This is a genomic window from Streptomyces sp. NPDC032472 (assembly GCF_040636955.1).
GTDB lineage: Bacteria > Actinomycetota > Actinomycetes > Streptomycetales > Streptomycetaceae > Streptomyces.
On sequence record NZ_JBEZVK010000011.1, the window covers coordinates 57,672 to 115,342 of the forward strand.

The following is a 57,671-nucleotide window of genomic DNA, read 5'->3' on the forward strand; positions in this document are numbered from 1 at the left end:
CGTCCGGCTGGCCGGCTGCTGCACGCCGGTGCCGCCGGACGCCGTCGCCGGGTTCGTGGTGCGGGGCGGGGCCGTCACCGTCCACCGCGTCGAGTGCGCGGCCGTCGCGCAGATGCGGTCCCTGGGGCGCACCTCCGTCGCCGTGCACTGGCGGGCCACCGCGGACTGCCGGGTCACCCTGCTCGCCGAATCGTTCGGCCGCCCCCACCTGCTGGCCGACCTCACCGAGGCCATTGCCCGCCAGGGCGTCGAGGTCGTCTCCGCGACCGTCGAACCTCCCGTCGAACAGCGCGTCCGGCACACCTACACCCTCCAGCTCCCCGACGCGGCGGGCCTCCCGGCGCTGATGCGGGCCATGCGCGACGTACCCGGCGTGTACGACGTCAGCCGCGCCTGACCCGCTCGGCCGGCCCGGCGTGCCCGGCTCAGCCGGCCGTCAGGCGTAGCCCGCCGCGGGGTCCCGTTCGGGTGGACCCGTCGCGCGCCGCACCCGGGCGCGCGGCGGGCGCTGGTATGCGGTGGGGAATGCAGCTCTCCTCCCCGCGCCTGCGCGCCGCCCTGCTCGCCGCGGCCTCCCTCACCCTCGTCGCCGCCGTGCTGCCCCCGCCGAAGCCGCTGGGCATCGGCGACGCCCTGTTCCCGCAGCTGGGGAACCCCGGGTACGACGTCCTCTCGTACGACCTGTCGCTCACGTACAAGGACAACCTGAGCCCGCTCGAGGCGGTCACCGTGATCGACGCCCGCGCCCTGGAGCCGCTGGAGCGGATCAACCTCGACTTCACCCACGGAACGGTGGCGTCCGCCGAGGTCAACGGGGTGCCCGCCGCCTTCGAGACCGTCGGGGAGGACCTGGTCCTCACCCCGGCGACCCCCGTGGTGCCCAGCGGCCCGCTGCACGTCACCATCCGGCACACCAGTGACCCGCGCGGCATCGCCGACGGCGGCTGGGTGCCCACCGAGGACGGCCTCGCCATGGCCAACCAGGCCGACGCTGCCCACCGCGTCTTCCCGTGCAACGACCACCCCGCCGACAAGGCGTACTTCACCTTCCGGATCACCGCCCCGGCCGGCATGACGGCCGTCGCCAACGGTGTGCCCGGGGCGCTGCCGCTGCGCAGCGCGGGCGCCGCGACCACGTGGACGTACCGCACCCTGCACCCCATGGCCACCGAGCTCGCCCAGGTCTCCATCGGCGACTCGGCCGTCGTCGGCGGCACCGGACCGCACGGGCTGCCGCTGCGCCACGTGGTGCCCGCCGCGGACCGGGCGCGGCTGGAGCCCTGGCTGAAGAAGACCGCCGGGCACGTGGAGTGGATGGAGCAGCGCGTCGGCCGCTACCCCTTCGAGAACTACGGCGTGCTGATCGCCAAGGCGAAGACCGGCTTCGAGCTGGAGACGCAGACCCTCTCCCTGTTCGAGAGCGGCCTGTTCGGCGGGGACGGCTACCCCGAGTGGTACGTCGACGCCGTCATGGTCCACGAGCTCGCCCACCAGTGGTTCGGCGACAGCGTCACCCCGCGGACCTGGTCCGACCTGTGGCTCAACGAGGGGCACGCGACCTGGTACGAGGCCCTGTACGCCGACGGCCTCGGGAAGTACTCCCTGGAGCGGCGCATGCGCGAGGCGTACCAGCGCTCCGACCAGTGGCGGGCGGCCGGCGGGCCCCCGGCCGCCCCGAAGCCCGCCGCCCCCGGCGAGAAGATCGGCCTGTTCCGGCCCGTGGTCTACGACGGCGCCGCCCTGGTTCTCTACGCCCTGCGGCAGGAGATCGGCGCCCCTGCCTTCGACCGCCTGGAGCGGCGCTGGGTGGCCGAGTACAAGGACGACACCGCCGGCACCGAGGACTTCGTACGCCTGGCCTCGGCGGAGGCCGGGCGCGACCTCGGGCCCTTCCTGAAGCCCTGGCTGTACGGCAAGACCACCCCGGCGATGCCCGGGCACCCGGAATGGGGCGGCCCGAAAAGCATGTGACCCCCGGGGAACGGGCATGCCACCATCAACAGGGCCGGCCGCACGCCGCAGGGAATCTCCCGGCGGCGCGACACGTTGGACGTGACAGTGCGACCCCCCGGCCGGAGGCCGTGGCCAGGGCGGACGCCCCGGCCGCGTACTGTGGCCCGGCACCCGCTGCCGCGGGCGCACCGACATCGACGCAACGACGTAAGGATCCAATGACCTCCTCTTCTTCCCCTTCCCAGGACGCGCGGGACGCACAGGAGCAGCACGTGCGCGACTCGCAGAGCTTCACCGAGAGCCTTCGGGCCGACGCCCTGATGGAAGAGGACGTCGCCTGGAGCTACGAGATCGACGGAGACCGTGACGGCGACCAGTTCGACCGCTCCGAGCGTGCCGCGCTGCGCCGCGTCGCCGGTCTCTCCACCGAGCTCGAGGACGTCACCGAGGTCGAGTACCGCCAGCTGCGCCTGGAGCGCGTGGTGCTCGTCGGCGTGTGGACCTCCGGCACGGTGCAGGACGCCGAGAACTCCCTCGCGGAGCTCGCCGCCCTCGCCGAGACCGCGGGCGCCCTCGTCCTCGACGGCGTCATCCAGCGCCGCGACAAGCCGGACCCGGCCACCTTCATCGGCTCCGGCAAGGCGCGCGAGCTGCGCGACATCGTCGTGGAGACCGGAGCCGACACCGTCGTCTGCGACGGCGAGCTCAGCCCCGGCCAGCTCATCGCCCTCGAGGACGTCGTCAAGGTCAAGGTGGTCGACCGGACCGCGCTGATCCTCGACATCTTCGCCCAGCACGCCAAGTCCCGAGAGGGCAAGGCGCAGGTCGCCCTGGCGCAGATGCAGTACATGCTGCCGCGCCTGCGCGGCTGGGGTCAGTCGCTGTCCCGGCAGATGGGTGGCGGCGGCGGTGGCGGCATGGCCACCCGCGGCCCGGGTGAGACCAAGATCGAGACGGACCGGCGCCGGATCCGCGAGAAGATGGCGAAGATGCGCCGGGAGATCGCGGAGATGAAGACCGGCCGCGACATCAAGCGGCAGGAGCGCCGCCGCAACAAGGTGCCCTCGGTCGCCATCGCCGGCTACACCAACGCCGGCAAGTCCTCGCTGCTCAACCGCCTCACGGGTGCGGGCGTGCTGGTGGAGAACGCCCTGTTCGCCACCCTCGACCCGACCGTGCGCCGGGCCGAGACGCCCAGCGGCCGGATCTACACCCTGGCCGACACCGTCGGCTTCGTCCGGCACCTGCCCCACCACCTGGTCGAGGCGTTCCGCTCCACGATGGAGGAGGTCGGCGACTCCGACCTCATCCTGCACATCGTGGACGGCTCGCACCCGGCCCCGGAGGAGCAGCTCGCCGCCGTCCGCGAGGTCATCCGGGAGGTCGGCGCGGTCGACGTGCCCGAGATCGTGGTCGTCAACAAGGCCGACGCCGCGGACCCGCTCGTCCTGCAGCGGCTGCTGCGGATCGAGCGGCACTCCATCGCCGTCTCGGCGCGCACCGGACAGGGCATCGAGGAGCTCCTGCGGCTCATCGACGCCGAACTGCCGCGGCCCTCGGTCGAGGTGGAGGTGCTCGTGCCGTACACGCACGGCTCGCTGGTGGCCCGTACGCACGCCGAGGGCGAGGTGATCTCCGAGGAGCACACCCCGGAGGGCACCCTGCTCAAGGCCCGGGTCCACCCGGAACTGGCGGCGGAACTGGCCGCGTTCGTACCGGCCGAGCGGTAACGGCCGAGCGGTAACGGCTGACGAAACGCCGGGCGCAAACGCCGAGGGCCCCCTGCACCAGCAGGGGGCCCTTTGCCTTTGCCCTTTGTCCTTCGCCTACTTCTACTTCTGCTTCTACTTCTTGAACTTGGCGCTCACGGCGTCGTAGATGCCCTTGGCCTCCGGGCCGAGCCGGGGTCCGGCCAGCCAGCCCGCCTTGGCCGGGCCGATCGAGGTGTTGGACACCAGCGCCGGCTTGCCGTCACTGCCCGTGGCCACCCAGCCGCCGCCGGAGGAGCCGCCCGTCATCGTGCAGCCGATCCGGTACATCACCGGGTCGTTCGCCTTCAGCGTCAGCCGGCCCGGCTTGTCCGTGCACTGGAACGCCTTCTGGCCGTCGAACGGGGCCGCCGCCGGGTAGCCCGTCGCCGTGATGGACGCGACCTTCGGCACCGCCGGGGCGTTGAACTCCACCGGGAGCGCCGCGCCGACCGTCTCCTCCAGCGACTTGCCCGTGCTCTTCTCCGGGGTCACGTGCAGCACCGCGAAGTCGTACGGGGCGCCCGCGCCGCCCGTCGGACCGCCCGACGCGATCCACTGGTCGGAGGTCTGCGCCCAGTCGCTCCACCACACGCCGTACGGGGCCACCTCCTGCCGCGGCGCGCCCTTGAGCTGCGCGGTCGGCTTGCCCTGGTTGTTGTAGGAGGGGACGAAGGCGATGTTGCGGTACCAGCCGCCCGCCTTGCCGGCGTGCACGCAGTGGCCCGCCGTCCAGACCATGTTCGACTTGCCCGGGTGGGCCGGGTCCTTGACGACGGTCGCCGAGCAGACCATCGAGCCCTCGGGGCCGTCGAAGAACACCTTGCCGGACACCGGGACGCTCGTATGGTACGGAGTGCCCGCCGCCTTCGCCGTGACCGGCGCCGGGGTGGGGTCGGTGACGCCCTGGTCCTTGCCGGCGTCCGGGTCGACGGCCGGAGGCTGCGGGGTCTTGTCGGCCTCGCGCATGCGGTCCGGGTCCCACAGGCCCTCGATGATCGGGTTGATGTAATCGCCCGCCTCGCGGAGCCAGTCCTCCTTCTTCCAGTTCTTCCACTCACCTCCCCGCCACTTCTCCAGGTCGAAACCGTGCTCCTTGAGCTTGTCCTTGAGCTGGTCCGGGATCTTGATGGTCCCGTCGGCTCCGGACGGGAGGCTCGCCGCCACGGTGGGCTTGGCGTCTCCGCCGGCCTCCCCGTCGCCGGGTCCGCAGGCGGCGGCGGTCATCGCGAGTGCCGCCGCGCACAGAATCGCGGTGACCGGTCGGTTCGGTCGCATGTCGTGAATCCCCCTGGTGGTTCCGGGCGTGGGATGCGACCGCCGTGAAATGCCGGCCGCTGAGTGCAGCACCCCACTATGCCGCTGCCGTTGGGGACGCCACAGCCGGGGTCCGCGGTTCCGCCCCGCCGGCCGCCGTACCGCGCCGGCGGACAAGGATCTTGGGTCTGCCCGTGTTCCGCCGCCGTCACCGTCGTTGGTACGTACGGGGGATGGGGGGACGGTGTGGTGTCCGAGGCGCAATCCGGCGGAGCCGGGGCAGCCGGCGGAACCGGTGGAGCAATCCGTGCGGGAGGTCGACACTCGTGGCGCTGACCGAGCAGGACGCGGCCGCGGCGCAGGTCCCGCCGCAGGCGAACAGGACCGGGGGCGGCCCCGGTTCGGCGGAGGGCATCCTGCGCCGGCAGGCCCTGCGGGAATCCGCCGCCCGCACCTACGCGCGCTCCCTGCCCATCGTCCCCGTACGAGCCCGCGGCCTGACCATCGAGGGCGCCGACGGGCGCCGCTACCTCGACTGCCTCTCCGGCGCCGGCACGCTGGCCCTCGGCCACAACCATCCCGTGGTGCTCGAAGCCATCCGCGGCGTGCTGGACTCCGGCGCCCCGCTGCACGTCCTCGACCTCGCCACCCCCGTCAAGGACGCCTTCACCACCGAGCTGTTCGCCACCCTGCCGGCGGGTCTCGCGGCCGACGCCCGCATCCAGTTCTGCGGGCCCGCCGGAACCGACGCCGTCGAGGCCGCCCTCACCCTCGTGCGCACCGCGACCGGGCGCTCCGGCCTGCTCGCCTTCACCGGCGCCTACCACGGCATGACCGCCGGAGCCCTCGGGGCCTCGGGCGGGGCCCCGGAGGTCCGGGTGACCCGGTTGCCGTACCCGCAGGACTTCCGCTGCCCGTTCGGCGTCGGCGGGCCCGAGGGAGCCCGGCTCGGGGCCCGGTGGACCGAGAGCCTGCTGGACGACCCCAAGGGCGGTGTGCCGGCGCCCGCCGGGATGATCGTCGAACCGGTGCAGGGCGAGGGCGGGGTCCTCCCCGCCCCCGACGCCTGGCTGCGCCGCATGCGGGAGATCACCGAGGCCCGCGGGATCCCGCTGATCGCGGACGAGGTGCAGACGGGCGTCGGCCGGACCGGCGCCTTCTGGGGTGTCGATCACGCCGGGGTGGTCCCGGACGTGATGGTCCTGTCCAAGGCGATCGGCGGCAGCCTCCCGCTCGCGGTGATCGTGTACCGGTCCGGGCTCGACGTATGGGGCCCCGGGGCCCACGCCGGCACCTTCCGCGGGAACCAGCTCGCCATGGCCGCCGGGACCGCCACGCTGGCCTACGTACGGCAGAACCGTCTCGCCGAGCGCGCCGCCGAGCTGGGCGAGCGGATGCTCGCGCAGCTGCGCGCCCTGGCCGCCGAGCACCCCTGCATCGGGGAGGTGCGGGGCCGCGGCCTGATGCTCGGCGTCGAACTCGCCGACCCCGAGACCCGGGCCGCCGCCCCCGAACTGGCCGCGGCCGTCCGCCGGGAGTGCCTACGGCGCGGCCTCATCGTCGAACTCGGCGGCCGCCACGCCAGCGTCGTGCGACTCCTCCCGCCGCTCACCCTCACCGACGAACAGGCCGCGGCCGTCCTCGACCGCCTCGCCGACGCCCTCCCCGCCGCCGCATCCCCCCGCCCCTGACAAGGACCCCCATGCCCGACCCCACCCCCCGCCCCGAACCAACCCCACACCCCGGCCCCACCCAGCCCCGGGCGGCAGCACCAGCAACGGCGTCCGCCACCCACCCCCCGGCGGCAAGCCACGCGGCAGCCCCCGAAACGGCTGCGCACCCCCACCCCCTGCCGACAGCGTCCGCGGCAGCCCCCACCACCGCATCCGCCCCCCAGCCCCCGCCGGCGGGACATGCGGCAGCCCCCGGAGCCGCGGCCGCCACCCAGCCCCCGGCGACGAGACATGCGGCAGCCCCCCAATCGCCTGGTCACCCCCAGCCCCTGCCGACAGGGCATGCGACAGCCCCGGAAGCGGCTGCGCACCGACAGCCTCTGCCGGCAGGGCATGCGGCAGCCCCCGGAGCGGCGGCCGCCCCCCAGCCCCCGGCGACGGGACATGCGGCAGCCCCGGAAGCGGCTGCGCACCGACAGCCTCTGCCGGCAGGGCATGCGGCAGCACCCGGAGTGGCGGCCGTCACTCAGCCCCAGGCGGAGGGACAAGCGGCGGCCGTCACTCAGCCCCAGGCGGAGGGACAAGCGGCGGCCGTCACTCAGCCCCAGGCGGAGGGACAAGCGGCAGCCCCGGAAGCGGCCTCGCACCGGCAGCCTCTGGCGACAGGGAACGCGGCAGCGCCCGAAACCGCGGCAGCTGCCCAGCCGGCCATGGCAGGGCGGGTGGCAGCGCCTGAAGCGGCCGCGCACCCGCAGCGGCCTGTATCGGGGCCGGCGCCAGCGCCGGATCTTGCAGCCCCCGCCCGCCCCCAACAGCCGGCGACAGGGCCTGGGGCAGCACCGGAAGCAGCCACCCACCCCCAGCCCCCGGCGGCAAGGCATGCGGCAGCGCCCGGGAGTGCGGCCGCCATCCCGCCGCCCGTGGCAGGGCGGGTGCCGGCGCCCGAAGCGGCCGCCCACCCGCAGCCGCCTGTAACGGGGCCGGCGCCGGCGCCGGAACGTGCAGCCCCAGCCCGCTCCGAGCTGACGGCGGCAGGGCATGCGGAAGCGGCCGCCACCCAACCGCCCGTGGCAGGGGCGGCGGCGCCCGAAGCGGCCGGCCACCCCCAGCCGCCTGTAGCGGGGCCTGGGTCAGCGCCGGGACTGGCGGCCGCAGCCCGCCCGCAGCAGCCGGCGACAGGGCATGCGGCAGCGCCGGAAGCAGCCGCCCGCCCCTGGCCCCTGGGGGCAGGGCAGGCGTCAGCGCCCGGAAGGGCGGTCGCGGCGGACACGCAGCGTCCGAGCAGCGGCCACCTCACGGCGGCCGAGGCTGGCACCCCGGCTCACGTGCAGCCCCGCGCGACCGCCGGGGCCGACGGGTGGCTCTCCGGCGCAGGGGAGCCGGGAACGGACCGGAAGCTGCCCGCGGGCAGCCCTAGCCGGCCCGCCACCGCGTCCCTCGGGCGGGCTCCGGGCGAGGGCGTAGTCCGGCCCGGGGCCGGCACGCCGGCCCACCGGGCCCAGGCGGCCGAGCGCGCGCTGCGGACCGAGTGGCCAGCGGGCCTTGCGCCTGCCGCGACCCCGGGCGGCGCGGGAGCGGCCACCACGGCTGGCAGCCTGGGAGCGGCCGCCACCCTAGGCAGCGCGGGAGCGGCCAGCAATGCCGCCCCCGGCGGCGGGGGAGCGGCCGGAACCGCCACCCGCGCCGGAGCGGCCGGCACCGCCACCCGCGCCGGAGCGGCCGGCACCGCCGCGGGAGCAGCCGGGCAGGGCGCCGCCGCCCCGCAGTCGGCGGCCGGGCCGGGCATCGTGGCCCCGCAGGAGCCCGGGGTCGGGGCCCTGCCGGAGGGGGCGGCCGGAGCCCACCCGGGCGGACGGGACGGGGGCGGCGGCCCGGGTGGGGACCCGGTGGTCCCCCAGGCGCCGCCGGCCACCGACGCCGGAGCCATGGTCCCCCGGCAGAACCACGGCACGCTCCGCCCCCGTATCGGCGCCGCCGGCCTGCCCGGGCCCGAACCGGCTCTGTTGCCCGACCTGTTGGACCACAGCGACCCGGCCGTCGCCGCCGAGGCCGCCGCCGTGGAGAACCTCCTGCGGTGCTGGGTCCGCGAGACCGGCCTCGGCCGCCCCGACGGCCCGGCCGGAACCCTCCTGCGCATCCCCCTTCCCGCATCCGGCACCGCCCTGCTCGTCGCCGTCCGCTACTGGTCCCCGACCGGCTGGCACCGCTTCGCCCCCGCCCGGCTCGAAGGCGCACCCGCCACCGCCCCGGCCCTGGACGCCGTCACGCTCGCCTCCCTCCTCGCCCGCGAGGGCAACGCCAGCGGCCGCGGCGGCACCGACCTCGTCGCCCGGGTCGCCGACTCGGTCCGCCGCACCGCCGAGTTCATCGCCGACCGGCGCGAACGGCCCACCCCGCCCGAACCCGTCGCCGGCGAACTCTTCCTCACCGCCGAACAGTCCCTCCTCCTCGGCCACCCCCTCCAGCCGGACCCGAAGAGCCGCGAAGGACTCTCCGAAGCCGAAGTACGCCGCTACTCACCCGAACTCCACGGCTCCTTCCCCCTGCACTGGCTCGCCATCGCACCCGCCGTCCTCGCCACCGACTCCGCCTGGACCGAACGCGGCCGCCCGGTCTCCGCCGCCCGGCTCCTCGGCCGGCTCGCCCCCGGACTCCCGCTGCCCGAAGGCGCCACCCCCCTTCCCCTGCACCCCTGGCAGGCCCGCGACCTGCTCCAACGCCCCGCCGTCACCGCCCTGCGCGACGCCGGACTCCTCCACGACCTCGGCCCGTACGGCGAACCCTGGTACCCCACCTCCTCCGTGCGCACCGTCCTGCGCCCCGGTGCCCCGGCGATGCTCAAGCTCTCCCTCGGCCTGCGCATCACCAACTCCCGCCGTGAGAACCTCCGCAAGGAGCTCCACCGCGGCGTCGAGGTGCACCGGCTGCTCCGCACCGGCCTCGCGGAACAGTGGCAGGCGGCCCACCCCGGCTTCGACATCGTGCGCGACCCCGCCTGGGTCGCCGTCGACGCCCCGGACGGCACCCCCGTCCCCGGACTCGACGTCGTACTGCGCCACAACCCCTTCCGCTCCCACGACGACGCCGTCTGCATCGCCGCACTCGCCGCGCCCCGCCCCTGGCCGGGCCGCACCACCCTGCGCTCACGGCTCGCCGAAACCGTCTCCCGGCTCGCCGCCACCACCGGACGGCCGACCTCCGCCGTCGCCGCCGAGTGGTTCCTGCGCTACCTCGACCACGTCATCCAGCCCGTCCTCGCCTTCGACGCCCTCGCCGGGATCGCCCTCGAAGCCCACCAGCAGAACACCCTGGTCGTCCTCGACCGGGCCGGCTGGCCCGTCGGCGGCCGCTACCGCGACAACCAGGGCTACTACTTCCGCGCCTCCCGCCGCACGGAACTGCAGCACCGGCTCCCCGGCATCGGCGACGCCAGCGACACCTTCGTCTCCGACGCCGTCACCGACGAACGCTTCACCTACTACCTCGGCATCAACAACGTGCTCGGCCTCATCGGGGCCTTCGGATCGCAACGGCTCGCCGACGAACGCGTCCTGCTCGCCGCCTTCCGCCGCTTCCTCGGCAAGGCCTGCGCCCTCGGACCCGTCCCCGCACGGCTGCTCGACTCACCCACCCTGCGCTGCAAGGCGAACCTGCTCACCCGCCTGGGCGGCCTCGACGAACTCGTCGGCCCCGTCGACTCCCAGTCCGTCTACGTCACTATCGCCAACCCCCTCCACGATTGAGCGCCGATGCCCTCCACCGACACACCCGCCGCCCCGATCGGCCCCACCACGACCGACACAGCCGCCCTGCACCTCACCGCCGAACTGCGCCTGACCGCCCAGCTGCTGCCCTTGCTCGCCGAAGCCGACCTGCTCGACTCCCCGGCCGCATGGAGCGCCACCGCCACCCCCGTCGGCGCCTTCCGCCTCGAACCCGTCCGCCTCGGGCGCGACCTGGAACTCATCGCCGGCTGGATGAACGACCCCGCCGTGGACGCCTACTGGGAACTCTCCGGCCCCGCCTCCACCACTGCGGCCCACCTGCGGGCCCAGCTCGACGGCGACGGCAGCAGCATCCCCTGCCTCGGCCTCCTCGACGGCATCCCCATGAGCTACTGGGAGATCTACCGGGCCGACCTCGACCCGATCGCCCGCCACTACGCGGCGCGCCCCCACGACACCGGTATCCACCTGCTCATCGGAGACGGCACGAACCGCGGCCGCGGCCTGGGCACCACCCTGCTGCGCGCCGTCGCCAACCTCGTGCTCGACAACCGCCCGCGCTGCACCCGCGTCATCGCAGAACCGGACATCCGCAACACCCCCTCCCTCTCCGCCTTCCTCAACTCCGGCTTCCGCTGTGCCGGAGAAATCGAACTCCCCGCGAAACGGGCCGCCCTGATGGTCCGGGAACGCGCCCTCCGCAACCTCCTCTGACGCCCCTCCCGACGGCCTCATATCGAAAACTCTGCGCCGCGCAGCAAAGTTCCCGGTTTCCGAGGAGTACCGTGCCGAATTTCTCCGCCGCCCCCGACCCGCCGGACCCGCACTTCCCCCACGCCGCCGCGCCCCTTCCCCACCACCCCTGCTCCCCGCCCGAACTCACCGCCGCCACCTGGGAATTCGTCTCGCGTCGCCTGCTCGCCAAGATGCTGGGCGAGTTCGCCTACGAGGAGATCGTCAGCCCCGTCCCGGCCCCGGCCGCCGCCGGCGACGCCTGGCAGCTCACCCTCGACGACGGCAGCAGCCTCGGCTTCCGCGCCCGCCGCCGCGCGTACGACAGCTGGCAGGTCGCCCCCGACACCCTCACCCTCATGCCGCCCGCACCCTCCGCCGACCCCCCGACCGCCTTCACCGACCCGTTCGCCTTCCTCGTCCGCGCCCGCAGGCTCCTCGGCCTCGACGGCGCAACCCTCGGCCACCTGGTCCGCGAGCTCAGCGCCACCCTCGCCGCCGACGCCCGCCTCGCCCACACCGCGCTCACCGCCGACGTCCTCGCCGATCTCGACCACGCCGAGCTCGAAGGCCACCAGACCGGCCACCCCTGGCTCGTCCTCAACAAGGGCCGCACCGGACTGTCCGCCGCCGACACCGCCGCCTGGGCCCCCGAGACCCGCACCCGCCAGCGGCTGCCCTGGCTCGCCGCCCACACCTCCCTGGCCGCCTACCGCGGCACGGCCGGCCTGGAGGATCCCGCACGCCTCTACGCCGCGGAGCTCGACCCCCTCACCCGGGCCGCCTTCGACCGCACCCTGCGCGAACGCGGCCTCGACCCCCGCGTGTACCTCCTCCTGCCCGTCCACCCCTGGCAGTGGGACGAGATCGTCCTCCCCCTCTTCGCCCCCGCCCTCGCCTCCGGCGCCCTGGTCCCGCTCCCCGCCGACCCCGACATACGCCTCCCGCAGCAGTCCGTGCGGACCTTCCTCAACCTCACCCGGCCCGACCGGCTCAGCGTCAAGCTGCCGCTCACCGTCCTCAACACCATGGTCTGGCGCGGCCTGCCCCCCGACCTCTGCCTCGCCGCCCCCGCCGTCACCGCCTGGCTCCACGCCCTCCGCGACGCCGACCCCTTCCTGCGCGACGAATGCCGGGTCGTCCTGCTCGGCGAGGTCGCCTCGGTCACCGTCCGCCACCCCGTGTACGACGCCCTGCCCGAGGCCCCGTACCAGTACCGCGAGCTCCTCGGCGCGATCTGGCGCGAGCCGCTGACCGGCCACCTCGCCCCCGGCGAACGGGCCCGCACGCTCGCCTCCCTCCTCCACGTCGATCCCCGCGGCCGGTCCTTCACCGCCGAGCTCGTCGCCCGCTCCGGCCTCGCCCCCACCGCCTGGCTGCAACGGCTCCTCGGCGCGCTCCTGCCACCGCTCCTGCACTTCCTCCACCGCTACGGAACCGTCTTCTCCCCGCACGGCGAGAACACCACCGTGATCTTCGACGAGCGCGACGTGCCCGTCCGGATCGCCCTCAAGGACTTCGTCGACGACATCAACATCAGCCGCGAGCCGCTGCCCGAGCTCGTCCCGATGCCGGCCGAGGTGCGGGCCGTGCTGCGCGACAAACCCGCGGACTCCCTGCCCCAGCACCTCCACGCCGGCCTGTTCGTCGGGGTCCTGCGCTACCTCGCCGCACTCTGCGAGGACGGCCTCGGCGTCCCGGAGCGCGCGTTCTGGTCCCTCGTACGGGCGGAGATCCTGCGCCACCGGGAACGTTTCCCCGAGCTCGGCCCGCGCCACGCGCTCTTCGACCTCCTCGCCCCGCGCATCGACCGGCTCTGCCTGAACCGGAACCGTCTGTACGCGGACGGCTACCGCGACCGCCCCGACCGCCCGCAGGCGGTCCGGCACGGCACCGCACCCAACCCCTTGTATCGGCCATGAGTAGCCGTGGTGGCCGTCACTGTCGGTGGCGCCCCGTAGGGTTGGAGGTGCTATGACGAAGCCCTCCCTCCCCGACCTGCTGCACGCCGCCGTCTCCGCCGTCGGCGGCACGGAGCGCCCCGGCCAGGTCGCCATGGCCGAAGCCGTCGCCGAAGCGATCGACGACAACACCCACCGGCTGATCCAGGCCGGCACCGGCACCGGCAAGTCCCTCGGCTACCTGGTGCCGGCCCTCGCGCACGGCGAGCGCGTGGTCGTGGCCACCGCGACGCTGGCCCTGCAGCGCCAGCTCGTCGAGCGCGACCTGCCCCGGACGGTGGAGGCGCTGCACCCGCAGCTCCGCCGCCGCCCGCAGTTCGCCATGCTCAAGGGCCGTTCGAACTACCTGTGCCTGCACCGGCTGCACGAGGGCGCCCCCCAGGACGAGGAGGAGGGCCTCTTCGACCAGTTCGAGGCGGCCGCCCCGACCAGCAAGCTGGGCAAGGACCTGCTGCGGCTGCGCGACTGGGCCGACGAGACGGAGACCGGCGACCGGGACGACCTCACGCCCGGCGTCTCCGACAAGGCCTGGGGCCAGGTCTCGGTCTCCTCCCGCGAATGCCTGGGCGCGACGAAGTGCGCGTACGGGGCGGAGTGCTTCGCCGAGGCCGCCCGCGAGCGGGCCAAGCTCGCCGACGTCGTCGTCACCAACCACGCGCTCCTCGCCATCGACGCGATCGAGGGCGCACCGGTGCTGCCGCAGCACGAGGTGCTGATCGTGGACGAGGCCCACGAGCTGGTCTCCCGCGTGACCGGCGTCGCCACCGGTGAGCTCACGCCCGGCCAGGTCAACCGCGGCGTGAAGCGGGCCGCGAAGCTCGTCGACGAGAAGACGGCCGATGCCCTGCAGACCGCCGCCGAGTCCTTCGAGCGGGTCATGGAGCTGGCCCTGCCCGGCCGGCTGGAGGAGATCCCGGAGGACCTCCGGTACGCGCTGATGTCCCTGCGGGACGCCGCCCGCAACGTGATCTCGGCGATCGGGGCGACCAGGGACAAGTCCGTCCACGACGAGGACGCGGTCCGCAAGCAGGCCCTGGCCGCCGTGGAGAACATCCACGCCGTGGCGGAGCGGATCACCATCGGCTCCGAGTACGACGTGGTCTGGTACGAGCGCCACGACCGCTTCGGCGCCACCCTCCGGGTCGCCCCGCTGTCGGTGTCCGGCCTCCTGCGCGAGAAGCTGTTCGAGGACCGCTCGGTGGTCCTGACCTCGGCGACGCTCAAGCTCGGCGGGGACTTCAACGGGGTCGCGGCCTCGCTGGGCCTCTCGCCCGAGGGCGTGGAGGCGGACGACGCACCGGTCTGGCGCGGCCTGGACGTGGGCTCGCCGTTCGACTACCCCAAGCAGGGCATCCTCTACGTGGCCAAGCACCTGGCCACCCCGGGCCGTGAGGGCACCCGCGGCGACATGATGGACGAGCTGGCCGAGCTGATCGAGGCGGCCGGCGGCCGCACCCTCGGCCTGTTCTCCTCCATGCGCGGGGCCAAGGCGGCCGCCGAGGAGCTCCGCACCCGGCTGGACTTCCCGATCCTGCTGCAGGGGGAGGAGACTCTGGGCGAGCTGATCAAGAACTTCGCGGCGGACCCGAAGACCTGCCTGTTCGGCACGCTGTCCCTGTGGCAGGGCGTGGACGTGCCCGGCCCCAGCTGTCAGCTGGTCGTCATGGACCGGATCCCGTTCCCGCGCCCCGACGACCCGCTGATGAGCGCCCGGCAGAAGTCGGTGGAGGAGCACGGCGGGAACGGCTTCATGGCCGTCGCCGCGACGCATGCGGCCCTGCTCATGGCCCAGGGCGCGGGCCGTCTCGTACGGGCGGCCGGTGACCGGGGTGTCGTGGCGGTCCTGGATCCCCGGCTGGCCACGGCCCGCTACGGCAGCTTCCTGAAGGCCACGCTGCCGGACTTCTGGTACACCGTGGACCGCAACCAGGTGCGCCGCTCGCTGGCGGCCATCGACGCGGTCGCGAAGGCCGACGGCAAGTAGCCGGAGGCCGGATGCACGACAGCTCCGGGACCGGCGCAGTAGGTCCCGGAGCTGGTTGGGGGGCGCGGGATCAGACCCGGCGCAGTACGGCGACGACCTTCCCGAGGATGGTCGCTTCGTCGCCGGGGATCGGCTGGTAGGCCGAGTTGTGCGGGAGGAGCCAGACGTGGCCGTCCTCGCGCTTGAAGCGCTTGACCGTGGCCTCGCCGTCGAGCATGGCGGCGACGATGTCGCCGTTCTCGGCGACGGGCTGGCGGCGGACGGTGACCCAGTCGCCGTCGCAGATCGCGGCCTCGATCATGGAATCGCCGACGACCTTGAGGACGAAGAGCTCTCCGTCACCGACGAGCTGCCGCGGGAGCGGGAAGACGTCCTCCACGGACTCCTCGGCGAGGATGGGGCCGCCTGCCGCGATCCGGCCGACGAGGGGAACGTACGAGGCGGCGGGCTTGCCGGTGGTGTCGGTGGGCTGCGAGCTGGGCTGGTCCGAGCCGCGGACCTCGTACGCCCGGGGCCGGTGCGGGTCGCGGCGCAGGAAGCCCTTGCGCTCGAGGGCCATCAGCTGGTGGGCGACGGACGAGGTGCTGGACAGGCCGACCGCCTGGCCGATCTCGCGCATCGACGGCGGGTAGCCGCGGCGCTGCACGGAGTCGCGGATGACCTCGATGACCCGCCGCTGCCGGTCGGTGAGCCCGGAGCTGTCGGCGCGGATGCCTGGAGGTCGTCCTGGCAGCGAGCGTGCGGGGCGCAGGGCCTCCGTCTCCGGGTTCGGGCTTGCGTCGTTCATGGCATGCACCGGCTCGAGTCGGCTCTGGGAGCGGTTCTGGGCAGTGATGGCGGCACTGTCTGCGGTGGTGGTCACGTCGGCCCCTCTCGAAATGTTCTCCCTAGCTGGACAACGGTAGTTGCTTTCGAAAGGTTGCGCCAAACACACGTTCGAGTGAAAAATCGCAGATCGGCCGCCGTGGACACATCGAGAGGTGTATGGACGATCAGCCGGGCCGAACGCGGGTTCGGTCGCCCGTCCGCCGCTTACGGTACCCTTCCCGCTCGGATCGGTCGGGCCGGCGCCTTCCGGTCCTGCCCCCAGTGTGGCACCGCAGGCCCCCGCGTCCGGTGACCGGACGCGGCGACACGCGGAACGATGCAAATCCACCGCAACCCAAGATCTAGTGGTTGGATGAGCGCGGCCACCCAGAACTAGTGGTCCACGGTCTCGCGAGCTCTCCGGGATCGCATATGCTTGGGGCTGCTCCGCAAGCCCCGACAGAGCCCGTCTCGGTCGTTCCGGTGCTTGGCGGGGTGATTCAGTCGTGCCAAGAGGGAGGGTGAGGGAACCATGCACTGCCCCTTCTGCAGGCACCCCGACAGCCGCGTCGTCGACAGTCGCACCACGGACGACGGCACGTCGATCCGCAGACGCCGCCAGTGCCCCGACTGCTCCCGTCGCTTCACGACGGTGGAGACGGCCTCGCTGATGGTGATCAAGCGCAGCGGGGTGACCGAACCCTTCAGCCGTACCAAGGTCATCTCCGGCGTGCGCAAGGCGTGTCAGGGGCGGCCCGTCACCGAGGACGCCCTCGCCAAGCTCGGCCAGCGGGTCGAGGAGGCGGTGCGCGCCACCGGCAGCGCCGAGCTGACCACCCACGACGTGGGTCTGGCCATACTCGGCCCGTTGCAGGAGCTGGACCTGGTCGCGTACCTGCGGTTCGCGTCCGTGTACAAAGCGTTCGACACCCTTGAGGACTTCGAGACCGCCATCGCCGAACTGCGCGTGCCGCGGCCTCAGCCCGAAGAGTGCGGGCCCGGAGGGACCGGTTCGGTCCCCGTGCCCGCCTCCGCCGCCGACTGACCCGGACGGCCGCGCATCCCGTCGCGGCCCGTCTGCTCGGCCAGGCGAAGAAACGTAACAAGACACAGCACTGTGCCGCGGACCAGGAATAACGCTGGCACTTTAGGGCGTTTTTGCCCGCATATGGGAGGCAGGCGGCATGACAGAGACGGCGAGCAGCTCGGCACGTGGTTCCCGCGCCAAGGGGACCAAGGCCGCCAAGGGCGGCCTGCGGATCGAGCGCATCCACACCACCCCGGGCGTGCACCCGTACGACGAGGTGAGCTGGGAGCTCCGTGACGTCGTCATGACGAACTGGCGCGACGGCTCGGTCAACTTCGAGCAGCGCGGCGTCGAGTTCCCCGACTTCTGGTCGGTGAACGCGGTCAACATCGTCACCAGCAAGTACTTCCGCGGTGCCGTCGGCACCCCGCAGCGCGAGACCGGTCTGAAGCAGCTCATCGACCGCATCGTGAAGACGTACACGAAGGCCGGCGAGGACTACGGCTACTTCGCGTCCCCCGCCGACGCGGAGATCTTCGAGCACGAGCTGACCTACGCCCTCCTCCACCAGGTCTTCAGCTTCAACTCGCCGGTGTGGTTCAACGTCGGCACGCCCCAGCCGCAGCAGGTCTCCGCCTGCTTCATCCTGTCCGTCGACGACTCCATGGAGTCGATCCTCGACTGGTACAAGGAAGAGGGCATGATCTTCAAGGGCGGCTCCGGCGCCGGCCTGAACCTCTCCCGCATCCGCTCCTCCAAGGAGCTCCTCTCCTCCGGCGGCAACGCCTCCGGTCCCGTCTCCTTCATGCGCGGCGCCGACGCCTCCGCCGGAACGATCAAGTCGGGCGGCGCCACCCGCCGCGCGGCCAAGATGGTCGTGCTGGACGTCGACCACCCGGACGTCGAGGACTTCATCGAGACCAAGGTGAAGGAGGAGGAGAAGATCCGCGCCCTGCGCGACGCGGGCTTCGACATGGACCTGGGCGGCGACGACATCACGTCCGTCCAGTACCAGAACGCCAACAACTCCGTCCGCGTGAACGACGAGTTCATGACGGCCGTCGAGAACGGCACCAGCTTCGGCCTGCGCGCCCGCATGACCGGCGAGGTCATCGAGCAGGTCGACGCCAAGGCGCTCTTCCGCAAGATGGCCGAGGCCGCGTGGGCCTGCGCCGACCCGGGCATCCAGTACGACGGTGTGATCAACCACTGGCACACCTGCCCCGAGTCCGGTCGCATCACCGCGTCGAACCCGTGCAGCGAGTACATGCACCTGGACAACACGTCCTGCAACCTCGCCTCCCTGAACCTGATGAAGTTCCTGAACGACGACGGCAAGGGCGACCAGTCCTTCGACGCCGTGCGCTTCGCCAAGGTCGTCGAGCTCGTCATCACCGCCATGGACATCTCCATCTGCTTCGCGGACTTCCCGACGCAGAAGATCGGCGAGAACACCCGCGCCTACCGCCAGCTCGGCATCGGCTACGCCAACCTCGGCGCCCTGCTGATGGCGACCGGCCACGCGTACGACTCCGACGGCGGCCGCACCCTCGCCGCCTCCATCACCTCGCTGATGACCGGCACCGCGTACAAGCGCTCCGCCGAGCTGGCCGCCATCGTCGGCCCGTACGACGGCTACGCCCGCAACGCCGACGCCCACAAGCGCGTCATGAAGCAGCACGCCGACGCCAACGCGGCGGCTCCGCGCACCGAGGACCTGGACAACGCGATCTGGGCCGCGGCGACCGAGGCCTGGCAGGACGTCCAGCGCCTCGGCGAGAAGAACGGCTTCCGCAACTCCCAGGCCTCCGTCCTGGCGCCGACCGGCACGATCGGTCTCGCGATGTCCTGCGACACCACCGGTGTCGAGCCGGACCTGGCCCTGGTCAAGTTCAAGAAGCTCGTCGGCGGCGGCTCGATGCAGATCGTCAACGGCACCGTCCCGCAGGCCCTGCGCCGCCTGGGCTACCAGGAGGAGCAGATCGAGGGGATCGTCGCCCACATCGCCGAGCACGGCAACGTGATCGACGCCCCCGCCCTGAAGACCGAGCACTACGAGGTCTTCGACTGCGCCATGGGCGAGCGCTCCATCTCCCCGATGGGCCACGTCCGCATGATGGCCGCGATCCAGCCGTGGATCTCCGGCGCGATCTCGAAGACGGTCAACATGCCGGAGTCGGCGACCGTCGAGGAGATCGAGGAGATCTACTTCGAGGCGTGGAAGATGGGCGTCAAGGCGCTCGCGATCTACCGCGACAACTGCAAGGTCGGCCAGCCCCTCTCCGCCAAGAAGAAGGAGGAGGAGAAGGTCGAGGTCACCGAGAAGGCCGAGGACACCATCCGCGCGGCGGTCGAGAAGGTCATCGAGTACCGCCCCGTCCGCAAGCGCCTCCCCAAGGGCCGCCCGGGCATCACCACCTCCTTCACGGTCGGCGGCGCCGAGGGCTACATGACCGCCAACTCCTACCCGGACGACGGTCTCGGCGAGGTCTTCCTGAAGATGTCCAAGCAGGGCTCCACCCTCGCGGGCATGATGGACGCCTTCTCCATCGCCGTCTCGGTCGGCCTCCAGTACGGCGTGCCGCTGGAGACGTACGTCTCGAAGTTCACCAACATGCGCTTCGAGCCGGCCGGCATGACCGACGACCCGGACGTGCGGATGGCGCAGTCGATCGTCGACTACATCTTCCGCCGCCTGGCCCTGGACTTCCTGCCCTTCGAGACCCGCTCGGCGCTCGGCATCCACACCGCCGAGGAGCGCCAGCGCCACCTCGACACCGGCTCCTACGAGCCGCTCGACGACGAGGTCGACACGGAGTCCCTGGCCCAGTCCGCCCCGCTGGCGGCCGTCCCCGCGGCCCCGAAGGCGCAGGCCGTGCCGGTCCCGGCCCCGAAGACGGCGCACTCCAGCGCCGAGCTCGTGGAGATGCAGCTCGGCGTCTCCGCGGACGCCCCGCTCTGCTTCTCCTGCGGTACGAAGATGCAGCGCGCCGGCTCCTGCTACATCTGCGAGGGCTGCGGCTCGACCAGCGGCTGCAGCTGATCGCCGTCGGCCCGGTGGCCGCATAGGCGGGCCGGGCCAGTAGGCGAGACGTGACGAAGGGGACCGACCGGTGGTCGGTCCCCTTCGGCGTCAGTGGGGTATCCCCTCAGTGGGGTATCCCCTCAGTGGGGTATCCGGCGCGCCGGGCGCGTGACCACCTCGTCCCGGAACTCCGCGATCCGCGAGCTCACCTGCCGCATCAGGTGGGTCTGCTCGATGCGGTCCAGGTACAGGCAGCGGGCCGCCAGGCCGGGTAGGTCGAAGACGAAGCACAAGGACATCAGCGGGTTGACGAAGAGCTCGCTGCCCCTCGTCCGGTCGGTGAAGTGCACGTCGCCGAAGGCGCCGCGGACGGCCGCCGCGATGGAGCCGTTGACGATGCTCGGGTGATCGGGCGTCCGGTCCTGCGCATGCGCCACCGCGTCCAGGTAGAGGGCGCCCTCGCGGGTGTGGCGGGAGATCGAGAAGGCGCCCAGGTACGCGCCGTCGCGCTCCAGCGCCGCGATGTTCTCCAGGACCAGCCCGTGGCTCACCCCGTGGTGGGCGTCCACCCCGAAGCCGACCGACACCACCAGGCGCTCGGGTACGCCGTCCAGGCCGGCCAGGGCCGCGACGCTGGTCAGGTCCTCCTCCGGAGTGCCGAGCCCGGCCTCGTCCCCGCGCATCAGGATGTCGGTGCCTCCGTCCACCAGCACCACCGCGTCGATGCGGTGCAGGTCGGTCAGCGCCCGGTACGCCTCCCGCAGCGGCTGCACGCCGACCTGCGGGAGCGCGTACACGGTGGCCGGATAGCGGTGCAGCTCCAGCCACTGCGCCAGCGTCCGCTCCGGGAAATAGGCCTGGTGCGGGGCGGCGTCCGGGGTGACGGCGGCCAGGTCCGGGGCCACCCAGGCCTCGGCGGGCAGGCCGGCGAGCGCGCTGAAGGAGAGGTTGGCCAGGTGGACGCGCTTGCCCTGGTGGAGCAGCGACAGGGCGAGGGGGAGGCCGGCGTAGATGTCGAAGCCGCCGCCGGCGCCCGTGATCAGGATGTTCTCGGCGTCGGTGAGGCGGGCGAAGAGCGGGTTGGTGTGCAGGGCCGTCATGCCGATCATTGTGCGCAGCGGGGTGCGCTCGGCGCCTTGCGGTTTCGGCCTGGGACACGGTGGGCGGGGGAGTCATGTGGAGCGGTGACGAGCTGGATCTCGACGCGTATCTGGCGCGGATCGGCTATGACGGGCCCGTCGGGGACGAGGGGGAACTCCGGCCGGACCTCGCGACGTTGTACGCAGTGCACCGGGCCCACACCGGTGCGATCGTCTTCGAGAGTCTGGACGTGCTCTTCGGCCGCCCCGTCGGGCTGGACGTCAAGGCCATCGAGGACAAGCTCGTGCACGGCCGCCGCGGCGGCTACTGCTACGAGCAGAACTCGCTGCTGGCCGCTGCCCTGGAGCGGATCGGCTTCGAGGTCTCCGGGCGCGGCGCCCGCAACCGCACCCGGGGCGACACGCTCCTGCCCGTGACGCACGCCGTCCTCGTCGTCACCGTGGAGGGTGAACCCTGGCTGTGCGATGCCGGGTTCGGCCACCAGGGGCCGCGGGAGCCGGTTCCGCTCACGCGCCCGGGAACCGAACGGGTGCAGGGGGAGTGGACGTACGTCGTGCGCGAGGAGGAGGACGGCATCCTCGCGCTGTCCATGCTGCGCGGCGGCACCTGGCGGGATCTGTACGCCTTCTCCCCGCAGCGCTACCACCCCGTCGACTACGTCCTGCTCAACCACTACAGCTCCTCCCACCCTCGCTCCGCCTTCATCGGGCAGGTCATCGTGCAGCAGCCGGGCGACGCCGTCCGCACGGCGCTCGTCGGCAGCGAGCTCACCCGGCTCTATCCCGACGGGCGCACCGAGTCCGAGCACGTCGCCCCCGGCGAGCTCCTCGCCGTACTCGACCGGGAGTTCGGACTTCGGCTGTCCGATCGGGATGCGGAGGACCTGGCACGCATCAACCGCGCTGGGGACTGACCCCGGCCGCGCCGGGCCCGTACCATGACGCCGTGCTGGTCAAGTGGATTCGCTGCACGGTGACGGACCGACGCGGGTTCGAGCGCGGGCAGCGCAAATGGGCGGGGCTGCCTGGCGAGCCGGGATTCCGGGGACAGGGCGGCGGCTGGAGCCGGGGGAGGCAGGGGGTCGCGCATGTTTTCGCGTTCTGGGAGAGCCGCTCCTTCTACGACTCGTTCATGGCGCGCTCGTACGACCGCCTGGCGGCCGCACAGACCGGCACGTACACGAACGCCCGGGTCACCCTGTTCGACCACCGCTTCGACGTGAAGACCGGCTTCGAGCCGCGCTTCACCGATGCCGACGTCGTCCGCGTGGCCCACACCCGCGTGCGGGAGGGCCGCGTGGACCACTTCGCCCTCATGCAGGAGAAGGTGTGGAACCCGGCCATGGCCGGGTCGCCCGGCATGATCCGCGGACTCTTCGGGGAGGCGCCGGGGCGGGAGTTCCTGGTGCTGTCCATGTGGCATGCGGCCGCCGAGCACGGCAAGTACCGCCAGGAGCGGGTCGAGCGCCTCGGGCTGCGCGCGCAGACCGAGGCCGACGTCGAGGCCCTCACCGGTGACGTCGTCGACCTCGAATCGGCCTGGACGGTATGACCGTACGAAGAGCGACAGGTTGATCGGCGCGCCCGGATGCAGGGCGCGCCGATGGCCGCATAGGGTCGTGGGATGGTACGACCACGGCGCATCGTCCTTGTCCGGCACGGGGAATCGGAGGGCAATGTCGACGACACGGTGTACGAGCGGGAGCCCGACCACGCCCTGCGGCTGACCCGGCGCGGCCGGGAGCAGGCCGCACAGGCCGGCGAACGGCTGCGTGAGCTCTTCGGCGACGAGCACATCAGCGCCTACGTCTCCCCCTACCGCCGGACCCTGCAGACCTTCCGGGAGCTGCGGCTCGACCCGGCGCGGGTGCGGGTGCGGGAGGAGCCCAGGCTGCGCGAGCAGGACTGGGGGAACTGGCAGGACCGCGACGACGTACGCCTGCAGAAGGCCTACCGCGACGCCTACGGCCACTTCTTCTACCGCTTCGCACAAGGAGAGTCGGGCGCCGACGTCTACGACCGGGTGGGCTCCTTCCTGGAGAGCCTCCACCGCAGTTTCGAGGCACCGGACCACCCGCCGAACGTGCTGCTCGTGACGCACGGACTGACCATGCGGCTGTTCTGCATGCGCTGGTTCCACTGGTCGGTGGCCGAATTCGAGGCCCTGTCCAATCCGGGCAACGGCGAGTACCGCATGCTGCTGCTCGGACCGGACGGCCGCTACCGGATGGACCGCCCGTTTGAGCGGTGGACCACACCCGAGCCTTACGACCTGGACGGCTAAAGTGACGCGCGATGACCGCTGACTCCTCTTCCGAAAGGCGCTACGCACGCGCCCTGTCCAGCCTCCGCGGGCTGGCCCTGGGGGACGCCCTTGGCTCCCAGTACTTCGTTCCCGTGAACTACCCGCTGCTCAAGCGCCGCGAGCTGCCCGCCGGCGCCGGTACCTGGCAGTGGACCGACGACACCGAGATGGCCTGCTCGGTGGTCGCGGTCCTCGCCGAGCACGGACGCATCGACCAGGACGCCCTCGCCAACTCCTTCGCCCACCACCACGACTTCGACCGCGGCTACGGTCCCGCCGTGAACCGGATGCTCCGCCTCGTCCGCGAGGGTGAGGACTGGCGCACCCTGGCCGCCGAACTGTTCAACGGGCAGGGCTCGTGGGGCAACGGCGCGGCCATGCGCATCGCGCCGCTGGGCGCCTGGTACGCCGACGACCCGGAGCAGGCCACGCACCAGGCGGAGATCTCCGCCTACACCACCCACCAGCACCGCGAGGCGGTCTGCGGGGCGATGGCCGTCGCCGCGGCGGCAGCGTTCGCGGCGGATCCGCTGGGCCCGCCCACCGCCGCCGACCTGCTGGACAACGTGATCGCCCTGGTGCCGCGCAGCGCGGTCGGCGCAGGGCTGCGGCGGGCGCGGGACATGCTGGACTACGGGGACGCGACCACCGTGGCGGCGGTGCTCGGCTGCGGCCGGCGCACCAGTGCGCACGACACCGTGCCGTTCGCGCTGTGGTCGGCGGCGCGCTCGCTGGACGACTACGAGCGGGCGTTCTGGACCACCGCTCAGGTGGGCGGCGACGTCGACACCACCTGCGCGATCGTCGGCGGGGTGCTGGGCGCGTGCGGGGAAGCCCTCCTTCCGGCTGACTGGCTCGCCCGGACGGAGGCGCTTCCGGACTGGCTGCCCCGGACCCCGGCCGTCTAGCGCCGGGCGGCCCGGCCTCGCTCGGCGGAGGGTCTTCGAGGGTGTGGGGGCGGGGTGCCGCCGCGCCGGCCGGATTGTCACGGTCCTGCCACAGGCCTGCCCAAGGAGCGGTAAAGCCGCACGTCACAGGCCTACCCTGTCCGCTTCGCCGCCTCATGGTTTCCACGGGGCGGCTGACAGGGAGGGGAACCCGATGTCAGAGAACGCCCGCGCAGCGGCGGACGGCCACTCCGACGAAGAAGGTGCTGCTGCAGCGGCCGCGGCAGCAGCCGGAGGGGCCGCCGGAGGGGCAGGGGACGCTGCGGCCACGGGAGCCGCAGCCGCTGCTCCGGCCGCAGAAGGCGCTCCGGCCGCAGGGACCGCGTCGGCCGCGGGTGCCGCAGCCGCTGCTCCGGCCGCCAGAGCCGTTGCCGCATCGGGCGCCGGAGCCACGGCCGCACCGTCGGCCGTCGCCGGCGGAGCAGGTGTCCACGCCCCGGGGCAGGCCGCCGGCGCGCCGTACGCCGTGCCTCCGGGGTGGGATCCGCAGGCCTGGCAGGCCTATCGGGTCCGGCAGGAGCGGGCCCGCAAGGGCGTGTGGTCCGTCGCACCGCTCCCGTGGGCCACGGCCGCCGAGCCCGCCGAGGCCGCGCCGGTGTCGACGACCGTGCTGGTCTCGGCAGCCGCCACAGGCCTCGCCGCGGCCCTCCTCCTCGGCGACGGCCTCGGTCTCGGCCTGCTGCTCGCCGTGGTGCCGGCCGTCGTCGCCGCGTACGCTGCCGCGCGCACCGCCCGCCGCAGGGCCCGCCCCTGGACCGTGGCCTGGGCCCTCGGCTGCATCGCCCTGCTCGCCGTGCCCGCGCTGCGCGACGCCGGCTGGCCGACCACCCTCGCCCTGCTCGCCGCCGTCCTCACCGGCGCACTGGCCCTGCAGGGCAGCCGTACCTGGGTCGGTGTGCTGCTCAGCCCGCTGGGCCTCGCCGACTCCCTCATGACCGGCGTCCGCTGGGCCTGGACCGGACTGCGCTCGCGCAGCAGCGGCGTCGACCGCACCCGCTGGGTGCCCGTCACCAAGGCGGTCGGCGTTGCCGCCGTCCTGCTGGTGCTGTTCGGCGCCCTCTTCGCCTCCGCCGACGCCGCCTTCGCGGACCTGCTGAGCGGGCTGACCCCCGAAGTCTCCGTCGGCGACGGGCCGGTACGCCTGGCGCTCTTCGCGGTCGGCACCGTCCTCGCGCTGGCCATCGCCCGTACCGCCGCGGCCCCTTCGCACTGGGACCGGATCCGGCCGGCCCCGGGCAAGCCCCGGTCCCGCGTCGAATGGGCGCTTCCGCTCGTCGTGCTCAACCTGCTCTTCGCCGGCTTCAACGCCGTCCAGCTGGCCGTCCTGTTCGGCGGCTACGACAAGGTCCTGCGCTCCACCGGGCTCACCTACTCCGAGTACGCCCGCCAGGGCTTCTGGCAGCTGCTGTGGGCCACCCTCCTCACCCTGGCCGTGATCGCGCTCGCGCTGCGCTGGGCCCCGCGCGCCGGAGCCGGCGACCGGCGGCTGGTCCGGGCCGTGCTCGGCACGCTGTGCGTGCTCACCCTGGTCGTGGTCGCCTCCGCGCTGCGCCGCATGGACCTGTACGTGGAGGCGTACGGGCTGACCCGGCTGCGGGTCTCGGTGGCCGCGATGGAGCTGTGGCTCGGCCTGGTCATCGCCCTGATCATGGCCGCGGGGGCCTTCGGGGCGCGCTGGCTGCCGCGCGCGGTGGCGGGCAGCGCGGTGGTTGCCGTCCTGGCCTTCGGGCTGCTCTCGCCCGACGGCATGGTCGCCGAGAACAACGCGGACCGCTTCCACCGGACCGGCAAGATCGACCTGGCGTACTTCCAGTCCCTGTCGGCGGACGCGGTGCCCGCCCTGGACCGGCTGCCCGAACCCCAGCGCTCCTGCGCGCTGCGAGGCATCAACAACGACCTGTCCGAGGCGGGCGGGGTGCCGTGGTACGCGATGAGCCTCGGCGAGTACCGGGCCCGCAAGATCCTGGACGAGCGCCCGGTGACGGCCTCGTACGAGGTCTGCTCGCGGCTGGGCACCTTCGCACGCAGCGTGGAATAGCGCCGGCCGCACCCGCGCCCGCGCGCGTACGGGACCGGACCGGGAGCGCGGGACCGCTCCCGCGACCCGGCCCGTACGGGCGTACCGGCTCAGGCCGGCGGGCCGGCCTCGGCGGCGGCGCCGCCCAGGGCCGCCAGGTCGCTCTTGCGCACCCGGATGACCAGCAGCGCCGTGGCCAGGGCCAGTCCGGCCATGGCCACCGCCGCGAGGAAAGCGGTCGCCATGCCCTGGGTCAGGACCAGGTCTCCCCAGGGGTCGGGCAGCCGCCCGGTCTCCTTGAAGGCGGCCAGCTGGTCGGCGTCGGCGCGGGCGGCGAAGTCCGCGGCCTGCTTCTCGCCCTCGGTACGGCTGGCCCTGCCGAAGACGGTCACCAGGATCGACAGCCCGAGGGAGCCGCCCACCTGCTGGCTGGCGTTCAGCAGCCCGGAGGCCGCGCCCGCCTGCTGCCGGGCGACGCCGGAGACGGCGGTGAGGGTGAGGGTCACGAAGTTCAGGCCCATGCCGAAGCCGAACAGCAGCATCGGCCCGAGGACGCCGGAGACGTACGAGCTGTCGGTGCGGATGAACGTCAGCCAGGCCAGCCCGATGCCGGTCAGGGCCGATCCGGCGACCATGAACGGCTTGGGGCCGAACCGCGGCAGCAGCCGCTGGGAGAGGCCGGCCGCGGTGATGATCGCCGCGGTCACCGGCAGGAAGCCGAGCCCGGCCTCGATCGGGGAGAACCCCAGGACGTTCTGTACGAACTGGACGATGAAGAAGAACATGCCGAACATCGCCGCCGCGAGCCCCAGCATGATCAGGTAGGTGCCGGACCGGTTCCGGTCGGCGAACATCCGCAAGGGGACGATCGGCTCGTGGGCCCGGGCCTCGATGACCGCGAACAGCCCGAGCAGGACCACGGCCGCGGCGAACGACACGAGGGTCAGCCCGTCCCGCCAGCCGTCCTCCGAGGCGCGGATGAACCCGTAGACGAGCGAGGCCATGCCGCCGGTCGAGGTGAGCGCCCCGGCGATATCGAAGCGGCCCGGGTGACGCTCGGACTCCGCGATGTAGAGCGGGGTCAGGACGGTGATCAGCAGGCCGATCGGGACGTTGACGAACAGCACCGACCGCCAGTCCAGCCACTCGGTGAGCATGCCCCCGGCCAGCAGGCCGATGGCGCCGCCGCCCGCCGAGACGGCGGCGAACACGCCGAAGGCGCGGTTGCGTTCGGGGCCTTCGGCGAAGGTCGTGGTGATCAGGGCCAGCGAGGTGGGCGAGGCGATGGCCCCGCCGACCCCCTGCAGGGCGCGCGCGGCCAGCAGCTGCCACGGCTCCTGGGCGAAGCCGCCGAGGAGTGACGCCAGGGTGAAGAGCAGGATTCCGGTCAGGAACACGCGTCGTCGGCCGAGGATGTCGCCGGCCCGGGCGCCCAGGAGCAGCAGCCCTCCGAAGGCCAGCGTGTAGGCGCTGATCACCCAGGAGAGGTCGGTGGTGGAGAAGGCCAGGGCGGTCTGGATGTGCGGGAGTGCGATGTTCACGATCGTCGCGTCGAGCACGACCATGAGCTGGCATGCGGCGATGACGACGAGCGCCACGCCGGGACGGCCCTCGCGGCGGGCCGCGCCCGGTATCCGGGCCGCGGCGAGTTGTCGGCTTTTCACCATGGAACCCCCCGTAGTGAAATAGTGAACGCATCCGTTCACTGGAGGTCCACCGTAGGAGGCGGTCCTGAGCGGACACAACCGTTCCTCGTGGCGGAAAATGCGTGCGAGGGGCACACGGGCAGATCGGAGGCAGCAGTGACGGCGGAGGTGCGCAGGCCGGCGGCGCCGGCCGGGCGCAGACGGGGTCCGGAACTCGAACGGGCGATTCTGGACGCGGCCTTGGAGCAGTTGGGCACCGCCGGCTGGAACGCGCTCACCATGGAGGGCGTCGCCGCCGGCGCCCACACGGGCAAGGCGGCGCTCTACCGGCGCTGGTCCTCCAAGGCGGAGCTGGTGGCGGAGGTGCTGCGCAGGGGGCTTCCGCCGATCGGCGAGATCCCGGACCGCGGATCGGTCCGGGACGACCTGCGCCTGCTGTGTGTGCGGATGCGGGACGTCATGCGGTCACCGGCGGGTCAGGCGCTGCGCGCAGTGCTTCACGAATGCGACCCCACCCATGCGGAACGGTTCATCGACGTGATCCGGGCGGGGCTGCACCAGCCCGCGCACAGGCTGATCGGGGATCTTCTGCGGCGGGGTGTCGACCGGGGTGACGTGCGACCGGATGCGACTGGTCCGTTTGTCGTGGATGTCATTCCGGCAATGCTGATGTACCGCGCGAAGATGTGCGGAAGCGAATGGCCGGAGGGGGAGATCGAGGAAATGATCGACCGGGTGATGGTGCCGCTGATCGGCCCGTGAGCCGCCGCGCCGACTGTGCCCGGGCCGGGGTGTGCAGGCGGCTCGGGGCGGCGTAACCTTGCTGGCGCCATGCCGTACGAAGCACCCACCCACACCGTCGAACGCTCCCTCCGCGCAACCACCGGCGCCAAGGTCATCGCCGGGGTCGACGAAGTCGGACGAGGGGCCTGGGCCGGTCCGGTCACCGTGTGCGCGGCGATCACCGGACTGCGCCGCCCGCCCGAAGGGCTCACCGACTCCAAGCTGCTGACGCACAAGCGGCGCGACGCCCTCCTCGAGGTCCTGGAGGCCTGGGTCACCGCATACGCCCTGGGCCACGCCTCCCCGGAGGAGATCGACGAGCTGGGGATGACCGCGGCGCTGCGGCTGGCGGCCGAGCGTGCGCTGGATGCGCTGCCGGTCCGGCCCGAAGCGGTGATCCTCGACGGCAAGCACGACTACCTCGGTGCGCCCTGGCAGGTCCGCACGGTGATCAAGGGCGACCAGTCCTGTGTGGCCGTCGCCGCAGCCTCCGTCATCGCCAAGGTCCGGCGCGACCGGATGATGGCCGAACTGGGCCAGCAGGGCGGTGGTTTCGAGGTCTTCGGCTTCGGCGACAATGCCGGATATCCCTCGCCCGTGCACCGGGCCGCGCTGGAGGAGCTGGGTCCCACCCCGTACCACCGGCTCTCGTGGTCGTACCTCGACGCCCTGCCCCGCTGGCGCCACCTCAAGAAGGTGCGCCGCAGCGAGGAATCGATGGAACTGGAAAACGGAGGCCAACTCGGCTTCGATTTCTGATCGCACCCACGTGCCACCGGCCGGTACGTTTCGTACCGGTGTTTGATAGTCACCCACTCATGCCTCTCACCCACGAGGAGCCTCAGATTCACGAGAGTGCCCAGGGTCCCCGCGTCACGCCGGCCGCGAGCCGCACCGCACCGACCCCCCGCCCCGTACCTGGTCCGCGTCCCGCCGCCGTCCCGCGGCCCGGGCGCCCCGGTCCTGCCCGGCCCGCACCGCCCGCGCAACGGGCACCGCAGGCCACTCCCGGGTCCGTTCCCGCCACCACCCCCACCACCCCGTCCGTCTCCGCGGCGGTGCCGCAGATCCAGCTGATCCCGGCTTCCGCGCAGGGTGCGCTGGACGCGGCCGAAGAGGCCGTAGACCTGCTGCTCGACACCGGGCGCGCGCCCGGTGACATCCTGGTGCTCACCACCGGCGACCTGCACCCGTGGGCCGCTCACGAGCTGTCCTTCGGCGAGGCCGCGTACTGGGCCCTGCACGACGCCGGGGACGACGTCTTCTACGCGGACGCGGCGCAGGTCCAGCGCGCTGCGGGCCGTCCCGTCGTGGTCTTCGCGGCCAACGGCGGACCCGCCGAAGCGGCCGCCACGGCACTGCCGGTCGCGCTCGCGCGAGCCGGTGCGCTGCTGATCGTGTGCGGGGATCCGAAGCAGATCAACTCCGTGCTGGGCGCGGGCGTCTGACGCCCCGTGACCCGTACGGGCGAGGGGCGGGGCTGGCCGGGTGCCGGCCCCGCTGAACCCCCGGGCCCGACCCGCCGTACGCCCGCTCCCGGGTGTACGGCCGTGAGGCCTGCCCGGATGCGCACGGGCGGGGCGGGGGCGACGCCGCCGTCACGGCCGGGGCCGTAGCTGCGGTCGGTCGGCCGGCCCGGTGCAGTCGCCGCCGTTCGTCGGGGGACGGCATCGGCGGCGGCAGTACGGCGCCGGGCGGCCCCGGGCCGCGTGGTGTCAGCGGGCAGCGGTACGGCGCAGGGGTTCGGCCGCGCCGGCGCCGGTGCGCAGGTTCAGCGGCGCGAACTCGGCGCCGGTGTCGCCGAGCCGCTCGGGTCGCGACTCCGAGCTGGGGTGCCGGCCGCCCCGGCCTTCCCCGAGCACCTGCCAGCCGCCGCGGGTCAGCGTGATGTACGCGCCGCAGCGCAGCCCGTGCAGGGTGCAGGCGTCCCGCAGCCCCCACATCCAGGCGCCGTCCTCCTCGGTCCACCGCTCGTCGCCCTCGCGGCAGTACATCAGCACCGCCGTGCGGACCGGCGTCCGGCGCCGCAGGTCGTGCGGGATGACCCGGCGCAGACCGGCCAGCAGGGCGTTGCGGTAGTCCCAGCCGTCGGCGGAGGCCGACCGCGGGACGAACGAGGCACTCGCCACGAGCCGTTCCTCGGGGCCGAGGACGGCTATGACCGCGGTCGATGGGTCCGGGTTGTGGCGGGAGTGCAGTCCGCTGACGACCTCGCGGGGATTGGTCAGCAGGGGAATGCCCGCCGCCGTCCACTCGGCGGGCTCCAGCAGTCTTCCGTGCCGGCTGGCGCCGCCGGTGGCCGTCGTCAGTGACGTCGTCGAGGGCGGGGCGAATCCGAAGGCCACGGTCCTCCCTTCGGGTACTCGCCCGCGGACGGGCACAGCTGACGTGCGGGCGCGCCGCAGCGCGGCCCAGGGAGTGCCGTCGAGCCGAGCGGGAGCACTCCGATTCTCGCGTGGCCCGCGAGCATGCGGCAACGAGCAATTGGCGCGGCCGACCGGAATTCGCCGGTATGCCGTTCATATCCTTGCCCCGCCGCGCTGAGGATGACTCAAATGGCTACGGCTGAAGCGCGAGTACCAGCGGAAACACCTCCTTCGCGCCTGCCTGCCGCAGCAGCCGGGCGGCCACCGCGAGCGTCCAGCCGCTCTCCGCGCGGTCGTCGACGAGCAGCACCGGACCCGCCGCCTCGGCCAGCGTCCCGGCCAGCGCCGGGGGCACCGCCAGGGCCTGGTGGAGGCCGCGGACCCGCTGGGCGCTGTTGGAGGAGGGCAGGCCGAACTCGGGGACCCGGTCGGTGTAGGCGAGGCCGCCGAGCAGCGGAAGCCTGCCGACCTCCGCGATCCGGGCGGCCAGCGATCCGATGAGCTGCGGGCGGCTGCGCGAGGGCAGGAACACCACGCCGACCGGCCGGGCGGGCGCGTCGGGGGCTCCGGAGGACCAACCGCCCGGACCGCGGGCCCAGTCTGCGAGGACCGCCACCACGGCCTGTGCCACGTCGTCCGGGATGGGCTGGTCAGGGGCTTGCGCGGCGAGCATCGGGCGCAGCCGGTTGCCCCAGCCGATGTCGGAGAGCCGACCGAGCGCCCGACCCGTGGAAGCCTGCTCCGAGGCGGGAATGCGGCCCTTGAGGTCGACACCGACGGCGGCGAGCCCGGTCGGCCACATCTTGCGGGGCTCCAACTCCACGCCCGGGCGGCCCAGCTCGCCGCGGGCGGTGTCCAGCGCCGTGCCGGAGACGTCCGCGGTGAACCGGGCACCGGCGCAGTTGTCGCAGCGCCCGCACGCGGCGGCCTCCTCGTCGTCCAGCTGGCGGCGCAGGAACTCCATGCGGCAGCCCGAGGTCGCCGCGTAGTCCCGCATGGCCTGCTGCTCCGCGGCCCGCTGGCGGGCCACCCACGCGTAGCGCTCGGCGTCGTACACCCACGGCTCGCCGGTCGCGGTCCAGCCACCCTTGACCCGGTGCACCGCCCCGTCCACGTCGAGCACCTTGAGCATGGTCTCCAGTCGGGTGCGCCGCAGGTCCACCAGCGGTTCCAGGGCGGGCAGCGACAGCGGCCGGCCCGCCTGGGCCAGTACGTCGAGGGTGCGCCTGACCTGCTCCTCCGGCGGGAAGGCGACCGAGGCGAAGTACTGCCAGATGGCCTCGTCCTCCCGGCCCGGCAGCAGCAGCACCTCCGCGTGCTCCACGCCGCGGCCGGCGCGGCCCACCTGCTGGTAGTAGGCGATGGGCGAGGAGGGCGAGCCCAGGTGCACCACGAAGCCCAGATCGGGCTTGTCGAAGCCCATGCCCAGGGCGGAGGTCGCCACGAGGGCCTTGACGCGGTTGGCCTGGAGGTCGTCCTCGGCCTGCTGGCGGTCGGCGTTCTCCGTCTTGCCCGTGTACGAGGCCACCGTGTGCCCGCGGTGGCGCAGGTAGGCGGTGACCTCCTCGGCAGCGGCCACCGTCAGCGTGTAGATGATGCCGGAGCCCGGCAGTTCGCCGAGGTGGTCGGCGAGCCAGGCGAGCCGGTGCGCCGCGTCCGGCAGTGACAGCACGGCGAGGCTGAGGCTCTCGCGGTCCAGCGGGCCGCGCAGCACCAGCGCGTCCGTGCCGGCTCCGGTGCCCAGCTGCTCGGCGACGTCCGCGGTGACCCGGGCATTGGCCGTGGCGGTCGTCGCCAGCACCGGGACGCCGGGCGGCAGGTCGGCCAGCATCGTGCGCAGCCGCCGGTAGTCGGGGCGGAAGTCGTGCCCCCAGTCGGAGATGCAGTGTGCCTCGTCGACCACGAGCAGACCGGTCGCGGCGGACAGCTTGGGGAGCACCTGGTCGCGGAAGTCGGGGTTGTTGAGCCGCTCGGGGCTCACGAGCAGGACGTCGACCTCGCCGGCCGCGACCTCGGCCTGGATCTGCTCCCACTCCTCGGGGTTGGCCGAGTTGATCGTGCGGGCGTGGATCCCGGCTCGGGCGGCGGCCTCGACCTGGTTGCGCATCAGCGCGAGCAGCGGGGAGACGATCACGGTGGGCCCGGCGCCGGCGGCCCGCAGCAGCGAGGTGGCGACGAAGTACACCGCGGACTTGCCCCAGCCGGTGCGCTGGACCACCAGGGCGCGCCGCTTGTGCGCGACGAGGGCCTCGATGGCGAGCCACTGGTCCTCGCGCAGGCGGGCGGTGCCCGTGGGGTCGCCCACGAGACGGGCCAGTACGGAGTCGGCCGAGGTCCTCAGGTCTGCGTTCATGCCCCCATGCAACCCGATGCCTCCGACATCGCGCCAATGACGACCCGCTCCTGTGGAAGTTGAATGATCAATGGTTATCCACAGCCCTTTCGGGTTCGGACGGTGCGCGGGACCGTCGGGGCATGACGAACAACCACGCACCTCGCACTCCGTCCGGACGGCCCTGCATCAGCCCTTCCGGATCACCGGCCGAACCGCAGATCACCCTGCGCAGCCCCGCCGAACTGGCCGACGCGCTGCCCTACATGCTCGGGTTCCACCCGACCGACTCCCTCGTCATGGTCGCCGTGCACGGGGAGGGCGGGCGTTTCGGCGGCCGCCTGCGCCTCGGCATCCCCCCGTCCCCGGCGGAATGGGAGGACACCGCCCGGCAGGTTGCCGAATGCCTGGTCCAAGGCAGCGAGCGGCGCGCCGGCAAGCCCGACGGCATCATCGTCTTCCTGTGCCAGGACCCGGGCGCCGGGGAGAGCGGCCAGCGGGTCATGACCCGGCTGCGGCCACTGGCCCAGCGGATCCGGCTGGCCTGCGGCGCGCTGGACGTGCCCGTCCTGGAGGCCCTGTGCCTCTCCGCCGGCCGGTACTGGTCCTACTGCTGCCCCGACGAGCGCTGCTGCCCCGCCGAGGGGACCGCACTGGCCGCCGGCGGCACCTCGGTCGCGGCCGCGGCGGCCACCTTCGCCGGGCTGCGGATCCGCGGCTCGCTGCGGGAGCTCGAAGGCCGGCTCGCACCCCTGCGCGGACCGGTCGCCCAGGAGATGGAACGGGCCCTGGACCGGGCGGCTGCCGCGCTCGTACCGAAGATCCTCGACGGGGCCACCCGGCAGGAGGTCGGCGCCGAGACCGTCACCCTGGCCCGCACCCTCATGCGGCGCCTGACCCTCGCGCCGCCCGTCGAGGGCGGCCCCTGTGCGGACGACTGGGACGATGCGCTGCTCGGCCACGACGAGGCGGCCGCGCTCATCCTCGGCCTGCAGGACCGAGAGATCCGGGACATCGCGGCCGAGTGGATGGAGGACGAGGAGGCCGCCCCCGCCCTGCGCCTGTGGCGGGCTCTGGCCAGGCGCTGCGTCGGCGCCTACGGAGAACATGCGGCGGCCCCGCTGACCCTCGCCGGATGGGTCTCGTGGTCCACCGGGGACGAGCCGACCGCCCGCATCGCGTTCGGGCTGGCCCTGCAGGCCGACGCCGAGTACCGCTTCGCCCAACTGCTCCACCACGCCTGCAACGAAGGCATCGACCCGGAGGGGCTGCGCGCCTGCCTGCGGGCCGAGCGCAAGCGCAGGGAGCCCGGCAGCAAGCGCCGGTCCGCCGTGCGCCCGCCCGGCCGCCGCGAGCCCAAGCCCGCACGCCGCGACCCCCGGCGCACCGCACGGAGCGACCGGTGAACGCGGTGCGCACCAGCGCCCGGTGCGATCCCGCAGTGCGCCGTCCGGCCGCGGAGCCGGGGCGGCGGCCTCACGGCGGGCCCGTGCCGCAGCAGGCCCCGTCACCGCCGGGCACCGTGACCCGGGCGGGGGCGGTGGCGTTCCCCTGGAGGGTGGCCGGGGCCCGGCCGTGCCGCCCGGAGCAACCGGCCCGGGCGCAGAGCGTCCAGACAAGGCGACCCATGGCCCACCCCGTACCTCCCGCCCGCAGGCCCGAGTTGCCGCCCGTGCACGCCGCCGTCATCTGCGTCTCGGCGCCCTGCCTGGTCATCTCGCCCGAGCACGGACAGCTGACCGGGCACGGGATCGACGGGATCTACCGCGCCGGGCGGCGGCTGCTCTCCCGCTGCGTGCTGAGGGTCGGCGGCCGGGACCCGGTCGCGGTACAGGGGCGCAGCCTCGGGGCCGACCGGGCCGCGTTCACCGCCACCGTCCGCACCGGAGCCGAGGCGGGCCCCGACCCCGACATCGGGGTCGAGCGGGTGCGGCACGCCGACGGCACCGAGCGGATCACCCTGCGCAGCTTCACGGCCCGTCCGCTGCGGCTGCCGGTGGAAATCCTGCTCGGCACCGACCTGGCCGAGCTGGCCGCCGTGGCCGCCGGCCGGGCCGGGCCCGAACTGCCCGCCGGAGTGCATGCGGCCGGGCTGCGCTGGAGCACCGGGGAGGCGCAGGCCGTCACCGCCGCCGAACCGGCCCCGGACGACGCGCTCGCCTCGTCGGGCCTGCTGCGCTGGCAGCTCGAACTGGGGCCGGGGGAGTCCCGCACCATCGAGCTGCGGACCACCCAGGCCCGCACCTCCCGGGCCCCGGCCGGGCAGGTGGCCAACCCCCTGGCCGACGCCCGGGCGGAGGGGGACGACCCGCGCGCCGAGACCTGGTTCCGGACCAGCGTCGAGGACCTCGGCGCGCTGCTGCTGCGGGACCACGACGAGCCGGCCGACGCCTACGCCGCCGCGGGCGTGCCGTGGCGGCTCGGCCTGGCCCCCGCCGAGTCCCTGTGGGCCGCCCGCATGGCGCTGCCCTTGGGGACCGGGCTCGCCGCGGCCACCCTGCGCACCCTCTCCCGGACCCAGACCGGCGGCCGCGGGCCCGACGCCGGGAAGATCCCGGGCCCCCTGCGCGGGAGCGGCCCGCAGCTGCCGCCCGGCTGCACCGGCACCGAGGCCACGCTCGCCTTCCCCGCCGTCCTCGCCGAGGCGCGGCGCTGGGGACTGCCGCAGGAGGAGGTGGACCGGCTGCTGCCCACGGCCGAGCGGTGCCTGGACTGGTTGCGCGGCGCCCAGGGCAAGGACGGGTTCCTCGCCGATCCCGATCCGGGGCCGCGCCGCTGCGAGACCCAGGCCCACGCCCACCGGGCCGCGCTGCTCGGCGCCGATCTGCTCGCCGGATGCGGGCGGCCCGGCGCCGAGGAGTGGCGGGAGTGGGCGGCGGCGCTGCGGGCGCGGTTCCTCGAGGGGTTCTGGATCGACGGCCCGGACGGCGGCCGGCCGGCCGCGGCCCTGCATCCCGACGGGCGCCCGCTGCCCCGCCTGACCGGAGCCGCCGCCCACCTCCTGGACACCGGCCTGCTCGGCGGCGGCCGGCTCGCGCCGGGACTGCTGGACCGGGTCCGCACCGAGCAGCTCGCCCGGCTCCTCGGGGCCCCCGCGATGGACTCCGGATGGGGGCTGCGCAGCATGGCCTCCCGCGAGCCGGGGCACAACCCGTTCGGCCACCGCTCCGGCGCGGTACGGGCGCACGAGAGCGCGGTCGCGGTCGCCGGACTCGCCCAGGCCGGCTTCGAGAAGGAGGCCGCCGCCCTGCTGCGGGGACTGCTCGATGCCGCCGAGAGCTTCGGCTACCGGCTGCCCGAGATGTACGCCGCCGAGCAGCGCACCGCGGGCAGCGCGCCCCTTCCGCACCCCGCGGCCTGCCGCCCGGCCGCGGTCGCCGCGGCCGCCGGGGTCCACGCCCTGGTGGCGCTCGCCGGAATCCGCCCCGACGCCCCCGCGGGCACGGTCGCCCTCGTCCCGATGCCCGGTGCCCCGCTCGGCGCCCTGCGCCTTGCGGGCCTGCGGGTTGCGGGGGAGCCGTTCGCCCTGCGGATCAGCCGGCTCGGCCTCGGCATGGTGGAGGAGGCCGCAGATGCGCTGCAATTGGGCGGGTAGCCTGCCGGTTTTCGTTTCCGGGATCACCAAAGCTCTGTTTATCGTCAGGAAGACGACTATGATCGCGGCATGTCTCCCTACGACCCGTCGGCTTTTCCGCCGTTCGCCGTCACCGTCGACCTGGTCGTCCTCACCGTTCGGCGCCACGCGCTCTGCGCCCTCGTCGTCCGCCGCGGTGAGCAGCCGTTCCAGGGCCGCTGGGCCCTGCCCGGCGGCTTCGTGCGCGGAGAGGAGGACCTGGCGGCGGCCGCGGCCCGGGAGCTCTCCGAGGAAACCGGACTGTGCGCGCACGACCCCGCCGCGCCGGGTGCCGGCAACGGGGCGCACCTCGAGCAGCTGGCCACGTACGGCGACCCGAAGCGGGATCCGCGGATGCGTGTCGTCAGCGTGGCGCACCTGGTGCTGGCTCCGGACCTGCCCGCACCCCGCGCGGGCGGAGACGCCAACAGCGCCCGCTGGGCCCCGGTCGACGAGCTCCTCGCGGCCGAGGAGGAGGCCGCCTCCGGCCTCGCCTTCGACCATGCCCGGATCCTCGCCGACGGCGTGGAGCGCGCCCGCTCCAAGATCGAGTACTCCTCCCTCGCCACCGCGTTCTGCCCGCCCGAGTTCACCGTCGGCGAGCTCCGCCGGGTCTACGAGGCCGTGTGGGGTGTGGCCCTCGACCCGCGCAACTTCCACCGCAAGGTCACCGGGACCCCCGGGTTCCTGGTCCCGGCCGGCGGTACGACGACCCGTCAGGGAGGGCGGCCCGCCCAGCTCTTCCGCGCCGGCGGGGCGACGCTGCTCAATCCGCCGATGCTGCGTCCGGAAGCCTGACGTACCGACGCCGACACGGCCGTGTCCGTACATCAGATGCGGCGAAAATCGGACATATCGCGTTATCTTGCTTGGGGTAATCACTCTGCCGCAAAGCGGTCTCACCCCCCGCGAGAGAAGCGATGCTCCAGGCCATCGGACTCACCAGCAGACCCCGTCGAGACCTCCCGCCCCTTGTGGACGACCTCACCTTCGAGGCCCGCCCTGGAGCCGTCACCGCCCTCCTGGGCGAGCCGGGTTCGGGCAAGACCACCGCGCTGCGGCTGATGCTGGAGCTCGAACCGGGGCGCGGTGTCACCTACTTCCGCGGTCGCCCGCTGCACCGGATCCCGGATCCCGGCCGTGAGGTCGGCGTGCTGCTCGGCGATGTCCCCGGCAACCCGGCGCGCACCGTCCGCGGCCAGCTGCGGATGCTCTGCGCGGCCGCCGGAGTGCCGGCCTCCCGCGCCGACACCCTCCTGGAGGTCGTCGGCATCAGCGGCCTGCGCGACCAGCGGCTCGGCTCGCTGTCGCTCGGCATGGACCGGCGGGTGGCGCTCGCCGCGGCGCTGCTCGCAGACCCGTGCACCCTGCTCCTGGACGAGCCCGCCGCCGGCCTGTCGGCCCGGGACCGCGGCTGGCTGCAGGGGCTGCTGCGCGGGCACGCCGAGCTCGGCGGGGCGGTGCTCTTCACCACCGACGACGCGAAGGAGGCCGCCCGCAGCGCCGACCGGGTCGTCAGCATCGCCGGCGGCCGGCTGGTCGCCGACCAGGACGTGGCCGAGTTCGCCCGGACCCGGCTGCGGCCGCGGGTCGCCGTGCACACGCCGCACGCGGCGCGGCTGGCCGACGTACTGGGCCGGGAGGCCCGGGCCGGTCGGCGCACGGTGGAGATCGTCGAGGAGAGCGGCAACCGGCTCTGCGTGTACGGCAGCAGCTGCGCCGAGGTCGGCGAAGCGGCCTTCCGGCACGGCGTGCTGGTCCACCAGCTCGCCGACGAGACGGGCGACGCCCGGGTGGCACCCCCGGTCCCCGCCCCCGTCCCCCAGGCCCGCACCGGCCCCGGCGCAGCCCCCGCCACTGCCGAGCCCGCAGCCAGGACGGCAACCGCCGCGGCCGCCGCACCGGGCGCCGACCCCGGTCCCCGCACCGCCGCACCCTCCGCCGAGCCAGGTCCTCGTACACCCGACCCCCGCACGCCCGAACCCCGTGATCCCGACCCTGCCGAAGCCGTGGCTGGCGGGCCGTGGGCCGGTGCCGGGGCCGGCGGGGCAGAGGAAGTCGGCTGTGGCGGTGTCGGGGACGGGGCCGGGGCCGCCGCGGGCACGGGCGCGGCCGATCCGGTGTGGGGGGCCGGGCGGCGGCCCGGACGGGTCGTGCGGCGGGTGGGCGGGCCGGTGCGGCCGGTGCGGTACGAGCTGCTGCGCGTCTTCGGGACGGGCACGCCGGCCCTGACCGCCGGCCTGGTCGTCGCCGTGTCCGTGCTGGTCGCCCTCGTGCTCGCCCGGGTCGGCCAGGTCCCGCGCGGGCGACTGCTCGCCGCCTGGCCGGAGGTGTTCCCCCTGCCGCCGGCGGCCCTCGGTGCGGGGCTGCTCGGCGCGCTGGCCTTCGGCGAGGAGTACCGCTATCCCGCCCTGGCCGCCGCCCGCGGGACGGTTCCGCGCCGCCTCGGCCTGCTCGCCGCCAAGCTCGGCGTCGGTGCGTGCCTCGCCCTCGCCCTGGGCGCCCTCACCGTGGCCGCCGACGCCGCCGCCCTCCGGCTCGTCTTCGGCCGCGGCCCTGTCCCGCTGCACGACGCCGCACAGTGGATCTCCCCGGCGGTCGGCTGGGCGGGCCTGCTCGTCGGATGCGCCTGGGCCGGGGTCCTCGCCTCCGGCGCCTTCCGGTCCGCGACCGCGGGCCTGGCCGCGGTGCTGGCCGTACCGGTGGGGGTGGTGCCGCTCGTACGCAAGGTGCTGGAGGGGCCGTCCGCGTACCCCGTGGCCGGGCTCGCGGCGCGGCTGCGACGGCTGGCCTGGGGGCAGTGGCCCCCGGAGGTGGACCACCTCGTGGCCGGGGCCCTGCGGGTGATGGCCCAACCCGTCGGCACGGCACTGTTGTTGTCTCTGATGGTCCTGTTGTGCGCCTATGGGTTCACCGGACTGCGCAACCGCGTCCGTTGGTGACCGGTTCGATGCCGGATCGCATCGCAACGGGACAGAACGCGTCTGCGTCATGTGAACGGGACCACAACTCCCCGTAAAAGGCCCGGTTCTTTACGATAAGTCGTCAATTGCGCAGGTGGCACCTATCACCCTTTCGTGTGCTTTTCACCAAAGACCTCAAGGGTGATGAAGGCGCGGCCGACAAAGGATTCGTGAGTACCCTTGCGCACACCATGATGACCGCCGCCCGCCATGCCGACTCAGGCCTCGTCGGGCCGGGCGAACTAGACCGCTACCCCTACGCGGAGGCCCCCGGGACCGACCGCGTCGGGGCGCCCCACTGGGACGGCGCCGACGTCGAGTTGAGCCGGGTGGGCCGGCGCGCGGCCGGCAGCCGCGGCCGCGGCCTGCACGGCCAACTCGTCCAGCAGCTCGGCCAGATGATCGTCTCCGGCGACCTCGGGGCGGACCGCCCGCTGGTCCCGGAGGAGATCGGCCAGCGCTTCGAGGTCTCCCGGACCGTGGTCCGCGAGTCGCTGCGTGTCCTCGAGGCCAAGGGCCTCGTCAGCGCCCGCCCCAACGTCGGCACCCGCGTCCGCCCGGTCGCCGACTGGAACCTCCTCGACCCCGACATCATCGAGTGGCGGGCCTTCGGGCCCCAGCGCGAGGACCAGCGCCGCGAGCTCAACGAGCTCCGCTGGACCATCGAGCCGCTCGCGGCCCGCCTCGCCGCCGGCCACGGCCGCCCGGACATCCAGCAGCGCCTCGCCGACATGGTCGAGATCATGGGCCACGCCCTCGGCCAGGGCGACGCGATCACCTTCGCGCGCGCCGACAACGAGTTCCACGCGCTCCTCATCCAGGTCGCGGGCAACCGCATGCTGGAGCACCTCTCGGGCATCGTCTCCGCCGCGCTCCAGGTCTCCGGCAGCCCCACGACCACCTGCGACCGCCCGAGCGAGACGTGCGTCGCGCACCACGCCCGGATCGTCGAGGCCCTGGCCTCGGGCGACGCCACGGGGGCCGAGAACGCCATGCGCCAGCTGCTGACGGTGCACCCCGAGGTCGAGCGCGTGGTCCCCGCCCCGCGCGAGCACTGACGCGGACACGGGACGGGCACACGGACGCAGGCGGAGAGGGACTCGCACACGTCGCCGGACCCGGCCGGGTCCGGCGACACCGGCGTGGACAACCCGTTCGGCAGCACTTGCCGACCGTTGCGCCGGCCGCTGCGGCAGGGCCGCCGGCAGCCCGTTCGACCGTGATTCCGGCCGCGCACCCGGTGTCCCACCTGGCGTCCCACCTGGCGTCCCACCCGCGCACAACCCCCTCTGTCGGCACCGAGGCCCCCGGGGTGTGATTCGGGCCACGAAGAATTGCGCGTAACGCTCTGCGAGGTCACGCGATGACCTAGAGAGGTGATGGCCGACGGAGGGAAGACAGCAGCCCTTGCGGGTGCTGTGCAGCTCCCCGGCCCCTGCCCGCGCCCCGGCCCACCCCAGTCGGTGGTCGTCGGCTCCGGTCCAGCACCACCCGGCCCGGGGTCGGAACCCGTTTCCATCGTTCCGAGAGGTTGTTCGTGTCGGCCAGCACATCCCGTACGCTCCCGCCGGAGATCGCCGATTCCGAGTCTGTGATGGCGCTCATCGAGCGGGGCAAGGCCGAGGGGCAGATCGCCGGCGATGACGTGCGTCGGGCCTTCGAGGCTGACCAGATTCCTGCGACCCAGTGGAAGAATGTTCTGCGCAGCCTCAACCAGATCCTCGAGGAAGAGGGTGTGACGCTGATGGTCAGTGCCGCGGAGTCGCCCAAGCGCACCCCCCGCAAGAGCGTCGCAGCGAAGACCCCTGCCAAGCGGACGGCCACGAAGACCGTCGCGGCGAAGACGACGGCTGCGCGGACCGTCGCCGCCGCGGCACCGGCGGCCGAGACGGTGGACCCGGAGCCCGCGGACGCCCTCGCCCAGGAGCCCGGAGCCGAGCCCCCTGCGAAGAAGGCGACGGCGAAGAAGACTGCGGCGAAGAAGGCCGCGCCCGCCAAGAAGGCCGCGGCGAAGAAGACGGCGGCGAAGAAGGCCGCACCCAAGAAGGACGCCGACGAGGCCGGCGAGGAGGAGCTCCTCGAGGAGGGCCCCGCCGAGGTCAAGGCCGAGGGGGAGGAAGAGGAGGACACCGGCGAGAGCAAGGGCTTCGTCATCTCCGACGACGAGGACGACGCGCCCGCCCAGCAGGTCGCCGTCGCAGGCGCCACCGCCGACCCCGTCAAGGACTACCTCAAGCAGATCGGCAAGGTCCCCCTGCTCAACGCCGAGCAGGAGGTCGAGCTCGCCAAGCGCATCGAGGCGGGCCTCTTCGCCGAGGACAAGCTGGCCAGCTCCGACAAGCTGGCGCCGAAGCTCAAGCGCGAGCTCGAGATCATCGCCGAGGACGGCCGCCGCGCCAAGAACCACCTGCTGGAGGCCAACCTCCGCCTCGTGGTCTCCCTGGCCAAGCGCTACACGGGCCGCGGCATGCTCTTCCTGGACCTGATCCAGGAGGGCAACCTGGGTCTGATCCGTGCGGTCGAGAAGTTCGACTACACCAAGGGCTACAAGTTCTCCACGTACGCGACCTGGTGGATCCGTCAGGCGATCACGCGTGCCATGGCCGACCAGGCCCGCACCATCCGCATCCCCGTCCACATGGTCGAGGTCATCAACAAGCTCGCCCGCGTGCAGCGCCAGATGCTGCAGGACCTGGGCCGCGAGCCCACCCCGGAGGAGCTGGCCAAGGAACTCGACATGACCCCCGAGAAGGTCATCGAGGTCCAGAAGTACGGCCGCGAGCCGATCTCCCTGCACACCCCGCTGGGTGAGGACGGCGACAGCGAGTTCGGCGACCTGATCGAGGACTCCGAGGCGGTCGTCCCGGCCGACGCCGTCAGCTTCACGCTGCTCCAGGAGCAGCTGCACTCGGTGCTCGACACGCTGAGCGAGCGCGAGGCCGGCGTGGTCTCGATGCGCTTCGGCCTCACCGACGGCCAGCCGAAGACCCTCGACGAGATCGGCAAGGTCTACGGCGTCACGCGCGAGCGCATCCGCCAGATCGAGTCGAAGACCATGTCGAAGCTGCGCCACCCGTCGCGTTCCCAGGTGCTGCGCGACTACCTGGACTGAACCGGCCGGACGGCGGGGCGGCACACGCCGGCCGGGCGGCACACGTACGGGCGCACGCAGGACCGTGCCCGCGCGCGGGTGCGCCCGGACACGCGGCATCCCACTCTGGGTGGAGTCATGCACACCCGGAGTCAGGAGGCCCGATGCGTCGTCCCTTTTCCCGAGTTCTGGCGGGCGCGCTGGCACTGGCGGCGGGAGCGGCCGCTGCGCCGCTGGCCCAGGCGCCCAGGGCGGCCGCGGACAGCGTGGTGATCGGCGGGAGGCCGGTGAAGGTGGCCGACAGCCCCTGGGTGGTGGCCCTGGCCAGCCGTGACCGGTTCGGGCGTACGCGGGCCGGACAGTTCTGCGGTGGCGTCCTCGTGGCCCCGACCAAGATCGTAACGGCGGCCCACTGCCTCGGCCGGCAGGTGTTGGGCGGCCCCGTCGAGTCCGTGCCCGACCTCCGGGTGATCACCGGGCGTACGGAGCTGTTGCGCGAGGCCGAGGGCAAGGAGATCGCGGTGCGCTCGGCCCGGGTGAACCCCGACTACGACTCGCAGAGCAATGCCGGGGACCTGGCCGTCCTGGAGCTGGCCGAAGCCCTGCCCGCGCAGTACGTGCTCCCGATGGCGGGGGAGGGGCACCCGGGCTATGAGCCGGGCGGCGAGGCGGTTGTGTACGGGTGGGGCGACACGAGCGGGTTCGGCGACTACGCCACCGCGCTGCGCGCCGCGCGCGTGACCGTCCTGTCGGACGAGGTGTGTCGGCGGGCGTACCCGGGGGATGCGGACGGGCAGTACCGGCCGGAGTCCATGGTGTGCGCCGGCCACCGCAGCGGCGGGCGGGACGCCTGCCAGGGGGACAGCGGCGGACCGCTGGTCGCGCAGGGGCGTCTGATCGGACTGGTGTCCTGGGGGCGGGGCTGCGGGCGGGCCGACAGCCCGGGGGTGTACACCCGGATCGCACCGTTGGCCGGCTTCGTCACCGCGCCCGAGACGGCCTCGCGGCGCGGCGAGGAGCAGAAGGTCGTATGGGAAGCCCCGAGGGGCTCCGGGGCGGCTGCAGGGACCCTGGAGGGGCACGGGGGGGCGGCGGCCTCAGCCGGTGCAGCGGCGACGAGCGCCGGCACAGGTCTGTCGGGAGCTCCGGCTGCCTCCGGCGTCCCGCTGTGGGGTACCCCGCTGGATCCCGGCGTACGGCGGCGTCACGGCCGCCGGTGATCGGAATGATCGCGAGGATCGGACCGCGGGTCCGGTGACCGGGCTGCGGATATGAGGACGGGCGGCACTCCTGGGTCTCAGAAGCGCCGCCCGTCGACCGGCCTGGCCGGTCCTGGCTCGTCGGATGCGAGGTAGGCCTGTGTCAGCGGTCCTCGGTGTCGGCGTGAACCGCCGGAGCGGACGTCAGCCGCTCGGTCTCATCCTGTATTTCCGCGGCGATCTTCTTGAGTTCCGGCTCGAACTTACGCCCGTGGTGGGCGCAGAAGAGCAGTTCACCACCGCTCAGCAGGACGACGCGCAGATATGCCTGGGCGCCGCAACGGTCGCATCGGTCAGCGGCCGTCAGCGGGGTCGCGGGTGTCAGAACAGTAGTCACGTCGCCTCTTCTCTAGCTCGACGAGCTGTCGTACCAGGGTCAACATCCAACCAGGCCGAAAACGTTCCCGCTCGCGGCTTTTCCTCGAAACTTCCTTCCGAAGCTGGCCGGCTGCTGCCGGTTGGCGGCGAAGGAGCCGTATTGCGTTGCTTTACGGTTTCGCGTTGTCAGTCGTTCGCTTGTCGCAGTTCCGTCCTCCCCGGCGCGGGTGCCGGTTGTTCATGAGGACGTGCCCGAACCCTAAATGGTTCATGCCTGGAAGGGAACGTGATGTTTGCTTCACCCCCCCGGGGGATCGAACATCCGTGCGGATCTGCACTAGGCTGATGAAGGCGCGAGGGTGGCGTTGCATCGGCTCTACCAGGCCTCGGTACCCTTCGACGGGCAACCGAGCCACCCTGCGCCCGACCGGGCCAGAAAAGAAATTCAGCGAGGAGCGAACTGCGTGACCGCCGACACGTCCGTGCCTTCCAGCGCGCTGCTGTCCGGAGCAGACCGGGACGGCTCCAACTACACCGCGCGGCACCTGCTCGTCCTCGAAGGCCTCGAGGCCGTCCGCAAGCGTCCCGGCATGTACATCGGGTCGACCGACAGCCGTGGCCTGATGCACTGCCTCTGGGAGATCATCGACAACGCCGTCGACGAGGCCCTGGGCGGCTTCTGCGACCACATCGAGGTGGTCCTCCACGACGACGGCTCCGTCGAGGTCCGCGACAACGGCCGCGGCATCCCCGTCGACGTCGAGCCCAAGACCGGCCTGTCCGGCGTCGAGGTCGTCATGACCAAGCTGCACGCAGGCGGCAAGTTCGGCGGCGGCTCGTACGCGGCCTCCGGCGGTCTGCACGGTGTCGGCGCCTCCGTGGTCAACGCCCTCTCCTCCCGCCTCGACGTCGAGGTCGACCGGGGCAGCTCCACCCACGCGATCAGCTTCCGCCGCGGTGTCCCCGGCCTCTTCACCGAGCAGGGCCCGGACAGCCCGTTCGACCCCGCGAGCGGCCTGCGCAAGGTCAAGCGGATCGCCAAGGGCAAGACCGGCACCCGCGTCCGGTACTGGGCCGACCGCCAGATCTTCCTCAAGGACGCCCGGCTCTCGCTGGAGACGCTCTACCAGCGCGCCCGGCAGACCGCCTTCCTCGTTCCCGGCCTGACCATCATCGTCCGCGACGAGCGCGGGCTCGACGGTGCCGGCAAGACCGAGGAGACGTTCCGCTTCGACGGCGGCATCAGCGAGTTCTGCGACTACCTCGCCCAGGACAAGGCCGTCTGCGACGTCCTGCGCCTGACCGGCCAGGGCACCTTCAAGGAGACCGTCCCCGTCCTCGACGAGCGGGGCCACATGACCCCCACCGAGGTCACCCGCGACCTCGGCGTGGACATCGCCCTGCGCTGGGGCACGGGGTACGAGACCACCGTCAAGTCCTTCGTGAACATCATCGCCACCCCCAAGGGCGGCACCCACATCACCGGCTTCGAGCGCTCGGTCACCAAGACGGTGAACGAGGTGCTGCGCTCCGCCAAGCTGCTGCGCGTCGCCGAGGACGACGTCGTCAAGGACGACGCCATGGAGGGCCTGACGGCGGTCGTCACCGTCCGGCTCGCCGAGCCGCAGTTCGAGGGCCAGACCAAGGAGGTGCTCGGCACCTCCGCGGCCGCCCGCATCGTCGCGGCCGTCGTCGCCAAGGAGCTCAAGGCCTTCCTGACCTCGACCAAGCGCGACGACAAGCAGCAGGCCCGCGCCGTGATGGAGAAGATCGTCGCGGCCGCCCGGACCCGTATCGCCGCCCGCCAGCACAAGGAGGCGCAGCGCCGCAAGACGGCCCTGGAGTCCTCCTCGCTGCCCGCCAAGCTGGCCGACTGCCGCAGCGACGACGTGGAGCGCAGCGAGCTCTTCATCGTCGAGGGCGACTCGGCCCTCGGTACGGCGAAGCTGGCGCGGAATTCCGAATTCCAGGCGCTGCTGCCGATCCGCGGCAAGATTCTGAACGTCCAGAAGTCCTCGGTCTCGGACATGCTGAAGAACGCCGAGTGCGGCGCGATCATCCAGGTCATAGGGGCCGGATCCGGCCGGACCTTCGACATCGACGCGGCGCGCTACGGGAAGATCGTGCTGCTCGTGGACGCCGATGTCGACGGCGCGCACATCCGCTGCCTGCTGCTCACGCTCTTCCAGCGGTACATGCGCCCGATGGTCGAGGCGGGCCGGGTCTTCGCGGCCGTTCCGCCGCTGCACCGCATCGAACTGGTCCAGCCCAAGAAGGGCCAGGACAAGTACGTCTACACGTATTCGGACAACGAGCTGCGCCAGACCCTGCTCGAATTCCAGCGCAAGAACATCCGCTACAAGGACTCGATCCAGCGCTACAAGGGCCTCGGCGAGATGGACGCGGACCAGCTGGCGGAGACCACCATGGACCCCCGCCACCGTACGCTGCGCCGGATCAACATCGGCGACCTCGACGCCGCCGAGGGCGTCTTCGACCTGCTCATGGGCAACGAGGTGGCCCCGCGCAAGGAGTTCATCACCAGCTCCGCCGCGACCCTGGACCGCTCGCGCATCGACGCCTGACCGGGCCGGGGCGGCGGTGGCGCACGCAGGTGCGGCGCGCGCCGCCCCGGTGTCCCGGAGGGGCCGCTTCCCTCACCTGTTGGAGTGAAGACCACCGGGACACCAGTCCGGAAACCGTCCATACCGCACATCCTTGTGACACGCCGCCAAGGCGGCAGCGGACAAGGAGAGTTCGGTGGACAAGCACGAAGGTCCCGACCCCGGAACGATCCGGCTCGACGACCCCTGGTACGACGCGCTCGCCGTCGGCTGGGGCGAGGGCGAGGACGCGGCTGCGCCGCCCCCGGCCGCCGACCGGTCCGCGCCCGGAAGTCCGCCCGGAAAAGCGGCGGGGACTCCGCCCACCCGGGCCGACATCTACCTGGAGGTGCAGCGCAGCGCCGCCTTCCAGGAGGTCCGCAGCCGCTACCGCGGGTTCGTCGTCCCCGCGACCGCCGGTTTCCTGCTCTGGTACGTGGCCTACGTCGTCGCGGCCACCGCGGCGCCCGGCGTGATGGCCCGGCCCGTCGCGGGGGCGGTGAACGTGGCGCTGCTCGCGGGGCTCGGACAGTTCCTCAGCACCTTCCTGCTCACCTGGGCGTACGCCCGGCACGCGCGCCGGCGCCGGGACCGCGCCGCCCTCGAGCTGCGGTGGACCGTCTTCGAACAGGAGCGGGGCCGCGGAAGCGGGACGGGGAACGGGAACGGGGCAGGGGCAGGGGTCGGCGCCGGGGAGGCCGGCCGGTGAGCACCGAGCACCAGAGCCTCGCGCTGGTCCTCTTCAGCGCCGTCATCGCGATCACCCTCGGCATCACCACGTGGGTCAGCCGGAACCGGCACGGCTCGGCCGAGGAGTTCTATGCCGGCGGGCGGCTGTTCTCCCCCATGGAGAACGGTTTCGCCATCGCCGGCGACTACATGTCCGCCGCGTCCTTCCTCGGCATCTCCGGTCTGATCGCGCTCTTCGGCTACGACGGCCTGCTGTACTCGGTCGGCTTCCTCGTCGCCTGGCTGGTCGTGCTGTTCCTCGTCGCCGAACTGGTCCGCAACTGCGGGCGCTTCACCCTCGCCGACGTCGTCGCCGCCCGGATGAGCGAGCGGCCCGTCCGGATCGCCGCCGGAACCTCCTCGGTCACCGTCTCGGTGCTGTACCTCGTCGCCCAGATGGTCGGAGCCGGCAGCCTCGTGGGCCTGCTGCTCGGGGACTCGGGCACCGCCGCCCGGACGCTCACCGTCATCGCGGTCGGTGCGCTGATGGTCGTGTACGTGACCTTCGGCGGGATGCGGGCCACGACCTGGATCCAGATCGTGAAGGCCGTGCTGCTCATGGGCGGCGCGGTCACCCTCACCGTGCTCGTGCTGCTGCGCTTCCACGGGGACTTCGACCAGCTGCTGACCAGCGCCGCCGAGCGCAGCGGGCACGGGCAGAAGTTCCTGAGTCCGGGGCTGAAGTACGGCGGGGACTGGACCGCCCGGTTCGATTTCATGAGCCTGGGCCTGGCGCTGGTCCTCGGAACGGCCGGGCTCCCGCACATCCTGTCGCGCTTCTACACCGTGCCGACCGCCCGGGCGGCCCGCCGGTCCGTGGTGTGGGCGATCGCGCTGATCGGCGGCTTCTACCTGATGACGATCGTGCTCGGCTTCGGGGCCGCCGCGCTCGTGGGGCCCGCAGAGGTGCGGGCCTCCAACGCCTCGGGGAACACGGCGGTTCCGCTGCTCGCGGCCTTCCTGGGCGGCGGGGCGGAGTCCACCGGGGGAGCGGTGCTGTTCTCCGTCGTCGCCGCGATCGCCTTCGCCACGATCCTGGCCGTGGTCGCGGGGATCACCCTCGCCTCCTCCGCCTCGGTCGCCCACGACCTGTACGCCTCGCTCAAGCGGCGCCGGGCGCGCGGGCGCAGCGAGGTCGCGGTGGCCCGGGGCGCGGCCGTCGGGATCGGGGCCGTCGCCATCGCGCTGGGGCTGCTGGCCCAGGACCTCAACGTGGCGTTCCTGGTGGGGCTGGCCTTCGCGGTGGCGGCCTCGGCGAACCTGCCCGTGCTGCTGTACTCCCTGTTCTGGCGCGACTTCACCACGCGGGGCGCCGTCTGGGCGGTGTACGGGGGGCTGGTTCCGGCGGTGGTGCTGGTGGTGCTCTCGCCGGTGGTCTCGGGCAGCCCGGACTCCCTCTTCCCGGGGGTGAGTTTCCAGTTCTTCCCGCTGCAGAACCCGGGGCTGATCTCGATCCCGCTGGGCTTCCTGGCCGGCTGGATGGGCACGGTCACCTCCGCGGACGAACCGGACGCGGCCCGGCACGCGGAGACGGAGGTCCGCTCGCTGACGGGGGCCGGGGCCGTCTGAGGGGGCCAGTTCAAGTGCCTTCGGCCGGGAGCCAGGAGTAGAGGTGCTCCGGGCGGCCCGTTTCGCCGTAGCGCAGCGACAGGGTGACGCGGCCGGTGCGGTCCAGGAGCTTCAGGTAGCGCTGGGCGGTCTGGCGGCTGATGCCGGCCCGGTCGGCGATCTGCTGGGTGGACAGCGGGCCTTCGGCGGAGCGTAGGACGCGGCGGACCAGTTCCGCGGTGGTGGGGGAGTGGCCCTTGGGCAGCTCGTTGGGGGAGCCCGCCGCCGCGAGGGTGCCGAAGATCCGGTCCACCTCGGCCTGTTCGGCCTCGCCGCCCGTCTCCAGGGTGCGGCGCAGGGCCGCGTACGCCTCCAGGCGGGAGCGCAGACCGGGGAAGGTGAACGGCTTGACCAGGTACTGGAGGGCGCCGAGGCGCATCGCGGCCTGGACGGTGGCCAGGTCGCGGGCGGCCGTGACCATGATCACGTCGGTGTGGTGGCCGAGCTGGCGCAGCCTTCGCACGAGGTCCAGGCCGCTGCCGTCCGGGAGGTAGTGGTCCAGGAGGATCAGGTCCACCGGGCGGCCCGCGAGGAACTCCAGTGCCTCGGCCGCGGAATGGGCGTGGCCGGCGACACGGAAACCGGGAACCTTCGCGACGTACGCCGCGTTGATCAGGGCAACACGCATGTCGTCGTCGACGACCAATACGTGGATCGGGGACTCGCTCATCGCAGGGCCTCCGGGAGTACGACGGAGAACTCCGCCCCTCCGTCCGCTGCCCCGCCGGCCCGGACCGTGCCGCCCTGCCGCTCCGCGAGGCGGCGTACGAGCGCGAGGCCGAGACCGCGCTCGCGGTGGCCCTGGGGCTGCTTGGTCGACCAGCCCTCGGTGAAGATCTCCTCGCGTCGGGCCTCCGGGACGCCGGGGCCGCTGTCGCGGACGCGGAGGATCGCCGTGCGGCCCTCGCAGCGCAGCTCGACCTCGACCAGGGGCGCGGCCGAGCCTGCCGCCGCGTCCAGGGCGTTGTCCACCAGGTTGCCCGTGATGGTGACGAGGCCGCCGGGATCGACCAGGCGGTCGGGGAGGAAGGTGGCGTCGGCGAGGCGCAGCGGGACGCCCCGCTCGGCGGCCACGGTCGCCTTGCCCACCAGAAGGGCGGCCAGCAGGGGGTCGCGGACCTTTTCGGTGACCTGCTCGGCGGTGCTGCGGTGGCCGCCGGCCACCTCGGCCACGAACTCCACCGCCTCCTCGTGCAGGCCGAGCTCCAGCAGACCGAGGAGGGTGTGGAGGCGGTTGGCGTGCTCGTGGTCCTGGGCGCGCAGGGCGTCGATCAGGCCCTGGGTGGAGTCGAGCTCGCGGCGCAGGTGCTCCAGCTCGGTGCGGTCGCGCAGGGTGGCGACGGCGCCGCCGTCCTCGGTGGGCATCCGATTGGCCACCAGTACCCGGCGGCCCTGGACGGCGAGCAGGTCGCGGCCGGTGACGCGGCCGGTGAGGACGTCGGCGGTGCGGCCGGTGCCGAGGAGGTCGTCGAGGGAGCGGCCGGCGGCGGTGCGGGCGGCGTCCGGGGCGAGGCCGAGCAGGCGGGCGGCCTCGTCGTTGACGAGGCGGACGCGGCCGTCGCCGTCGAGGGCGATCACGCCTTCGCGGATGGAGTGGAGCATCGCCTCGCGCTCGGCGAGCAGCGCGGCGATGTCGGAGAAGGCCAGGTCCCGGGTCTGGCGGTGGATACGGCGCGAGAGGAGGTAGGCGGCGAGGGCGCCCGCGGCGAGGGCGCCGCCCGCGTACGCGAGGAGGCCGGGGACGGCGTGGAGCAGGCGGGCGCGGACGCTGTCGTAGGCGATGCCGACGGAGACGGCGCCGACGATCTCGCCGTCGGCGGCGACGAGGGGGACCTTGCCGCGCGCGGAGCGGCCCAGGGTGCCCTCGTCGATCTCCATGATTTCGCGGCCGGCGAGGACGTCGCCGGGGTCGGTGGAGACGGGCCGTCCGATGCGGTCGGGGGCGGGGTGCGAGCGGCGGATCCCGTCAAGGTCCATGACGACCACGTACTCCGCTCCCGTGGCCCGGCGGATCCGCTCCGCCGAGGCCTGCACGGGGCTGTCCGCCGTCGGCCCGGAGTTCAGCAGGTCGGCGGCCAGCGAGGGGTCGGCCGCCGCGCTCTGGGCGATGGCCAGGGCGCGGCGCATGGCCTGGTCGTCGAGCTGCGCGCCCAGCGGGGCGAGGAACAGCCCCGTGGCCAGCACGGCGACCCCGGCGGCGATGGCCAGCTGGGTCAGCAGGATCTGCGAGACGGCCCGACGGGGCAGCCCGATGCGCGGAGCGCGCAGGGAGGGGAACCGCATGACCAGCAACCGTAGGCCGCCCCCGCCGGAAGCGGAATCCTCGCCGGGGGTCCGGGGCGCCGGCCTTCCGGCCCGGCCGGCCGCGCGGTATCGGGCGGCGCGGGGGCCGGAGGGAGTCCTCGGCCGGTTCCCACCCGGAGGGGCAGGCTCCCGCCTCACGGTCGTCCAGGGTAGGAGGCCTGGGCGAGTTGGCTTGGTGGGCGGACGGCGTGGGGCGGCTACGGGAGGGGCTGCGGGGGTGGGGGGCCCTGGTAGTGGCCTATGGGGCGCATGCGGAGGGGGTGTTCCTGGTATTCCTCCAGTGCGTGCGCCATCCAGCCCGCCGTGCGGGCCACCGCGAACACCGTCTCGCCGGCCTCCGCCGACATCCCACACGACACAGTCAGCACTGCCAGGGCCAGGTCCACATTGGCGTGGAGGCCGACCCGGCGGGCCGCCGCCGTGGCGACCACCTCGCGGGCCGCTGCCAGGGCCGGGCCGGCGGCCGGCATGGTCTCCAGCCGGGCGAACAGGGCCGTGGCCCGGGGGTCCTCGCCCTCGTACAGCCGGTGGCCCAGGCCCGGGACCCGCCGCCCCGCGCGCAGGTGGTCCGCCACCACCGGCGCGGCACCGCCCCGCTCCAGGGCCTCGGCCAGCGTCCGGTGGGCGAGGCGCCCGGCCGCGCCGTGCAGCGGGCCCTCCAGGACGCCGAGGCCGGCCGAGACCGCCGCGTACGGGTTCGCCCGCGCCGACGCGGCCACCCGTACGGCCAGGGTGGAGGCGGCCAGGTCGTGGTCGATGAGCAGGGCGAGGGCCAGGTCGAGCGCGTCGAGGGCCGCCGGGTCGGGTTCCTGCGCGGTCAGCCGGGGCCACAGCCGGGCCGCGAGCGGGGCGCCGCCGGGTCCCTCGTCCCCCTCGGGCTCCGGCCCCAGCAGGGGCAGCGCGCCGACCAGCGTCGGGATCAGGCAGCGGGCCGAGCCGAGTACCGCCTCCGCGGACAGGTCGAAGCGCAGCGGGTCCGCCACCGCCGCGGCCACGGTCGCCACCCTCAACCGGTCGACGGGGCCGCTGTGCTCGGGCAGGGCGGCCACGGCCCGCCGCGCCGCCGCCAGGGCCTGCGCCGGGGCCGTGAGGCGGACCCCGCGCGGCAGGGTCCCCGTCCACAGCCACTCGGCGACCTCCTCGTAGCAGTACCGCGAGGCCAGCTCCACCGCGTCCACGCCGCGGAACCAATACCGGTCCGGCTCGATGAGCGTCAGCGCGGTCCGCACCGCGAGCTCCCCGCCGGCCGGCGCCGCCGCCTCGCGTCGGCTGCGCCGGGCCAGGGCCTCGACCTCGGCCGCGTCGAAGGTGCTGCCGCGGCCGACCGGGTCGCGGCGGCTGGTGAGCTGGCCGCGGCTGACGTACGCGTACACGGTCGCGGGCTTCACCCCCAGCAGCTCCGCCGCCTGCCGGGTGCTGAGCCGTCGTTCGCGTTCACCGTCCATCTGGTCATGCATGATGACCAGAGTAGATGTATTGATCCAATCAACATTGACATTGAGTCAATGCATGGTGGATGGTCGATGCATGAACACCACCGTTGAAGTGCCCCGCGGTCTCGCGGGAGTCGTGGTCACCGAGACCGGTCTCGGTGACGTCCGGGGCCGTGAGGGCTTCTACCACTACCGCCAGTACTCGGCCGTCGAGCTCGCCGAGAGCCGCAGCTTCGAAGACGTGTGGCACCTGATGTTCCGCGGCACCCTCCCGGCCGACGCCGCCGCACGCAGCGCCTTCGCCGAGGAGATCGCCCCGCTGCGCCGGCTGCCCGCCGAGGTCCGGGGCGCCCTGCCCGCCCTCGCCCGGGCCACCGCCCTCTCCGGCCCGCTCGCCGGCCTGCGAACCGCGCTCTCCCTGCTCGGCGCCTCCGCCGGCTTCCGGCCCGTGTACGACCTCGCCCCCGAGCGGCGGGCCGCCGACGCGCTGGCCGCCTGCGCCGCCGTACCGACGCTGCTGACCGCGCTGCACCGGCTCGGCCAGGGCCTGGAGCCGGTCGAGCCGCGCGACGACCTCCCGTACGCCGCGAACTACCTGTACATGCTCACGGGACAGGTGCCCGACCCGATCAAGGCGCGGGCGGTCGAGCGGTACCTGATCTCCACCATCGACCACGGCTTCAACGCCTCGACGTTCACCGCCCGCGTGATCGCCTCCACCGGCGCGGACGTCGCGGCCTGCCTGACCGGGGCCATCGGCGCCCTCTCCGGCCCGCTGCACGGCGGCGCCCCCAGCCGCGCCCTGGACACCCTGGACGCCATCGGCACGGCCGACCGCATCGACCCGTGGATCCGCGAGCGGGTGCTCGCCGGGGACCGGATCATGGGCTTCGGCCACCCCGTCTACCGCACCGAGGACCCGCGCTCGCGGATGCTGCGCGACATCGCCCTCGGCTTCGGCGGGCCCCTCGTGGACTTCGCCGTCGAGGTGGAACGGCACGTGGAGGCGATCCTCGCCGAGCTCAAGCCCGGCCGGGAGCTGCACACGAACGTGGAGTTCTACGCGGGCGTGGTGATGGAGCTGTGCGGCCTGCCGCGCGAGATGTTCACCCCGACCTTCTGCGCGGCGCGCGTGGTCGGCTGGAGCGCGAACGTGCTGGAGCAGGCGGCCGATTCGAAAATCATCCGTCCGGCTGCCCGGTACGTCGGGCCGCAGGCGCCCCAGCCGGTTCCGCTGCTGGACTGAGTACGATCGGCGGGGTGAACAGCAGGCAGCCCGACCCTTCCGTCGCGCCCACCCCCACCCCCGCCGCGACCCCCATCCCCGTCGTCGTCCTCGCCGGATTCCTCGGCTCCGGCAAGACGACCTTGCTCAACCACCTCCTCGGCAACCGGGGCGGCACCCGGATCGGGGTCGTGGTCAACGACTTCGGATCGATCGAGATCGACGCCATGGCGGTGGCCGGCCAGGTCGGCGACTCGATGGTCTCGCTCGGCGGCGGCTGCCTGTGCTGCGCCGTCGACGGCAGCGAGCTCGACGCGTACCTGGAGAAGCTCGCCGAGCCCGTCCACCGCATCGACGTCATCGTCATCGAGGCGAGCGGGCTGGCCGAGCCGCAGGAGATGATCCGGATGCTCGTCGCCAGCGAGAACCCGGCGATCCGCTACGGCGGCCTGGTGGAGGTCGTGGACGCGGCGGAGTTCGACGCGACCCGGTCCCGGCACCCGGAGACCGACCGCCACCTCGCCGCCGCGGACCTGGTGGTGCTGAACAAGGCCGACCGGGTGGAGCCGGCCGAGCTCGCCCGGATCGAGGCCGAGCTCGGCACGCTCTGCCCCGGCATCCCCGTCGTCGCCGCCGACCACGGGCGCATCGACCCGGAACTGCTCTTCGACCGCCGGCCGTGGACCGAGACCCAGGGGCAGCTCTCCTTCGAGGACCTGATCTCGCAGGCCCGGGACATCGCCCACGAGGGGTACGAAGGCCAGGACGGCCACGGGGGCCACGAGGGCCACGCCCACACGGTGTACGAGAGCACCGAGTTCGTGTCCGAGCTGCCCATGCACCCGCGACGGCTCATCGACTTCCTCGACCGCCGTCCGGCCGGGCTGTACCGGATCAAGGGCTTCGTCCACTTCGGCGTGCCCGGCCACGAGGAGCGCTACGAGGTCCACGCGGTCGGCCGCTTCCTGCGGTTCGCGCCGGGGCCCTGGGGTCGCGGCGAGCCGCGGCTGACCCGGCTGGTGCTCATCGGCTCCGGCACGGACGGGGCCGCCCTGCTGCGGGAGCTGGAGTCCTGCCGGGAGGCGTCGCCGCAGGACGCGGGGCCGGAGAGCATGTGGGGCGTACTGCGCTACGTGGCCCGGCCGCCGCAGGACGAACCCGACGCCGACGCCGAACGGGTGGGCGGGGACACCGGGGACGCCGGGGACGCCGGGGACGCCGGGGACGAGGACGGGAACGAGATGCCGGCTCCGGCGGGCGTCTGAGTCGGCCGAGTCAGCGCTGCCGGGACCGGTACAGGTCCCGGAGCAGGGCGATCTCGGCCCCGTGGTGCAGCAGCTCCTGGTTGACCCACCAGGCGATGTCGATGAACGGCTCCTCCGCATCGCCGCCGTGCGGGTACGTGCAGTACCCGACGGTGTCGAGGGCGGCGTCGTCGACGCTGAGCAGTGCCGTGCGCCAGGCGGTGGCGCCGGCGTCGAACGCGGCGAGGGCCGCGGCGGCGTCCCCGGCGGCCGCGTAATCGCTGCGGGTCAGGGTGCGGGTGCCGGCCGTGTGGTCGGCGCGCAGGGTCAGCATTTCGCTGAGGTGGCTCAGGCGCCACGCGATCGTGGTGAACGGCGGCGGCCACGGGTGCGGGTACGCCGCGGCGTCGCGGCCCCAGTCGCCCGTGCCGGCCAGGAGGGTGGCCCGTGGGCCCGGACCTTCGGCTCGCCGCCGTACCGACCAGCAGTCCGGCACCGGCTCCCAGAGGTACTCCTCGTCCGTCATGGGGCCCACCTTGGTGTCCGTTCCGTCGCCGCTGTCCATGACGGGGCCCGCCATGCGGTCGGCCAGGCGGCGGTGGGCGAAGTCGAACTGCCGGAGCAAGGGGGTCAGGCGGGGCGGGGTCACGGGGCTCCTGGGGGCGCGTCGGCCGACGTGTCGGCCGGGGCGGGCGGATCGGGCGGTGTGCCGACCCGTCACCCTGTCAGAGCAGAGGGCATCCCGCGCCCCCTTTTCGGCGGCGCCCGGCGGAGCCGGGATCCCTGGGGCTCCGCCCCAGACCCCGCGCCTCAATCGCCGGCGGGGCTGGATCTGCCGGACCCCGGCTTCGAAAGGCGGCGGGGTGGGATGTCCACTCCGGCTGCGAAGGAGCGGGGTGGGATGCCCGTCCCGGCTGCGAAGGGGAACGGGGGTGGGATGCCCGCCCCGGCTTCGGATGGTCGGGGGGCGGGATTTTGCTCAGGCGACCTCGACGCCGTGTTCGTGGAGGAGGGCCTCCAGGCCGCCGCGGTAGCCCTTGCCGCCCGCCACGAAGTCCCAGTCGCCGTTCGCGCGGCGGCGGAAGGAGCCCAGGACCAGGGCGGTTTCGCCCGGGCGGCCGTCGGAGACGTCCAGGGTGCCGAGCTCCGTGCCGTCGGCCGACAGCAGCCGGATCCGGGCGTCCGTGAAGCCGGTCAGGTCGGCGTGCGGGTCGGCCTCGGGGTCGACCGCGGCGACCAGGACCAGGCGGTCGGCCCGCTCCGGCAGCGCGTCGAAGGAGACCGCCAGCGCGGCCTTGTCGGGTGGCGTGTGCGCGTGGGTACGGACGGAGCCGTCCGGGGTCTGCGGGTTGTTGAAGAAGACGAAGTGGTCCTCGCCCAAGGCCCGGTTGGCCTCGCAGACCAGGGCGCACACGTCCAGTGCGACCGGGCCGGCCCAGGACATGCCCAGGATGTTGTGGTCCGGGGCAGCGGCTGCGGGCTCGGTGGCCGGGCGGCGGGGCGGGGTGTCCGACGGGCCCAGGCGGCCCCGCAGGCCGTGCTGGTGCAGGAGGTCCACCAGGGCGGGGCCCGGAACCAGTTCCAGCGGCTTGCCCTCGGCGAAGGTGTACGAACCCGGCCCGAAGGACGCGGTGGTGACCAGCACCCCCTTGTTCGCCCCCTTGTCCTGGACCGTGCCGTACAGGTCACGCACGGCCGTCGGCGGCACCGTGTTGCGGTAGCGCTTGACCTGCACCACGATCCGCCCGCCCCGGATCGGCGCCGGGTCCAGGGCCTCCACGTCCACCCCGCCGTCGCCGGAGCGCTGGGTCGTGACCGCCTCCATGCCCATGGCCCGGAACAGCTCCGCGACCAGGTTCTCGAAGTCGATCGGGTCCATCGCGAAGAGGTCCG

The 57,671-nt window shown here is 73.5% G+C and carries 41 protein-coding genes and 1 pseudogene (2 of these 42 cut by a window edge); 30 read left to right on the plus strand and 12 right to left on the minus strand.

Going from position 1 to position 57,671, the window contains the following annotated elements:
- From AB0F11_RS09405 to hflX, 3 genes are all read left to right on the plus strand, one after another.
- Nucleotides 1-397: the 3' portion of an HD domain-containing protein gene (locus AB0F11_RS09405; RefSeq protein ID WP_362170055.1), read on the plus strand. It extends 1,721 nt beyond the left edge of the window; 397 of the gene's 2,118 nt are visible here — the last part of the coding sequence; its start codon lies beyond the left edge, outside the window; the stop codon is at nt 395-397.
- A gap of 128 nt (nt 398-525) precedes the next feature.
- Entirely contained in the window at nt 526-1,971 is a 1,446-nt protein-coding gene (locus AB0F11_RS09410; protein ID WP_362170056.1) for a M1 family metallopeptidase, read from the plus strand.
- Nucleotides 1,972-2,171: 200 nt separating this feature from the next.
- Nucleotides 2,172-3,683 carry a GTPase HflX gene (gene hflX, locus AB0F11_RS09415; RefSeq protein WP_362170057.1) on the plus strand — a complete coding sequence of 504 codons (1,512 nt, stop codon included), beginning with the start codon at nt 2,172-2,174 and terminating at the stop codon, nt 3,681-3,683.
- A gap of 114 nt (nt 3,684-3,797) precedes the next feature.
- Here hflX and AB0F11_RS09420 read toward each other — a convergent pair whose 3' ends face one another.
- The gene (locus AB0F11_RS09420; protein ID WP_362170059.1) at nt 3,798-4,979 is read right to left on the minus strand and encodes a hypothetical protein; all 1,182 of its coding nucleotides are present in this window, start codon (nt 4,977-4,979) and stop codon (nt 3,798-3,800) included.
- 392 nt (nt 4,980-5,371) lie between these two features.
- Between AB0F11_RS09420 and AB0F11_RS09425 the strand changes: the two genes are divergently transcribed.
- The 5 genes from AB0F11_RS09425 (at nt 5,372) to AB0F11_RS09445 (ending at nt 15,033) form a co-directional block, all read left to right on the plus strand.
- Nucleotides 5,372-6,649, plus strand: a complete 1,278-nt coding sequence (locus tag AB0F11_RS09425; protein ID WP_362170206.1) for a diaminobutyrate--2-oxoglutarate transaminase family protein — start codon at nt 5,372-5,374, stop codon at nt 6,647-6,649.
- 1,577 nt (nt 6,650-8,226) lie between these two features.
- Nucleotides 8,227-10,374, plus strand: a complete 2,148-nt coding sequence (locus AB0F11_RS09430; protein ID WP_362170208.1) for an IucA/IucC family protein — start codon at nt 8,227-8,229, stop codon at nt 10,372-10,374.
- Nucleotides 10,375-10,380: 6 nt separating this feature from the next.
- The gene (locus AB0F11_RS09435) at nt 10,381-11,070 is read left to right on the plus strand and encodes a GNAT family N-acetyltransferase (protein WP_362170061.1); all 690 of its coding nucleotides are present in this window, start codon (nt 10,381-10,383) and stop codon (nt 11,068-11,070) included.
- Nucleotides 11,071-11,141: 71 nt separating this feature from the next.
- Entirely contained in the window at nt 11,142-13,010 is a 1,869-nt protein-coding gene (locus tag AB0F11_RS09440; RefSeq protein WP_362170063.1) for an IucA/IucC family protein, read from the plus strand.
- A gap of 52 nt (nt 13,011-13,062) precedes the next feature.
- Nucleotides 13,063-15,033: an ATP-dependent DNA helicase gene (locus tag AB0F11_RS09445; RefSeq protein WP_362170065.1), complete on the plus strand. Its 1,971-nt coding sequence runs from the start codon at nt 13,063-13,065 to the stop codon at nt 15,031-15,033.
- Nucleotides 15,034-15,103: 70 nt separating this feature from the next.
- Here AB0F11_RS09445 and lexA read toward each other — a convergent pair whose 3' ends face one another.
- Nucleotides 15,104-15,895 carry a transcriptional repressor LexA gene (lexA, locus tag AB0F11_RS09450; RefSeq protein ID WP_362170067.1) on the minus strand — a complete coding sequence of 264 codons (792 nt, stop codon included), beginning with the start codon at nt 15,893-15,895 and terminating at the stop codon, nt 15,104-15,106.
- 477 nt (nt 15,896-16,372) lie between these two features.
- Between lexA and nrdR the strand changes: the two genes are divergently transcribed.
- Both nrdR and AB0F11_RS09460 read left to right on the plus strand, forming a co-directional pair.
- Nucleotides 16,373-16,885 carry a transcriptional regulator NrdR gene (nrdR, locus tag AB0F11_RS09455; protein WP_361904878.1) on the plus strand — a complete coding sequence of 171 codons (513 nt, stop codon included), beginning with the start codon at nt 16,373-16,375 and terminating at the stop codon, nt 16,883-16,885.
- A 139-nt stretch (nt 16,886-17,024) separates the two neighbouring features.
- Complete coding sequence (locus AB0F11_RS09460) at nt 17,025-19,910, plus strand: vitamin B12-dependent ribonucleotide reductase (RefSeq protein ID WP_362170069.1); 2,886 nt, start codon at nt 17,025-17,027, stop codon at nt 19,908-19,910.
- A gap of 122 nt (nt 19,911-20,032) precedes the next feature.
- On the opposite strand, the gene AB0F11_RS09465 is transcribed toward AB0F11_RS09460, so the two are convergent.
- On the minus strand, nt 20,033-20,992 hold the full coding sequence (locus tag AB0F11_RS09465; protein WP_362170071.1) for a DUF1152 domain-containing protein: 960 nt from the start codon (nt 20,990-20,992) through the stop codon (nt 20,033-20,035).
- A 74-nt stretch (nt 20,993-21,066) separates the two neighbouring features.
- On the opposite strand from AB0F11_RS09465, the gene AB0F11_RS09470 reads away from it, so the two are divergent.
- The 5 genes from AB0F11_RS09470 (at nt 21,067) to AB0F11_RS09490 (ending at nt 26,282) form a co-directional block, all read left to right on the plus strand.
- Nucleotides 21,067-21,906 (plus strand): arylamine N-acetyltransferase, encoded by an 840-nt coding sequence (locus AB0F11_RS09470; protein ID WP_362170073.1) that lies wholly within the window; start codon nt 21,067-21,069, stop codon nt 21,904-21,906.
- Nucleotides 21,907-21,938: 32 nt separating this feature from the next.
- Entirely contained in the window at nt 21,939-22,544 is a 606-nt protein-coding gene (locus tag AB0F11_RS09475) for a YdbC family protein (protein WP_361904870.1), read from the plus strand.
- A gap of 72 nt (nt 22,545-22,616) precedes the next feature.
- Nucleotides 22,617-23,276 carry a histidine phosphatase family protein gene (locus AB0F11_RS09480; protein ID WP_362170075.1) on the plus strand — a complete coding sequence of 220 codons (660 nt, stop codon included), beginning with the start codon at nt 22,617-22,619 and terminating at the stop codon, nt 23,274-23,276.
- A gap of 11 nt (nt 23,277-23,287) precedes the next feature.
- Nucleotides 23,288-24,205, plus strand: a complete 918-nt coding sequence (locus AB0F11_RS09485) for an ADP-ribosylglycohydrolase family protein (RefSeq protein ID WP_362170077.1) — start codon at nt 23,288-23,290, stop codon at nt 24,203-24,205.
- Between the two features lie 193 nt (nt 24,206-24,398).
- Entirely contained in the window at nt 24,399-26,282 is a 1,884-nt protein-coding gene (locus AB0F11_RS09490; RefSeq protein ID WP_362170079.1) for a DUF4173 domain-containing protein, read from the plus strand.
- Nucleotides 26,283-26,371: 89 nt separating this feature from the next.
- On the opposite strand, the gene AB0F11_RS09495 is transcribed toward AB0F11_RS09490, so the two are convergent.
- The gene (locus AB0F11_RS09495; protein ID WP_362170081.1) at nt 26,372-27,928 is read right to left on the minus strand and encodes an MFS transporter; all 1,557 of its coding nucleotides are present in this window, start codon (nt 27,926-27,928) and stop codon (nt 26,372-26,374) included.
- Between the two features lie 135 nt (nt 27,929-28,063).
- Here AB0F11_RS09495 and AB0F11_RS09500 point away from each other — a divergent pair, with 135 nt between their 5' ends.
- The 3 genes from AB0F11_RS09500 to AB0F11_RS09510 all read left to right on the plus strand — a co-directional run bounded on the left by AB0F11_RS09500 (nt 28,064) and on the right by AB0F11_RS09510 (nt 30,138).
- Nucleotides 28,064-28,669 carry a TetR/AcrR family transcriptional regulator gene (locus tag AB0F11_RS09500; RefSeq protein ID WP_362170083.1) on the plus strand — a complete coding sequence of 202 codons (606 nt, stop codon included), beginning with the start codon at nt 28,064-28,066 and terminating at the stop codon, nt 28,667-28,669.
- Between the two features lie 69 nt (nt 28,670-28,738).
- The gene (locus AB0F11_RS09505; protein ID WP_362170085.1) at nt 28,739-29,449 is read left to right on the plus strand and encodes a ribonuclease HII; all 711 of its coding nucleotides are present in this window, start codon (nt 28,739-28,741) and stop codon (nt 29,447-29,449) included.
- A 59-nt stretch (nt 29,450-29,508) separates the two neighbouring features.
- Nucleotides 29,509-30,138 (plus strand): hypothetical protein, encoded by a 630-nt coding sequence (locus tag AB0F11_RS09510; protein ID WP_362170087.1) that lies wholly within the window; start codon nt 29,509-29,511, stop codon nt 30,136-30,138.
- Between the two features lie 267 nt (nt 30,139-30,405).
- Here AB0F11_RS09510 and AB0F11_RS09515 read toward each other — a convergent pair whose 3' ends face one another.
- Nucleotides 30,406-31,035 (minus strand): hypothetical protein, encoded by a 630-nt coding sequence (locus AB0F11_RS09515; RefSeq protein ID WP_362170089.1) that lies wholly within the window; start codon nt 31,033-31,035, stop codon nt 30,406-30,408.
- Nucleotides 31,036-31,249: 214 nt separating this feature from the next.
- Nucleotides 31,250-33,409 (minus strand): RecQ family ATP-dependent DNA helicase, encoded by a 2,160-nt coding sequence (locus AB0F11_RS09520; protein ID WP_362170091.1) that lies wholly within the window; start codon nt 33,407-33,409, stop codon nt 31,250-31,252.
- Between the two features lie 122 nt (nt 33,410-33,531).
- Between AB0F11_RS09520 and AB0F11_RS09525 the strand changes: the two genes are divergently transcribed.
- The 7 genes and pseudogenes from AB0F11_RS09525 to AB0F11_RS09555 form a co-directional block, all read left to right on the plus strand.
- Nucleotides 33,532-34,794, plus strand: coding sequence for a DUF4192 domain-containing protein (locus AB0F11_RS09525; protein ID WP_362170093.1), 1,263 nt, complete (start codon nt 33,532-33,534; stop codon nt 34,792-34,794).
- A 221-nt stretch (nt 34,795-35,015) separates the two neighbouring features.
- Complete coding sequence (locus tag AB0F11_RS09530) at nt 35,016-36,983, plus strand: glycogen debranching N-terminal domain-containing protein (RefSeq protein WP_362170095.1); 1,968 nt, start codon at nt 35,016-35,018, stop codon at nt 36,981-36,983.
- A 69-nt stretch (nt 36,984-37,052) separates the two neighbouring features.
- Nucleotides 37,053-37,799: an NUDIX domain-containing protein gene (locus AB0F11_RS09535; RefSeq protein WP_362170097.1), complete on the plus strand. Its 747-nt coding sequence runs from the start codon at nt 37,053-37,055 to the stop codon at nt 37,797-37,799.
- A gap of 122 nt (nt 37,800-37,921) precedes the next feature.
- Entirely contained in the window at nt 37,922-39,943 is a 2,022-nt protein-coding gene (locus tag AB0F11_RS09540; RefSeq protein WP_362170099.1) for an ATP-binding cassette domain-containing protein, read from the plus strand.
- A 137-nt stretch (nt 39,944-40,080) separates the two neighbouring features.
- Nucleotides 40,081-41,022 carry a FadR/GntR family transcriptional regulator gene (locus AB0F11_RS09545; protein WP_362170101.1) on the plus strand — a complete coding sequence of 314 codons (942 nt, stop codon included), beginning with the start codon at nt 40,081-40,083 and terminating at the stop codon, nt 41,020-41,022.
- Between the two features lie 479 nt (nt 41,023-41,501).
- Nucleotides 41,502-43,076, plus strand: a complete 1,575-nt coding sequence (locus tag AB0F11_RS09550; RefSeq protein WP_362170103.1) for an RNA polymerase sigma factor — start codon at nt 41,502-41,504, stop codon at nt 43,074-43,076.
- A gap of 143 nt (nt 43,077-43,219) precedes the next feature.
- A pseudogene (locus AB0F11_RS09555) lies at nt 43,220-44,026 on the plus strand (serine protease); the annotation flags it as partial.
- A 391-nt stretch (nt 44,027-44,417) separates the two neighbouring features.
- Here AB0F11_RS09555 and AB0F11_RS09560 read toward each other — a convergent pair.
- Nucleotides 44,418-44,651 carry a hypothetical protein gene (locus AB0F11_RS09560; RefSeq protein WP_362170105.1) on the minus strand — a complete coding sequence of 78 codons (234 nt, stop codon included), beginning with the start codon at nt 44,649-44,651 and terminating at the stop codon, nt 44,418-44,420.
- Between the two features lie 445 nt (nt 44,652-45,096).
- Between AB0F11_RS09560 and AB0F11_RS09565 the strand changes: the two genes are divergently transcribed.
- The 3 genes from AB0F11_RS09565 to AB0F11_RS09575 all read left to right on the plus strand — a co-directional run bounded on the left by AB0F11_RS09565 (nt 45,097) and on the right by AB0F11_RS09575 (nt 49,533).
- Nucleotides 45,097-47,217 (plus strand): DNA topoisomerase IV subunit B, encoded by a 2,121-nt coding sequence (locus tag AB0F11_RS09565; protein WP_362170107.1) that lies wholly within the window; start codon nt 45,097-45,099, stop codon nt 47,215-47,217.
- 175 nt (nt 47,218-47,392) lie between these two features.
- The gene (locus AB0F11_RS09570; RefSeq protein WP_362170109.1) at nt 47,393-47,944 is read left to right on the plus strand and encodes a DUF485 domain-containing protein; all 552 of its coding nucleotides are present in this window, start codon (nt 47,393-47,395) and stop codon (nt 47,942-47,944) included.
- Entirely contained in the window at nt 47,941-49,533 is a 1,593-nt protein-coding gene (locus AB0F11_RS09575; protein ID WP_362170111.1) for a cation acetate symporter, read from the plus strand. The genes AB0F11_RS09570 and AB0F11_RS09575 overlap by 4 nt, the downstream gene beginning before the upstream one ends.
- A gap of 10 nt (nt 49,534-49,543) precedes the next feature.
- Here AB0F11_RS09575 and AB0F11_RS09580 read toward each other — a convergent pair whose 3' ends face one another.
- The 3 genes from AB0F11_RS09580 to AB0F11_RS09590 form a co-directional block, all read right to left on the minus strand.
- Nucleotides 49,544-50,242, minus strand: coding sequence for a response regulator (locus tag AB0F11_RS09580; RefSeq protein ID WP_362170113.1), 699 nt, complete (start codon nt 50,240-50,242; stop codon nt 49,544-49,546).
- Nucleotides 50,239-51,855: an ATP-binding protein gene (locus AB0F11_RS09585; protein ID WP_362170115.1), complete on the minus strand. Its 1,617-nt coding sequence runs from the start codon at nt 51,853-51,855 to the stop codon at nt 50,239-50,241. Before AB0F11_RS09585 ends, AB0F11_RS09580 begins: the two co-directional genes overlap by 4 nt.
- Nucleotides 51,856-52,073: 218 nt before the next feature.
- Nucleotides 52,074-53,333, minus strand: coding sequence for a citrate synthase (locus AB0F11_RS09590; protein ID WP_362170117.1), 1,260 nt, complete (start codon nt 53,331-53,333; stop codon nt 52,074-52,076).
- 70 nt (nt 53,334-53,403) lie between these two features.
- Here AB0F11_RS09590 and AB0F11_RS09595 point away from each other — a divergent pair, with 70 nt between their 5' ends.
- Nucleotides 53,404-54,555 (plus strand): citrate synthase/methylcitrate synthase, encoded by a 1,152-nt coding sequence (locus AB0F11_RS09595; protein ID WP_362170119.1) that lies wholly within the window; start codon nt 53,404-53,406, stop codon nt 54,553-54,555.
- A gap of 14 nt (nt 54,556-54,569) precedes the next feature.
- Entirely contained in the window at nt 54,570-55,799 is a 1,230-nt protein-coding gene (locus AB0F11_RS09600) for a CobW family GTP-binding protein (protein WP_362170121.1), read from the plus strand.
- 10 nt (nt 55,800-55,809) lie between these two features.
- Here AB0F11_RS09600 and AB0F11_RS09605 read toward each other — a convergent pair whose 3' ends face one another.
- Nucleotides 55,810-56,427 carry a DinB family protein gene (locus tag AB0F11_RS09605; protein WP_362170123.1) on the minus strand — a complete coding sequence of 206 codons (618 nt, stop codon included), beginning with the start codon at nt 56,425-56,427 and terminating at the stop codon, nt 55,810-55,812.
- A 330-nt stretch (nt 56,428-56,757) separates the two neighbouring features.
- On the minus strand, nt 56,758-57,671 hold the 3' portion of the coding sequence (locus AB0F11_RS09610) for a restriction endonuclease (RefSeq protein ID WP_362170124.1). Its footprint extends 1,159 nt past the window's final position; the window shows 914 of its 2,073 coding nt (coding positions 1,160-2,073); its start codon lies off the right edge, out of view — the gene reads right to left on this strand; its stop codon occupies nt 56,758-56,760.

What these genes read in the sequence shown, in the direction of transcription:
- AB0F11_RS09585 (WP_362170115.1), bottom strand. Translation starts at nt 51,855, where the DNA reads ATGCGGTTCCCCTCCCTGCGCGCTCCGCGCATCGGGCTGCCCCGTCGG.
- AB0F11_RS09435 (WP_362170061.1), top strand. Translation starts at nt 10,381, where the DNA reads ATGCCCTCCACCGACACACCCGCCGCCCCGATCGGCCCCACCACGACC.
- AB0F11_RS09535 (WP_362170097.1), top strand. Translation starts at nt 37,053, where the DNA reads ATGTCTCCCTACGACCCGTCGGCTTTTCCGCCGTTCGCCGTCACCGTC.
- AB0F11_RS09490 (WP_362170079.1), top strand. Translation starts at nt 24,399, where the DNA reads ATGTCAGAGAACGCCCGCGCAGCGGCGGACGGCCACTCCGACGAAGAA.
- AB0F11_RS09410 (WP_362170056.1), top strand. Translation starts at nt 526, where the DNA reads ATGCAGCTCTCCTCCCCGCGCCTGCGCGCCGCCCTGCTCGCCGCGGCC.
- nrdR (WP_361904878.1), top strand. Translation starts at nt 16,373, where the DNA reads ATGCACTGCCCCTTCTGCAGGCACCCCGACAGCCGCGTCGTCGACAGT.
- AB0F11_RS09520 (WP_362170091.1), bottom strand. Translation starts at nt 33,409, where the DNA reads ATGAACGCAGACCTGAGGACCTCGGCCGACTCCGTACTGGCCCGTCTC.
- AB0F11_RS09525 (WP_362170093.1), top strand. Translation starts at nt 33,532, where the DNA reads ATGACGAACAACCACGCACCTCGCACTCCGTCCGGACGGCCCTGCATC.
- hflX (WP_362170057.1), top strand. Translation starts at nt 2,172, where the DNA reads ATGACCTCCTCTTCTTCCCCTTCCCAGGACGCGCGGGACGCACAGGAG.
- AB0F11_RS09540 (WP_362170099.1), top strand. Translation starts at nt 37,922, where the DNA reads ATGCTCCAGGCCATCGGACTCACCAGCAGACCCCGTCGAGACCTCCCG.
- AB0F11_RS09495 (WP_362170081.1), bottom strand. Translation starts at nt 27,928, where the DNA reads ATGGTGAAAAGCCGACAACTCGCCGCGGCCCGGATACCGGGCGCGGCC.
- AB0F11_RS09420 (WP_362170059.1), bottom strand. Translation starts at nt 4,979, where the DNA reads ATGCGACCGAACCGACCGGTCACCGCGATTCTGTGCGCGGCGGCACTC.
- AB0F11_RS09460 (WP_362170069.1), top strand. Translation starts at nt 17,025, where the DNA reads ATGACAGAGACGGCGAGCAGCTCGGCACGTGGTTCCCGCGCCAAGGGG.
- AB0F11_RS09465 (WP_362170071.1), bottom strand. Translation starts at nt 20,992, where the DNA reads ATGACGGCCCTGCACACCAACCCGCTCTTCGCCCGCCTCACCGACGCC.
- AB0F11_RS09590 (WP_362170117.1), bottom strand. Translation starts at nt 53,333, where the DNA reads ATGCATGACCAGATGGACGGTGAACGCGAACGACGGCTCAGCACCCGG.
- AB0F11_RS09485 (WP_362170077.1), top strand. Translation starts at nt 23,288, where the DNA reads ATGACCGCTGACTCCTCTTCCGAAAGGCGCTACGCACGCGCCCTGTCC.
- AB0F11_RS09505 (WP_362170085.1), top strand. Translation starts at nt 28,739, where the DNA reads ATGCCGTACGAAGCACCCACCCACACCGTCGAACGCTCCCTCCGCGCA.
- AB0F11_RS09480 (WP_362170075.1), top strand. Translation starts at nt 22,617, where the DNA reads ATGGTACGACCACGGCGCATCGTCCTTGTCCGGCACGGGGAATCGGAG.
- AB0F11_RS09530 (WP_362170095.1), top strand. Translation starts at nt 35,016, where the DNA reads ATGGCCCACCCCGTACCTCCCGCCCGCAGGCCCGAGTTGCCGCCCGTG.
- AB0F11_RS09445 (WP_362170065.1), top strand. Translation starts at nt 13,063, where the DNA reads ATGACGAAGCCCTCCCTCCCCGACCTGCTGCACGCCGCCGTCTCCGCC.
- AB0F11_RS09470 (WP_362170073.1), top strand. Translation starts at nt 21,067, where the DNA reads ATGTGGAGCGGTGACGAGCTGGATCTCGACGCGTATCTGGCGCGGATC.
- AB0F11_RS09510 (WP_362170087.1), top strand. Translation starts at nt 29,509, where the DNA reads ATGCCTCTCACCCACGAGGAGCCTCAGATTCACGAGAGTGCCCAGGGT.
- AB0F11_RS09595 (WP_362170119.1), top strand. Translation starts at nt 53,404, where the DNA reads ATGAACACCACCGTTGAAGTGCCCCGCGGTCTCGCGGGAGTCGTGGTC.
- AB0F11_RS09580 (WP_362170113.1), bottom strand. Translation starts at nt 50,242, where the DNA reads ATGAGCGAGTCCCCGATCCACGTATTGGTCGTCGACGACGACATGCGT.